We start from the raw sequence: 46409 nt of genomic DNA, 5'->3' as shown, positions 1-46409 counted from the left end.
GGGAGCTGGTGCAGCAACAGTTGGGCGTGGTGTTGTCGCTGGTGCGGGTTCGTTCCTGGTCGGGGGTCCAGATGAAGCGAGCCTGGTCCGCCGACCGCGTCCGGCTCGGGAGGAACAGACCGGACGGTCGGTTGGCGTGGGGGTGCGCCGACCGGTCGTCCGTTCCTGTTGCCCCGTGAATCCGCCCGGGCCGGGGGTCCGCCCAGTCCGAGAATCTGCCCGGTCCAGGGAATCTGCCCGGTCCGGAGAGTCCGCCCAGTCCAGCGAGTCCGTCCGCCCCACGGGGTGCCTGCCGGTCCAGGGGCCCGTCCGGTCCGCCGCGCCGCCCCGTCCGCGGGAGCCGGACCGCACCCGCCCGAACGGGTCCGGACCGCCGAGTTTCCCGGTCCACCCACGCGGGCGCGGGCCGCTCGATAGCCTGATTCTGCGCCGGACGAAAGAGCCGGCGCTGGAGGCGCGGAGATCGGATCCCGGCCCGAGCAGGGAAACGTGGTGAGAATCCACACTGTGCCGCAACTGTGATGCGCCGTCCGGCGACGAGTCAGACCGCCTGCGCCTCGATGATCCGCGAGCAAGGAGACTCGGCCATGAGCCAGCGCCCGGCCATCGACGCGTTCGAAGCCGCATCGCACCGCTCGCCGCGCTCCGCATTCTCGCCCCGCCTCACGCCCGATCTGCTCGGCCGCATCCGAGGTGGACTCACCGATCAGGGTCGGGCCCGGCACACGCCCGTTGCTACCCACCCACCCACCCGAACGGCCCGGCCAGTTCGCTCCAGCTGACTCGAACCGCGAGGCCCCGCACCCGGGGCGGCTGGCCGGCCATAGTGATGATCGGGCTCGTCAGAGCCGGAATGGCAGTGCATGTCTTCGGACGCCGCGGGCCTGCGGCCGCACTGCAGTGTCGCGCCACATCCGTCCCGGCGGGCCCGATCATCCCCTTCCATCCGCGTCCGGACGCCGTGCCGCGACCGGGCTGCGGCGACGTCCGCAACGCCAGTGACACCACCCAGAGCTCCCCGCTGAGGACCCATTCGATGTTCTTCGCTTTCCTTGAGCAGTATCCGATGCTGCTGTTCGCCGTTCTGCTTGTCCTCGGCGCCCTGCTGGGCCAGGTCAAGATCGCCGGTGCCACCCTCGGCCCGGCGGCCGTGCTGTTCGTCGCACTCGGGCTGACCGCCTGGGGCATCACCCAGGGCGTCGAACTGACCGTCCCCGAGGTGCTCGGCAACTTCGGCCTGATGGTCTTCACCTACACCGTGGGCATCATCTCGGGACCCAACTTCTTCGGCTCGCTGCGCCGAGGGTGGCCGGTGATGCTGACCACCGTGGGGTGCGTCGCGGTCGCCGCCCTGGTCGGCGGGCTGGCCGGCAGCGCGCTGGGGCTGCCACAGCCGGTGATCGCCGGAACCTTCGCCGGAGCCTTGACCAATACGCCCGCGCTGGCCGCCGCCAGCCAGGTCGCCGGCGAGGCCGAGCTTCCCGCCGTCGGCTATTCGATCAGCTACCTGTGGGGCGTCATCGGCATGATGCTGGCCGCCGCCTGGGCGTTGCGCCGGGGCGCCCGGGAAGGCGCCAGCGGCTCGCCGCGCCTGGAGCAGCGCACCGTCCGGGTCGATCAGGAGGCCGGGCCGACCATCGGTGAATTGCTGAAGGAGCACGACGGCGCGGTGGCGGTGACCCGGGTCAAGCACACCACCGGGCCGATGCTGGTGGCGTCCCCGGACGAGCCGCTCGGCAAGGGCGATCTGGTCAGCATCGTCGGGCCCGCGGAGGCGTTGGCCTCGGTCACCTCCGAGCTTGGGCACGTCTCGTCCATCGACATCATCGGTGACCGGACCGACCTGGACTCCAACCGGGTGACGCTCTCGATCGCCAAATTCGCCGGCCATCGGCTGGAGGACCTGGACCTCGGCCGGCGCTTCGGGGCGCATGTCACCCGCGTCCGGCGCGGCGACGTGGACATGATCCCGACCCCCGACTTCCTGCTGCAGCTCGGCGACCGGTTGCGGGTGGTCGCGCCGCGCGATCAGATCCGCGCCGTGCGCGGCTACCTGGGCGACTCCGAGCGGGGCTTCTCCGACATCAACCCGCTCGGGCTGGCGCTGGGCCTGACCATCGGTGTCGCGATCGGCATGATCCCGATCCCGCTGCCGACCGGCAGCTTCACCCTCGGTTCGGCGGCCGGCACCCTGCTCGCCGGCCTGGTCTTCGCCCGGATCGGACGGGTGGGCCGGGTTCCGATCTCGATGCCGACCGCCGCGGCGCATGCGCTGTCCGCGCTCGGCATGCTGGTCTTCCTCGCCTTCGCCGGCACCAAGGCGGGTCTGCTGTTCGCCGACGCGATGTCGTCCAGCCTGGGCTGGAAGGTGGCGCTGCTCGGCTTCCTGATCACCGTGGTCGCCGCCGCGGCCCTGCTGTTGGTCGGCCGGTTGCAGCGCACCGACTGGATCCAGCTCTCCGGACAGCTGGCCGGTGCCCAGACCCAACCGGCGCTGCTCGCCTTCGCCAACACCCGCACCGGCTTCGACACCCGGGTGTCGCTCGGTTACGCGCTGGTCTATCCGGCGGCGATGGTCGGCAAGATCCTGCTGGCTCAGCTGCTGGTGCTGATCGGCTGACGCAGGTCGACCGATCGCCGAGGACTGCGACCGGGATCGGGTGACCGCCCATCGGACCTGATTTCACCACATGGTGAGATTAGCTGCTGGGTGGCGTCCGGACGGTCCGCAGAGTCGCCGCGTCGCCGTCCGGGGAATCTCTGAAAACACAACATCTAGCGAATGACAGCGGTGTAACTTCCCAGATGTAGAGGTCGTCTCCTCTCCGTCGACTACCCACGAGGAAGTGAACCCGCCACCATGTCGCAGATCGTCCACCCCGAGAGCATCGTCAAGCGCGACGGCTCGACCGCCGGCTTCGACGCCGAACGGATCCGCTCGGCCATCGCCCGTGCCGGAACCGCCAGCGGCGAGTTGGACGGCGCGGACGCCCATCTGCTGGCCCGCCAGGTCTGCGTCCGGCTGGCTCGACGCGGCACCACCCCACACGTCGAGGAGGTGCAGGACGCCGTCGAGCACCTGCTGATCGACTCCGGCTACACCGCCACCGCGCGCGCCTACATCGTCTATCGCGAACAGCACCACCGGCTGCGGGACGCCCGCAGCGCCATGATCGACGTCGCCAACTCGATCAACGAGTACCTCGATCGCGACGACTGGCGAATCAACGCCAATGCCAACCAGGGCTACTCGCTGGGCGGGCTGATCCTGAACACCTCCGGCAAGATGACCGCCAACTACTGGCTGTCGCACGTCTACCCGCCCGAGATCGGCCGCGCCCACCGCGAGGGCGACGTGCACATCCACGACCTCGACATGCTCAGCGGCTATTGCGCCGGCTGGTCGCTGAAGACCCTGCTGCGCGAAGGTCTGAACGGCGTCCCCGGCAAGGTGGAGGCGACAGCGCCCAAGCACCTGAGCTCGGCGGTCGGGCAGATGGTGAACTTCCTCGGCTGCCTGCAGAACGAATGGGCCGGCGCCCAGGCGTTCAGTTCTTTCGACACCTATCTGGCGCCCTACATTCGCAAGGACGATCTGTCCTACGAGGCGGTGAAGCAGGCCGTCCAGGAGCTGATCTACAACCTCAACGTGCCGTCCCGCTGGGGCACCCAGACGCCGTTCACCAACCTCACCTTCGACTGGACCTGTCCCGAGGATCTGCGCGAGGAGCAGCCGATCATCGGTGACGAGGAGATGCCGTTCTGCTACGGCGACCTGCAGGCCGAGATGGACATGATCAACCGCGCCTACATCGAGGTGATGACAGCCGGGGACGCGTCCGGCCGGGTGTTCACCTTCCCGATCCCGACCTACAACATCACCCCCGACTTCGACTGGGATTCGCCGAACGGTGACGCGTTGTTCGAGATGACCGCCAAGTACGGGCTGCCCTATTTCCAGAACTTCGTGAACTCGGAGCTGAAGCCGAACATGGTGCGGTCGATGTGCTGCCGGCTGCAACTCGACCTGCGCGAGCTGCTGAAGCGCGGCAACGGTCTGTTCGGGTCGGCCGAGCAGACCGGATCGCTGGGCGTGGTGACGATCAACCTGGCCCGGCTCGGCTACCTGCACGCCGGCGACGAGCCCGGTCTGCTGCTGGCCCTGGACCGGCTGCTCGGCCTGGCCCGGGATTCGTTGGAGATCAAGCGCAAGGTGATCCAGCGCTACATCGACGAGGGGCTGTTCCCGTACACCAAGCGCTATCTGGGCACGCTGCGCAACCATTTCTCCACCATCGGCGTCAACGGCATGAACGAGCTGATCCGCAATTTCACCGCGGACGGCTACGACATCACCGATGAGCGTGGCCATGCGCTGGCGGTGCGGTTGCTCGACCACGTCCGGGCCCGGATGGTCGAGTTCCAGGAGGCCACCGGGCATCTGTACAACCTGGAGGCGACCCCGGCCGAGGGCACCACCTACCGGTTCGCCAAGGAGGACCGCAAGCGATTCCCGCGCATTCTGCAGGCCGGCACCGAGCGCAATCCGTACTACACCAACTCGTCGCAATTGCCGGTGGGGTTCACCGACGACCCGTTCGAGGCGTTGCAGCGCCAGGAGGAATTGCAGCGCAAGTACACCGGCGGCACCGTGCTGCACCTGTACATGTCCGAGCGGATCTCGGACGCCGTGGCCTGCCGCGAGCTGGTCCGGCGGGCGCTGACCAATTTCCGGCTGCCCTACATCACGATCACCCCGACCTTCTCGATCTGCCCCTCGCACGGCTATCTGGCGGGGGAGCGGGCCTTCTGCCCGACCTGCGCGGACGCCGGCGTCGAGCAGGTCTGCGAGGTGTGGACCCGCGTGATGGGTTACCACCGCCCGGTCACCTCGTTCAACATCGGCAAGAAGGGCGAATACCGGGAACGCACCCCCTTCCTGGAATCTCGGGTGCCGGCGTGACCGTGGGCTGCGACCGCCCGGCTCCAGTACGTCAGGCTCCAGCACGTCAGGCTCCAGCACGTCATCCCGGACCCGATCCGGACCCTCGGCTGGAGATCGCCGGGCTCACCGCGCTCTCGACCTGTGACTGGCCCGGACGCCTGGTCGCCACCGTGTTCCTGCAGGGCTGTCCATGGCGGTGCGGCTACTGCCACAACCCGGAACTGCTGGATCCCCGGACGCCGGGCCGGGTCCCCTGGCCGCGGGTGATCGACCTGCTCCGGCGGCGCCGCGGGCTGCTGGACGGGCTGGTCTTCTCCGGCGGCGAACCGACCCGGCAGCCGGGGCTGGCGACGGCGATGGAGGTGGTGCGGGAACTGGGCTTCGGCGTCGGGCTGCACACCGCCGGCGCCTACCCGGGCCGGCTCGCGGCCGTGCTGCCGCTGGTCGACTGGGTGGGGCTGGACGTCAAGGCGCTGCCCGACGGGTACCCGGCGGTGACCGGCATCGGATCCGGCGCCGACAAGGCGTTCGCGTCCCTGCGGCTGGTCCTCGACGCCGGGGTCGAGCACGAGGTGCGGGTCAGCGTCGACCCGGCGCTGCACACCGAGGGCGGGGTGTGGCGGCTGGTCGAGCTGCTGACGCGTTCCGGCGTCCGGCGGATCGTGCTGCAGCAGGTGCGGCGTCCGGACGGCTCGGCGAGCGCGCCGCTGCCCGTGCTGATCGCGCCTCCACGCGGCGTGCGGGTACGGCGCGCGGAGTAGCCCGGCCGATCCGGCGTCCGCCTACCGGACGACAATGGCGCGGTTGGTTCACGGCGTTACCTACGGTCCCGTAGGATGGTTGCAACTGTTCGCGAGGGCCACCGGGGTCTCTCTTGATGGAACGGTCAGGAGAGAAACTGCATGTCGGCTACTGATGCCCCCGCGCCCGTCCGTCCGAGCCGTGGTGGCGCAGCCGCCCGCGCGGAGTGGGAGCGTCGCACCAACAGCTTCACCGAGTTGGCCCAGTTGGTGCGGTCGGCCGGCCTGAACGGACGCCGGACCGGCTTCTATCTGGGACTGTTCAGCAGCCTGGTCGCAGCGCTGGCAACCGCGCTCGCCGGCATCGTGCTGCTCGGCGACTCCTGGTTCCAACTGCTGATCGCCGCGGCGCTCGGGGTGCTGTTCACCCAGTTCGCCTTCCTCGGGCACGAGGCGTCGCACCGCCAGGTGTTCGCGTCCGGCCCCGCCAACGACCGGTTCGGACGCCTGCTCGCCACCTTCTTCGTCGGCATCAGCTACGCCTGGTGGATGACCAAGCACACCCGGCATCACGGCAATCCCAACCAGATCGGCCGCGATCCCGACATCGCGCCCGGCTGGGTGTCGTTCACCGACGAGGACGCCGAGCATGCCACCGGCTTCCGCGCCTGGGTCACCCGCCGCCAGGGCTGGCTGTTCTTCCCGCTGTTGCTGCTGCTCGGGCTCGACCTGCATCAGGCGTCCATTCGCCGGCTCTTCCGCCGCGGAAAGCTGCAGGGACGGGCCACCGAGTTGACCCTGCTCGGCGTCCGGTTCGCCCTCTATGTCGGCCTGGTGTTCTGGGTGATGCCGATCGGGCTGGCGTTCGCCTTCCTGGGCGTGCAGGTCGCGGTCTTCGGGTTCTACATGGGCATCAGCTTCGCGCCCAACCACATCGGCATGCCGATCGTCCCGCACGGCGTGCAGCTGGATTTCCTGGACAAGCAGGTGCTCACCTCGCGCAATGTTTCCGGCGGGGGATGGGTGACGGCGCTGATGGGCGGGCTGAACTACCAGATCGAGCACCACCTGTTTCCCGGCATGCCGCGTCCGCACCTGCGGCAGGCGCGGGAACTGGTCCGGCGGCATTGCCTGAAGTACGACGTGCCCTACGTCGAGAACGATCTGATCGAGGCGCTGGCCGTCGTGGTGCGCTACATCAACGATGTCGGCTGGGCGGCGCGGCACAGCTTCAGCTGCCCGGCCGCCGCCAGCATGGGACGCGGCTGAGGCTGATCGTCGGCTGAGGCTGATCGTTGGTCGAGGGCTGATCGTTGGTCGAGGGCTGATCGTTGGTCGAGCTTGTCGAGACCCGAGGTTTCGACAAGCTCAACCGGCGGCTGGTGATCTAGACAAGCTCAACCAGCGGACGCGGGCATGACAATGGGGACGGGCCGAAGCCCGTCCCCATGTCTATGTCAGAGATCAGAGGGCGCGAATGTTCGCGGCCTGCATACCCTTCTGGCCACGCTCGGTGTCGAACTCGACCTGCTGACCTTCGAACAGGTCGCGGCGTCCACGGCCCTCGATCGCGGTGAAATGCGCGAAGACGTCGGCGGAGCCGTCGTCGGGAGCGATGAAGCCGAACCCCTTCTCGGAGTTGAACCATTTGACAGTGCCTGTGGCCATGTCGGTATTTCCTTCTTTGTTGCGCGGACCGCGGTTGCGGCCCTGTTGACCATCCCGACGGCGCCGGGCTGGGAATCTTCGGGGGTGAATCGACAACGGATGGCCGTTGCCGGAAGTTGTGGAGGCCGGAGCCGATGGGTCCCCGGGACCGGCGTTGTGGTGCGCCGGGGGTCGATGATGGACTGCAGGGCTACCAACGGTCGGTAGCCGAGCCGCACGAAGCCGGGGGTGGCTGCTGCTTGTGCGAACAGCAACTGTAGCAGACCCGCGGCGGCGATTCTCGCCTCGGCGGCCGGCTGTGCGATACTGGGTGCAGGGCGCGACCATCGCAGCCCGGCATCGCACCACACTCCGCACCGCGCCGGCGAATGACGCTGACGAACGCGAGCGGATTTGGACCGTGGTGAACCCTTCTTGGAAAGCAGACTTTTGTCACGAATCGAATCCGTCCCGGCGTCGTTTGCGTCGCTGGGCGTCCCGTCCGCGCTGCTGGCACCGCTCAGCGAACGCGGCATCGCAACTCCGTTCCCGATCCAGTCGGCCACCCTTCCCGACACCCTGGCCGGCCGGGACGTCCTGGGCCGCGGCCGCACCGGCTCGGGCAAGACCCTGGCGTTCTCGCTGCCGCTGATCGCCCGGCTGGCGCGGCTGGTGCCCTCCGCCGCCGGTATCGCCGCCCGGACCCGTCCGGGTGCGCCGCGCGGACTGGTGCTGGCCCCCACCCGGGAACTCGCCAACCAGATCCTGGAAACCCTTGAGCCGCTGGCGAAGGCCGCTGGACTACGGGTGATGACCATCTTCGGCGGTGTCGGTCAGGCCCGCCAGGTGCAGCAGCTGCGGGCCGGCGCCGACATCGTGGTGGCCACCCCGGGACGTCTGGAGGACCTGATGGGTCAGGGCCACGCCCGGCTCGACGGCGTCGCCATCACCGTGCTGGACGAGGCCGACCACATGGCCGACCTCGGCTTCCTGCCGGCGGTCACCCGCATCCTCACCGCGACGCCGCGCGCCGGACAGCGGCTGCTGTTCTCGGCGACCCTGGACAACGGCGTGGACAAGCTGGTGAAGCGGTTCCTGGCCCAGCCGCTGGTGCACAGCGTGGACGGCGCCGAGTCGCCGGTCGCGGCGATGACTCACCACGTCTTCCTGGTGCCGGACGCCACCCAGAAGCGGGCGATCGTCCGCGAACTGGCCGGCGGCACCTCGCGGCGGCTGCTGTTCACCCGCACCAAGCACCAGGCCCGGAAGCTGGCCCGCCAGCTGACCGCGGACGGCGTCCCGGCGGTCGAGTTGCACGGCAACCTCTCCCAGGGTGCGCGCGAGCGCGGCCTCAGAGCTTTCGCCGACGGACGGGTCCGGGTGATGGTCGCCACCGACATCGCCGCTCGTGGCATCCACGTCGACGACGTCGACCTGGTGGTGCACGTCGATCCGCCGGCCGAGCACAAGGCCTACCTGCACCGCTCCGGTCGGACCGCCCGGGCCGGCAACGACGGCGATGTGGTCACCCTGGTGCTGCCCGAGCAGCGCAAGGACTTCACCGGCCTGGCTCGGGCCGCCAAGATCGCGGTGCAGCCGACGCCGGTGCGTTCCGGCGACCAGCGGATCGCGGACATCGCCGGCGAGGCCGCGGCGCTGGTGGCCGCGGGAGAGATCCCGCGGGAGGCCGCGCAGCGAGGCTCCGCCGACGTGGTGTCTGCCGGCGGCGGACGCTCCAGTGGTGGCCGCTCCGGCGGCGGTCGGTCCGGTAGTGGTCGGTCCGGGAACGGTGCTGCTCGGGGAGCCCGTGGCTCCGGCTCCGGTTCTGCCGCTCGGTCCGGTTCGGGTTCGCGTTCCGGCTCACCGCGCGCGGCGGCCTCGGCCGTGACGTCGTCCGGCAGCCGCGGCGACGCCGTGGTTCAGCTGTCCCGGCAGGGCAGCGGACGCCGGCGCCGGCGTCCGGGATCGCGGCTGTCCGCCTGACCAGGGTTCAGGCGGCCGGCCGGGCCTCTGGTCGTTCGAGCTAACCGAGATCCAGGTTGCGTCTGTCACAACGTGCGGGATCGGGCACCTCTGTCGGTGCCCGATCCCGCTCGTTGTTCAGACCGCGATGACGGTGAGCAGGCCCAGCTCGGCCAGTACCGCGAAGTCGTCGTCCTGGGTCACCACCGGAAGATCGTTGGCGATCGCCAGGGCGGCGATCCACAGGTCGTTCACGTTGATGCGGCGTCCGGCCTGGTGGGCCTCGACCCGCAGACGCGCCCAGGCGGCCGCTGCGGCGGCGTCCACGACGAGGGGTTCCAGCTGCGCCACCCGCTCCAACGTTCGTAGTCGGGCCGCCCGATCGGCGACGGTCTGCGCAGCCAGCACGCCCGCTTCGAGCTCGGCCACGGTGATCACCGACACTCGCAGTTCGTCGGGCAGTCGATCGAGCGCGAGCGGCCGACCGCTCTCGGCCGCGAGGAAAACGCTGGTGTCGGTGTGCTCAGGCCGATGTCCTTATGTCTCAATCATTGCGACATCGCGACTCGATCTCTACCCTGGGTGTCCTAATGATTAGGACATAAGGACATCGTCATGGACCGGCTCTTCCAACCACCCGACCTGGGGCTCGACGATCTGGCCGTCATCGGGGAGATCAACCAGACTCGCGAGTGCCTGGCGTCGGTGCTGCGCGTGCCGAAGCGGTGGGATGGTGGGCTGCGTCGTACGACCCAGGCCCGGGCGATTCAGGGCTCCAACAGCATCGAGGGCTACACCGTGAGTGACCAAGATGCTGCCGCTGCGGTCGAGGGCGAGCTGCCGCTGGCCGCGGATGAACGGACCTGGGCCGAGATCATCGGCTACCGACGTGTCCTCACCTATGTGCTGAGCATTGCCACGGAGCCGGGCCTCACCGTCGACGAGAGCATGCTTCGGTCGATGCACTTCATGTTGTCGGAGCACGAACTTGCCAAGTCCCCCGGCCGCTACCGCACTGCTCCGATCTACGTCCATGACGACCGTGCCGACCGCAACGTCTACGAAGGCCCCGAGCCGGAGCGAGTGCCCGGGCTGGTTCGTAGCTTGGTTCGTGACCTGGGGAACACCGATGCAGAGGCCACGGTTCGCGGTGCGATGGCGCATCTGAACCTGGTGATGATCCATCCGTTCCGGGACGGCAACGGACGCATGGCGCGGGCTCTGCAGACCATGGTGTTGGCCCAGGATCAGGTGCTCGAGCCGACGTTCAGCAGTATCGACGAGTGGCTGGGTCACAACACCGACGACTATTGCGCCGTGCTCGCGGCGGCCGGTGGCAGGGGCTGGCACCCGGAACGTGACACCCGGATGTGGATCCAATTCAATCTCCGAGCTCATCACATGCAGGCGCAGACCCTACAGCGACGGTTCGAAGAGGCGGAACGGCTGTGGACGCTGATCGATCTGCTGGTGTCCGAGCATCAACTGCCAGATCGGACGGCCGATGCGCTGTTCGACGCGCTGCTGGGTCTGCGGGTGACCCGTCCGTCCTACGTGAAGCGCACCGAGGTGGAGGAGCGGACGGCCACCCGCGACCTCGCTCAACTCGTCCAGTCCGGGCTGCTGCAACCGCACGGCCAGACGAGGGCGCGCTACTACGTGGCCGGCGCCCCGCTCGCCGAGATGATGGCGGAAAACAGGAAGCAGCGCCAGCCGCTGATCGACCCCTATCCGTCCCTGGTCGGAGAGATCCGGGCGGCTGCCGCGCAGGTCGGACGCCTCAGGTAGGAAGGGCTCCACTGCCCGGAGGGCAGCCGGGGTGCTGACTACGGGCGGAGTTCAACGCCTGGGTGATTGTGGCCACCGCGAAGGGCCACGGAATGCGCTCCTGCTCAAGCCGGACGTCACCGTCACGCAGCACCTCCAGTGCGCGGGCCTCTCCGGCGGTGAGGTGGCCGATCGGTCCGCGTCGTGGGGTCGGGTCGGCGACGGCGAGGTGGTTGAATCGCTGGAGTACCTCGGCGCTCATCAGGACCGACTCGGTCTGCGGCAGGACCGCTCGCAACGCGCCGAGGATGGCCAGGCCGTGACTGTCCAGATCACCCCAGTACAGCACCCGGGCGCCCGCGATCCACGGCACGGCGGCAAGTTCGGTGACGACCAGACCGTTGCCGTGCACGGCGATCCCGCCCGGCATCGGTTCGAGGGCGGAGACGGTCTGCAGGTTCTCAGAGATCAGCACCCACTGCGGACGCCAGTCGAGCCGTCCCAACTCGCTGGTCGGAGCGTTGAAGTCGAGCAATTCACCGGCGATGGACGCATCCAGCACCCGCACCCGGAACCGGCGAGCCTCGCGCCGTAGGCCGAGCTCGGCGCTGCCCGTGTGCGCGGCCACCAGTCGCTGGACCAGCGACGAGTGCCGCTCCAGCCATTTGGTGTCCACTCCTTCGATCGGGAGTTGGCGGCCGAACAGACCCGGCTCCGGGTGATCGCGGAACCACTCGACGACAGCGCAGAGCCGCTGCTCGTCTGCGTCGTCCAGCTTGAGCAGGGCGGCGGCCAGGCTCGGTAGCGCGTTGGCAACGGCCGCGGACGGCCACCGCTGCCTGAGCCGCGCACTGATTCCGGACAGCATGTGCCACTGCCCCGACGTGCCCGCAAGAGCCGCGACCGCGGTGGCGCCGCGCACGTTGACCCTGGCCGGAAGCTGCTGGGTGCCGAGGCTGCGCCAATGTGCCTGGCGCCAGTCGAGGCTGACTCCCGATGGCAGCCCAACCTCCCGCCAGGCGCTCGCCCACCGGATCACCGCCGAGGTGTCGGCGGCGGCGATCGTCTCGGTCGGTGGGTTCAGCGGATAGCTGAGTTCTAGTCCGGCGCCGAGATCGTCGCTGCCCAGCCAGCGGCGGTGACCGGCCCGGTACTTGGTCGTCGCCCACGCCTTGAGGTTGGCAACGGTTCTCACACCAGGTTCTCCTGATGCCCGTGGAAGGACGACTCGACGAGGGAGCCCTGGGTCGTGCCGGCACGCTCGGTGCTGTCGTCCGGCGTCTGCTCGGTATCGGCAGAGGTCTGCTCGCCAGAGTCGAACAGCATCACCTCGAAACGCGAGCCGACGCCGGGCTCGTTGAGCACGACCGCCGCGCCCCCGACGTAGTCCTCCAGGGTCTGCAGCATCTTCAGCGGCGTGGCCAGCACCAGCTGGAAGCCGAAGCTGCGGAACACGTCCAGCCCCGCCCGGGTGAACGCCGGATCGGTCTTGTCGAACGCCTCGTCGAGCACGACCAGCCCGTAGTTGGGTTGGTCGTCGCCGTCGCGGGCCAACTGGTAGCGCAACGCCGCAGCGAGGCAGAAGACCACCAGCTTCTGCCGTTCGCCGCCGGACAGGCCACCGGCGCCGGTGTACAGGTCGACCACCTTGCCGTCGTGGTCGCGGACCTCGGCGACGAACTGGACGTGCAGCCGAGTGTCGAGGCATTGGTTGCGCCAGCGCTGATTGGCCGGCTCGGAGGATGCCAGCCGGGTCAGCAGGTCGCGCAGCACCACGAAGCGCCGCTCGGCGGCCATGCGTGCGTCGGCGCTCAGATCGGAGCCGAGGGCGTCCTCGAGTGAGCCGGAGGTGATCTCGGCGAGCGTGCGCAGGAACTCGGTCACCTCGGGCAGCCGGCGGTCGTCGACCCGGACGTGCAGGTGCCGAGCGGGCGCGAACTCGGTGCGCAGCAGGGACGCGTTGATCGGGTCCACCCGCTCACGGATCTCGCGGCGGGAGTTGTTCAGCACCTGCGCGATGGCGCCGATGTTGTTGCGCGACTGGCCCTGCAGCAGGTCGAAGAAGCGGTCCTCGAACTCAGGCAGCCGATCGGCCCGCAACCCGTCCAGGATGGTGAGGTAGTCGGGCAGGAAGTCGGCCTGGATGGCCAGGTCGGCGGCGCGGGCAGGCCAGTTCTGCTTGTAGTCCTGCATGATCCGCTCAGTTCGCCGATGGTTCTGCTCCCGCCGTGCGGTGACCTTCTGGGTAGCCGTCACCAGGTCGTCGGCGACCGTCCGCGCGGCGGCGTCGGGGTCGGCGGACGCCTGCGCGAACCGTCTGGCCAGCGTTTCGCGGGTCGCCGCCGGTACCGGCTGCAGCCGGCCGAGTTCGTCGTTCCAGCGGGTCCGTCGATCGGTCAAGGTGCGCCACTGATGCCGGGTCTCGGCGTGCTGATCGCGCAGCCCCAACTGTGTGGTGTCGGCCTCGTCGACCGCCCGCTCGGCGGCCTCGAAAGCGTCCATCGCCGCGGCCAGGTCGACGTTCGTGGCACGCAGCGTGGCTGCCCGGGCCCGGGTGCGCTTCAGCTTGCGAGCCACCTCGGCCTGGTCGAGATCAGCCCACTCCAGTTCGGTCAGCTGCCGCAGCCGTCCGGCCTGGTCCTGTTTGGTGTCCCGGTGCTGTTCGGCCTGGTCACGCTGGTTACGGGCGCCCTGCTCGGCTTCCTGAGCCTCGGCGATCGCGGCCTGCAGAGCGTCTCGCTTGGCTGCCGTGGATGAGCCGAGCGCCCAGTGCCGACGGTCGTCGACCCGTGTCCGGTCGTCTTTCTCGTGCCGGGTCGCCGAGTGCCGGACCTGTCCCGTCCGGGTGACGCCCCGGTTGACCGCGCGCAACTCGGCCACCGACTCGACACAGGCGTAGTCGAAACGGGCCGCCAGCGTCGAGCGCAGCCAGCCCGCGAACTCGGAGTCGACGACGTCCAGCCGCAGGGTGAGCGAGCGGGAGTCGGACGGCGCGCCGGCCTCACGATGCACCGACGGCACCCGGTCGTAACGCAGCCGCAAGCCCAGATGCCGTTGTTCGATCAGTTCGCTGACGTGCGGGTAGAGGTCATAGGGGACCAGCAGGGTGCGGGCGAACGAGTACAGCACCCGCTCGATGGCACCCGTCCACTCGGCGTGTTCGGGACGCACCGCGAGCAGTTCGCCGGCGAAGGGCAGACGCGCACGGGGTACCCCGGTGGAGTTCAACAGGTCGTCGCGTAGGGCCAGCAGCCCGGGCTCGATCGTCGAACGCTGCCGCTCCAGGCTGTCCAGCTCGGCCTGCAGCCGGCGGAGTTGCTGTTGAGCCTCGGCGTGGGCACCGCTCAGCGCGTAGCGCCGCTCCTTCTGCTCGGTGGTCTCGGTCAGTTCGGAGAGCCGCGCCGCTACCGTCGCCTGGAACGAATCCCACCCGGCGCCGGTGTCGGGTAGCGCCAGGCCGCAGCCGGAGGCCAGCCGATCGGCGCGGTCGCGCTGCCGGGTGACCCGTTCCAGCCGTTCGGTCAACTCGTCGGCGTCTCGGTCAAGGGCGGCGAGTTCCTGCCCGCCGAGCCCGTCGACCGCACTCTTGGCGGCATCGCGGTCGCGGCGTCGTTCGGCGAGCGCGACCTCGGCCCGTTGTACCTCCTGCTCCAAGCCGGCGACGGTCTCGGCAAGCCGCTCCGCCTCGGCGGCGGATCGCTGCAACTGCAATTCGAGCCGGACCGCATCGAGGTGTTCCTGTTCGTCGGCGAGCGCAGCCAGCCGTGACTCCAGATCGTTGTGCTCGACGGCGATCTGCTGCAACGGGTGCAGGGTCTCGACTTGGCGCCGGGCGTCGACGACGGACGCGTGCGCGGCCGCCAACTCCTGGAACTGCGCGATCGCCTGCTGCACCAGGTCGAATGTGTCGGGCGCGTCGAGCATGAACTCGCGCAGCAGCGTGTCGAGGCTGGTCAGGCTCTTGGCCGATTGGGTCTTGTGCAGCAGCCGCTGCGCCTGGTCGGACGCCAACCCGAGCCGGCGCTGCAGTCGGGCCGCGAACGGCGGGTAGGTGGGGGAGACCGGCCAGCCCGGGTGAGCCGTTTTCAGTTGGCGTTGCTGCAACCCGTTCTCGGCGTACCGGGCCAGGGACAGCAGTTCGACGCCCTCGTCGGCGAGCACGAACAGCGAGTTCACGTCGGTCACCGCATTCGCGCCGCGGGGCAGATGCAGCAGCCGGATCAGGGTGGTCAGCCGGCCGGCGCCGTCGTCGAAGGTGAGCGCGATGCCGCTCCAGGTGGCCCCCGGACGCAGGTAGGCGGTCGCGACCTCACCACTCTCGGCGTCCGCTTCGCGCTTGTGGGCGCCACGCACGTACGACACCAACGAGCGAGCCCGATCGGTCACCCCGCCTTCTTGTGCGGCGGCGTTGAACTGCAGCCATTTCGGGTGGACCAGGACCGCCGCCAACGCGTCCAGCAGCGAGGATTTGCCTGAACCGGACGGCCCGGTGACCAGCAGCCCCGACCGCGGCACCGTGAGATCGAAGGCGCCGTTGAACGTTCCCCAGTTCACCAGCTGAACCCGCCGCAGCCGATGCTGACCCGTGAAACTCATGCCGGACCGCCTTCAGTCATCGTGTCGCCGGCCTCGGTGATCCCCGCGAGGGCGCGCAGTTCGCGAGCGACGGCCAGCACCTGGTCGGCGTCGAACACCATGGCCAGGATCGGGGAGATCTCGTAGCGGCCCTCTTCGGCGGAACTGAGCAGCACCGAGTTCTTCTTCAGCTTCTCCACCGACGCGTTCACCCGTTTCGCGAAAGTGACCCGGTCGGTGTTGCTGGCCGCGGCATACACCCCGAGGTGGTCGTCGATCTCGTCGCGGCCGACGAACACGCGGCCCTCGGACGCCTCGGCCCGGAGCAGCAGGTCACGCAGGTGCAGCACCAGGGCGGTGTCGATCAGCGTGAGCGGGCTGCTCCGGATCACCCTCGGCAGGTCGGCGTCCGGGTCGCTGCGGTTGCGGACGAACGCCAGCCCGGCGTCAGGGTCGATGACCAGGTCGAGGAACAGATCGGCGAGGCGCTGTCTGATCACCGGTTCGTCGGCGAGCAGCGCCGGCCACAACCGAGGGTGCCGTTCGCGCATCAAGTACGGCCCCTGCAGTAGCTGCACCAGCGCGCGGCTGGTCGATTCGGGAAGGCCCGCGGACGTCGGCGCGTCGGGTTCTTCACGACGAGCAGCCGGCAGGATGTCGTCGTACGCACGCCGCGGGTTCATGCCGTCCTCCATTCGTCGGGAACCTGATGGAAAACGTAGCGGGCGACACTGACAGTTCTCGGCGCACCGGTCACCGCACGCCAGCTGAGGCTCTCGACACCGTCGGCACGACTCCCGGCGCTGTGCGCGAGCAGCAGCAGCCCGACCACCGAAGCCAACCCCTGGCTGGCCGGATGCTCGCTGAGGACGTCGGCGATGCTCGCCACCGGACGCCGGCGCAGCACGTCGACCACGGCGCCACGCAGTTCGGCGAAGTCGATCTCGCTCTCGCGCACCTGGCGCCGCAGCATGGCCAGGTCGAGCGGCGCGGCGACGTGCGCGGTCACCGGCTGCGCGGTGCGCACGTCGGCGGGGTTGTGCAGGCCCCACGAACTGATCGAGCGGATCGACACCGAACTGGAATCGAGCACGTACCCGGACGGGTCGAACAGCCGAGCCACTCTGGACGCCGCCACCGCCGCCGACTGGGCCTCGGCCAACGCGGAGGACAACCGGCGATGCTCACGGTAGGCGTGGGTCTCGACGAAACGCCGCAGGCTGCGCGAGAACCCGGTCATCACCTGACGCACCTGGGTGCTCTCGCGCTGCAGCGTGGTCAGCAGCCGGCGCAGGAAGATCACCTCGTCACGGGTCAGTGCCGCGGTGAAGTCGCGGGACAGCACACTGTCGACGGCTTCGTCGAGGGCCACCGACTGCTCCGGATCGAGAACCAGGGCGTGGAAGGCGGCGAACGTGCGCCCGGCTTCGGAGTTCTCCAGCAGATCGACGCCGGCGAAGACCTCGTCGAGAACGTCGCCGCGCGACCCGGTCTGGCCGATGATCTGTTCCCGCAGCCCGCGGTTGAGGTCCTCCAGGGCGGCGCTGACCTGACCGAAGTCGTGCGGTATCTCGGCGGCCAGATGCACGATCTCGGTCAACTGCTCCAGGGCGAGGTCGTCGCTCAGCGGTGTGTAGCGTCCGGCTTCGACGGCGGCGATCTCGGCGTCGAGCTGGTCGCGCTGACGGCGCAGCGTCTCCAACCGGGACGCCTGACCGGGGTCGGTGTCGACCGCCAGCCGGGCCAGCAGCTCGGCCAGGTTGCTGAGCCGGGACGACGTGACCGCCGAATGCGGCGCCTCGAGATCGGCCGTGAAGCGCAGCGCACGAGCGGTGGCGGGGGAGAGTTCGATGATCTCTTCGCGGGCCTCGCCGGCGCGGCGGATCAAGAGCCCTTGCCGCACCCACTCGGACAGGTAGTCCTGGGCGGTGCGGGGAAGGTCGAAGCCGGCGTCGCGCAGCACGTCGAGGTCGTCAGCGAGCAACTCCAAGAACTCCGCGGACGGCCAGTTGCGCTGGGTGGGGGTGAATCGTTCGGTCAGCACCGCCGCCAGCGCCGGCAGCAGGTCGGCGCGCAGCAGGGCCAAGCCGGCGTCGGTGTCTCGCAACCGACGCAGCCGTGCGGCCCGTGCCGCTACCCGATCGCTGCTCATCAGCCTCCCAACCTCGCCAACAGGGTAAACGGGGTCACCGACAGTTCTGGCGAGGTGGCGTGATTCGGCCGTCCTGACATGCCGGGACGGCGATGCGTCAGGGACGCCGATCGCACTTTGTCCGCCAGGGTGTGTGTTCACATTGGGAGCCGCCAGGCTGCTACATCGATGCGCTGGCGGGTGCGGAAAGCAGCTCCGGGACGATGAGTTGCACCGAGACCTGGTTTCCATCGCGGCGCACGACCCGAGCACGAAGGTCTTCGCCGTCGGCGTCCGTCACCAGCAGGATGTCGCTCGGCTGCGGCTCGAACGTGGTGTCTGTTGCTCGGGGGCTCTGCGAGATGAGGCAGGTGACGACCAAATCTGCCCCGACTTCGTTCGGGTCGTAGATCAGGTCGGCGGTGCTCATGCTCATGCGGTCCACATTAACTCCGTCCAGGTGTCAGGTTCTGGTCGGGGCAACGCCAGCGCCGGCCTCGGAGCACGCGCGACGATCGCGGAAACGCGAAACCCGGGCCCTGTCGTCCGGCAGGAGATCCCGGGCTCACTTCCAGCCTCACCGCAGTGGACTGGCTTGTCCCGACATCATACCGAGCGGTTGCCGCGGTGCGAAGGGGTCGAATCCGGGGAAACCGAGCGAGAAACCCGGACCCTTGGGCATCCGTCCATCGCCGGGAAACTGGATCACGTTGTCATCGGCTGGCATCGCAGACCTCCTGCAGGGAGCTATCGGCCGGCGATGCTGACCCCGGCGCCCCACATCGCCTGCGGTAGGGGACATCGCCTGCGCTCCTACCCAGGCAATGTGCCTTTGCGCAGGCGATGTCGCTTCAGGGACCCAGCAGGCTCAGCGGCACCACGAACACGCCGTCCAACTAACAAATGGACGGGCTGCTATCTAACATCTGGACGCCAGCCTGGCGTGTGCGCTCCCGTCGGACCTCATCCTCCAGCGAAGTCCGCTCACACCGCCGTGCCGTCCGGCCGGCAGAAGCCGAGGGATCGATAGCCGGGCATACGGCGGCGCAACGACGCGGCGAGGATCGGTGCCTGGGCGTCGTGGTAGTCGTGGACCTCGGCGACCTCCTTGCCGGGGAAGGCCCGGATGATCCGGCCGGCGCACTGGACGAGGTGCCCGTCGAACGCGATCGGCCCGGCCAGGAAGAGGGTGTCGAGAGCGGGTGCGTCGAACCCCTCACCCATGAACGGGGTGGTTCCGATGACCAGAACTCCGTCCCCGGCCTTGGTGTCCGAAAGCTCGTCGATGACAGCTCGCCGCTCAGCGACAGCCATCCCGCCCTGTAGCCGAAGCGGACGGAACCCGCGCTCGGTGAGTGCGGTCGCGAGCGTGTCGACATGCTTGACTCGCCGGGTGAGCACCACGCAGTTGCGTCCCCGCCCGAGCGCCTCAGCGACGTCGTCCACGATCTGGCTGTTGCGGGCGGTGTCGTCGATCAGCACGCCGAGCAGTTCGGCGTAGGCGCCCGGCTCGGAGAGATCGATGTCGCCGTGGGTGAAGGCGGTGTCATGGAGATGCAGCCGTAGCAGCGGACCCGGTTCGGAGCGCAGATCCAGCAGTGTGTCCCTGTCACGTCCAGCCTCGAAGGTGTGCCGGACCGGGCCGAGCTGCCAGGTGACCAGGTCGGAGAGCCCATCGCGCCGGGTCAGGGTCGCCGTCAGACCGAGCCAGTACCGTGCGCCGATCGGCTTCACCGAGTGCTCATAGGCTGCTGCGCCCAGGTGATGACATTCGTCAACGATCACCTGGCCGTACCCGGTGGTCAGATCCGCGATGTCGTCCCGCCTGGCCAGGGAGGGAAGCATGGCGATGTCGATGACCCCGGTGAGCTTCTTGCGCCCGCCCCCGAGCTGGCCGGGACGGACCCCGAGGAACCGCTCCAGCTGCCGGCGCCACTGCTCGGCAAGCGCCTTGCGATCGACCAGGACAAGGGTCGACGTGCCGCGCTCGGCGATCATCGCGCAGGCCATCACGGTCTTCCCGGACCCTGGCGGGGCGACTAGCACCCCGTCGTCCTGGGTGAGTAACTCACCAACTGCGGACGCCTGCGGATCCTGTAGCTCGGTTGCCAGGCTCACCTCGATCTCGACGCCGGACTGCCGTAGATCGGTGACGTCGAGCCGGGAGCCCGCCGACGCGAGCAGGTCGGCGATCGCGTGTCGCAGCCCGCGGGGCAGTACTAGCTGGTCATCGATGGTCAGGTCGTATCCGCGAATGAAGCGCGGTGTGTCCCAGGTCGACTTGCGCAGCCGCTGCAGTTCGTAGAACTTCGGGTTCGCCATGGACGCGGCGTGCTTGAACGTGGCGAGGGCGGCCGGCGTCAGCTGTTCGGTCGGGATCACCAGTCCAGCACCGAGTTCGGCTCGGACCACAGGAGGCAGCGGCGGGTTCACCTTGGTAGCGGACGAGCGCTCGATCGTCTTCACGTCCGGGCCGGTGACGCTTCGGGACGCCTCGCGCGCGAACCGAAGGACCTCGCCCGGGCTCAGCCGCGCCAGCGTGGACAGGAACGCCCACTGATCGGGGTGTGGTTCGAGGGTGGCGAGATCGAGGAAGACGGTCAGGCCGTTGGCGCGCCGGGTGCCCTGGAGCGGGGCAGCGATCAGATTGCCGAAGCTGCCCTCGGGCACGACGTCCTGATTGGGGAACAGGCGATCGTACGAGCGCAGGTCCATCGACCCGCGCAACAGGATCGCCTCCCGGACCAGCCAGGTGCCGACCGCGCGGGCGGAGGCCGCCTGCACCGGGCCGGAAAAGAAGATCCAGACATGTGCACCTCGTCCGGACTGAGACAGTTCCAGGGCCGCTGGGATACCGCGACTTCGTGCCGCCTTCGCATAGGCGAGGGCGTCCAGCATTGCTGTCGGTCCGTCGAAGTCGGCGGCCAGCCACTGGCATTCGCTGCCTGACAAGAGCGGATAGAACCCGACGAAGACACCGCCGCTGAGGTGGGCGACCAGGACCTCGGTGGTCAACGGCAAGTAGCGGGCGTGCTTCTTGTCGATGCGACCCCAGCCGCCGGCGACCGCGGGTGACCAGCCGCTCCGTCCGGTGCGGTGATTCTCCCAGCGGAGCGCGTACACGTCGCGTCGGGCTCGAAACAGTTCGGCGTACAGCGCGAGCTTGTCGGTGATCGGGGATTCGTGCGTGACGAGGCCCGGCCGGTGCACAGGGATCGCCGGCTGCTCGTCCGCCGGAGCGGTGTCACCCCGCAACTCCAGCAACCGCGACAGCCTCGCGTTCTCCTGGCGAAGGCGCTCCAGTTCCCGCAGCAGCGCGCGGTTCGGGCTCTGGTCGTCCATCGGGGCATCCTGGCAGGTCAGGCCAGCAGGGAAGCCATGAGGTCTGCCGTCCTGGTGGCGCCGGCCCGCTTCAACGCGTGGATTGTTGACTCGTTGGTGGCCCCTGGCAGCCGAGCGACGGCGACGCGATGCACTTCCATCATGCCGGGGCCGAACTCCAATACCAAGGCGCTCAACAGTTCATCAGGAGTTAGTGCCTCCAGGCCGAGATCCTTCATGACCTCGGGCGGAAAGTCCTTGATGTTGCTGGTGCAGACGACATCGACCTCCGCCGAAATCGCCGCGGCGAGCACATGGCGGTCTCCTTCGTCGGGTAGCGGCACGCCCGCAACCGCAGCGATAGCCTCAGCTGTGAGTCTCGCTTCAGCCCGTGGAAAGGTGTCGTTCATTGCGACGATCAGGCGCTCCCCGGCGGCCGCGTCGAATCTGTCGACGTTTTTGATCAGGTGTTCGACAACCTCGCTGAGGATCTCCCTGCTCCAGAAGATCTGGATCAATTGTTGGCTTGCCGCATACAATAGATAGTCACGCAGAACGCGAGAGTAAAGAACGTTCGCATCGCCTAGAACGAGTCGGACAGGTACGAGGTATCCGGGCACATTGTCGGTCACTCCAGGAGGCCCAACTCATTCTGAAGCCGAGAGAACTCCTCCATGCCGGCTTCCATGTGAGCACGCTCCGCCTGAAGGAAAGCCTGGATTGATGAGACCAGGATGCGATGGTGGGTGCCGACCATCCGGAAGGAGAGCCTGCCGTCGTTCATCAGCTTCCGCACCTGGGGACGGGACATGCCGAGTAGTTCGGCGGCCTCGGTCGGGGTCACCTCTCGGTTGCGCTGGGTGAGGACCACCCGGCGTCCGTGAGCCCTGGCGTCGAGGAGTTCGGACAACCACTCTGCGGTCTCGCGCGACACGCTGATCGTCACCTCGTCCCCGCCCCGGTCAAGGGCGCGATGTAGTGCATCCGCCTCGCGGGCCAGCAGCTCGGTCATCGGACAACTCCTTCTCTATCTGATCCATCTGAAGCAACTGTAACATCTGGAATCCGGACTCGCCTCTGCTCGGTGCGGGAGTCGCAACGTGGACGAGAGTGCACGGCGAGATCCCAGCCGCAGCTTGACACAACTGTGTAGACCCCTACACACTAGTCCAGGTGTCAGGCGGGCCGAAGGCCGTCGGTTATCGGGAATCGTGTGTCCGAGGTTCGAGTCCTCGCTGGCAATCGCCAGTAGCTCAGGTGGTAGAGCAACGAACCCGGCGGCCGATTCCCTGCCCGGCTGACACCCCGACAACTGAAGAACATGAGGTCGGGCGGGCCGAAGATCGTCGGTTACCGCTTCAAACGGGCAGGTTGCGGGTTCGAGTCCCGCCGTCGTTCGCGACGTAGCTCAATCGGCAGAGCAGCTACTCCGGTGGTCACACCACGCCCGCCCGGCCTCACCCAATGACGGCGGGCCGACGTGCTTCGGTTACCTGGAGAGGCCGGGTTCGATTCCCGGCGCGGAGCACACCACACGCCCGCCGTCCCCGAAACCGCGACGCGGGGACGGGCCGGAGCAGATCGGTTATCTCCCTGCCACGGAGGTCCAGGAGTGGACCAACCCGGCGCATGCCGGGTCCGGCCGGTCCGCGCGACACGCCCGTCCCCGCCCGCACACCGAAAGGAGGAACTGAGAATGGACATTCTGCGCATGCTGAACCTGCGCCGGACCCCGCAGAGCGAGGCCGCCGACCCCAAGCAGGTCGTGAACTCGGCAGGCGGCTACGTCTTCGAGCTGGACGACGCCGCGCGGCTGCGCCGGTTCCTCACCCTCGGTGTGGACGGCGGCACCTACTACGCCTCCGACCGTGCCCTGGCGATCGAGAACGCCGCGGTGCTGACCCGGATGGCGGCGTCCGACCCCGAGGGCCTGGTCGCCACCATCGTGGACGTATCGACCCGCGGTGCGGCGCCGAAGCAGAACCCGGCCCTGTTCGCGCTGGCCTACGCGGCGTCCGTGCCCGAGGCGGCTCCGGCGGCGCTGGCCGCGCTGCCGCAGGTGGCCCGGACCGGTACCCACCTGTTCCTGTTCGCCGGCTACGTCGAGCAGTTCCGCGGCTGGGGCCGTGGCCTGCGGCGTGCGGTGGCCAGCTGGTACACGTCCAAGGACGCCGACCGGCTCGCCTACCAGGTGGTCAAGTACCGCCAGCGCGAGGGCTGGTCGCACCGCGACCTGCTGCGGCTGGCGCACCCGGCGACGTCCGTGCCGGCGCTGCGAGACACCTTCGAGTGGGTGGTCCGGGGCACCGTCGGCGCCGAGGTTCCGGCTCTAGTCACGGGTTTCGCGGCGGCGCAGCAGGCGTCCGATGCGGCGACCTGGGCGCGGCTGGTGCGCGAGTACGGCCTCAGCTGGGAGATGCTCCCGGACGCCGCGCTCGCCGAGCCGGCCGTGTGGGACGCCCTGCTGGACGCCGGTATGCCGCAGACCGCGCTGATGCGTCAGCTGCCGCGGCTGACCCGGCTGGGCATGCTGCCCGAGCTGGGCGGCCGGACCGCCGAGGTCGTTGCGCAGCTGACCGACGCCGAGCGGCTCAAGCGGGCCCGGGTGCACCCGGTGAACGTGCTGGTGGCGCAGCGCACCTATGCCTCGGGCCGGTCGGCCCGCGGTGCGGGGGAGTGGACGCCGACCCGGCAGGTCGTGGACGCGCTCGATGCCGCGTTCTACGCGGCGTTCGGTGCGGTCGAGCCGGCCGGCAAGCGGATGTTGCTGGCGGTGGACGTGTCCGGGTCGATGGGTGTGCCGATCTCCGGCATGGCGATCACGGCGCGGGAGGCGTCCGCGGCGCTGGCGCTGGTGCAGCTGGCGACCGAGCCGGCCGCGAGCGCGGTCGGCTTCTCCGGCAAGATCGGCGGCTGGGGATCGACGGTGCTGAAGCCGCTGGCGATCTCGCCGCGGCAGCGGCTGGACGACGCACTGCGGGTGGTCGACGCGATGCCGTTCGGTGGCACCGACTGTGCGCTGCCGATGCTGTACGCGGCGGAGCGGGGTCTCGCGGTGGACACCTTCGTGGTCTACACCGACAACGAGACCTGGGCCGGCCCGGTGCACCCGCACCAGGCGCTGCGGGCGTACCGCGAGAAGACCGGGATTCCGGCCAAGCTCGTGGTGGTCGGCATGACGGCGACCGGGTTCAGCATCGCCGATCCGGACGACGCCGGCATGCTCGACATCGCCGGGTTCGACGCGGCCGTGCCGAATCTGATCACGGAGTTCGCCCGTGGCTGATGCGCTGAAAGGAGGCGGCACCCCTGGTAGGGGTGCTGCCTCCCGCGCGTCACGGGGCGGGGGAGTGTCGGACGCCCGCGCCGCCCGGGCCCGGGAACTGCATCGCAAGGCGCTCGAAGCGGACGAACTGGCGGCCCGGCAGCGGGCTGAGCGGGACGCGTTGATCCGGAGGTTGCGGGAGGAGGACCCGAAACGCTGGAGCTATGGAGCGCTGGCGGCGGCGATCGGGTGTAGTAGGGAGTTGATCGCGCTCGTGGTGAAGCGAGCAAAGGGGAGTTGAGCGCCCAGCTCTCGTGCCTGGCTGAGATCGGTCGAGTCGTCGTGTGAGCTTTCCTCTGTCGGTGCTCTGAGGTGATCGCCATGGGTCGTCAGCCGTTGGGGTGAACAGGCTGAGGAAGCGGTTCCACCCGCTTGCGAGACACCGAACCGTTCGGACACGCGGTTCGATCCCCTCGATGTAACGTTCGGGGGACAGAGGACGTGAGCGACGAGCAGGAGAGAGCAGGATGGCGGAACCGTCGGTGGCATCGGCCGGCACGAAGACAGCACGCATCGTGTGGGACACTGCTGACAAGTTCCTGCGTAACATCGTCGACGAAGAAGACTACGGAGACTACATCCTGCCGTTCACTGTCCTTCGTCGCCTCGAGTGCATGCTCTCCGGTACTAAAGAGAAAGTAGTCAAGTATGTAAACGCGTTCAGCGGGCTGCCCTCGCACTTGATTGACATCGCAGTTAAGGACCGGTTCGGCCTGAGCTTCTACAACCTCTCGCCTCTCGACCTCGCCACCATCGCGTCGGTCGACGACAACGTGGACATGTCCCTCAAGAGCTACATCGACGGGTTCTCGAACAACATTGCCGACATCTGGGTCTCGTTCGACTTCAACCGGCGCGCGAAGGTACTCGCCGATGCGAACCGGCTGCACGCCGTCGTCAAGCACTTCTCTACGCTCGACCTCAGCCCGAAGAGCCTTGGCAACACCGGTATGGGCGACGTCTTTGAGGACGTCATGTACCGGGCCTTCAACAAGAAGGGCAAGGCGGCCGGCAACTTCTACACCCCGAGAGACGCGATCCGTCTCATGGTCGATGTGCTGATTAGTAACGACGACGACACCATTGCCTCCGACCACGCCGCTCGCTCGGTCTACGACCCGACCGCCGGCTCCGGCGGCATGCTGCTGATCGCCCAGGAGGCCCTGAAGCGAACCAACGAGAAGGTCGACGTCACTCTCTACGGCCAGGAACTCATGCCGTCTGCGTTCGCCCTCGGCAAGGCGGATTTGCTCATCCAGGGTGGCCGACCCGACGCGATCAAGAAGGGCAACACCCTTGTCGAGGACCTCTACGAGGGGCAAACCTTCGACTACGTGCTCTCGAATCCTCCGTTCGGGATCGACTGGGAGGTCGAGGAGGAGTCGGTCCGGAAGCAAGCCAAGACCGAGGGGTCTCGGTTCAGCCACGGCCTTCCCAGCACTTCCGACGGCCAAATGCTCTTCCTGGCGCACTGCGCGTCGAAGCTCAGCCGGGCCGGAAAGAACGGCCAGGGCGGTCGAGCCGCTGTGGTCTCGAACCAATCGCCTCTGTTCAACAGCGACAACGGGCCGAACTCGATCCGCCAATGGCTGCTCGAAGAGGATCTCATCGACGCGATCATCGCCCTCCCCACGAGCATGTTCTACGGTACCGGCATCGCGACCTACGTCTGGATCCTCGACGCAAACAAGGACCTGGAGCGGAAGCACAAGATTCAGCTCATCGACGGCTCCGACCAGTGGGACTCGCTGCGCAAGCCCATGGGAGACAAGCGCCGTGAGGTGGGCAAGGAGCACCGGGCCAAGTTGCTGGAGGCCTATAAGGCTTTCGAGTACGCCGATCCCGCGATCTCGCGCGTGTTGACGCCCGAGGACTTCATGTTCCGCGACGTGCCCGTCCACAAGCGAGCGCGTTTCGTGACACGTTTCAGCGACGAAGCGGTCGAGGCTGTCCGCGGCCGTAGAGACTTCGCCGATGGGCATGAGGCAGTCATGCGCTACCTCGACGGCACGGCCTGGAACGACCTGCCGAAGGCGTTTGCTCTCGCAGCCAAGGCTTCCGGGTTGAAGGCACCCCTGGGGCTGATCGACGCGGTCATGAAGGCGATGGCCGCACCGGATGACGCCGCGCCGTTCGCCGTCGACCGGAAGGGTAAGTCCATGATCGTGCCGGGCTGGAAGCTGATGGAGCGCGTGGCCCTGAGCGAAGACCTGGATGAACACATGGAGCGCGAGGTGCTGCCGTACGCGTCCGATGCGCAGTGGGACGAGAGTAAGGCCAAGCGCGGCACTGATATCCCGTTCACCAGGATCTTTTACGTGCCGGAAGAACCTCGCGCACTTTCCGAGATTGACTCTGACGTCGAGCGTCTCATGGGTGAACTGTCGGACGCGTTCAAGGTTGTGAGGCAAGATTGAACAACATGATCGCGCCGTTGGTACCGCTGAAGTTTGTCGGTCAGTTCGTGAGTGGCGGCACGCCATCCGCGGATAGTGCGAACTGGGATGGCGATCTACCCTTCGTGACTCCGCCCGATCTCAACGGCCTCGACGGCGCGCAGATCTCAGTCTGGGAGCGGTCGTTGACGGGGCGGGGTGCTGGCGAATCCTCGGTGGTGACCAACGCCGTGTTGCTTTCATGCCGTGCACCGATTGGCCATATCGGTGTCACTTCGCGGGAGATCGCCTTCAATCAGGGGTGCAAGGCAGTGATCCCTGAGGACCCCGTTGACCTTCGTTTCCTTGCGTATAGTCTCGTAAGTATTCGGAGGGCCCTTGAGACGGCCGGTCGAGGAACAACCTTCACAGAGCTCTCGACCACCGAGCTGTCATCCTTGGTCGTGCCGTGGCCAGACTCAGCTACGAGAAGTCGCAGCGCGGACTACCTCGATCGCGAGACCAGAGAGATCGACGTGGTTCTTGAGAACCTGAGAGGCCTCAGCGATGTGCTTCGTGACCGAGCTCGAGTCGTCCAGACCAGGTCTGTGTTCGGCCTTGCCATTGGACAGCGCCACAGTGCGACCGATGCTCACTCACCGCTGTCCGGGATTCCCGACCACTGGGATCGCACGAAGTTCGGTTACGACTTCACCGAGAGCACCGAGCGGAACGGCGATGACCCGCCCGGTCCGCTGCTCTCGATCTCCGAGTACCGGGGCGTGGAACTGAACACCCGCACCGAGGGCCAGCAGGCGTCGCTCGATATCTCGAAGTACCGGGTGGTGCGGCCGGGTCAGCTCGCGGCCAACATGATGTGGCTCAACCACGGCGGTCTCGGCGTCTCGTCTCTTACCGGGCACATCAGCCCGGACTACAAGGCGTTCTGGATCTCGGACCGATTCGAGCCCCGCTACGTCCACCATCTCTTCCGGAGCTCGCGGTACATCGACTATTTCGCCGCGATCGCGACCGGGGTCCGTCCGAACGCCCAGCGCGTGACGAAGACAGTGCTGGATGCGACCCCGGTCCCGCTGCCGCCCCTCGATGAGCAGATCAGGATTGCAGACGAGCTCGACGAGGCGACCGTCAGAGTCGATGCGATGCTCGCGAAGGTCGCCGACCTCAAGGCCCTGCTCATCGAGCGCCGCGCCGCGCTCATCACCGAAGTCGTGACCGGACAAAAGGAAGTCTCATGAGCCACGCGCAGCTGATGGAGCGCGAGTTTGAGGAGAGCCTCTGCTCGGAGCTGGCCGACCGCGGCTGGCTGTACGAAGACGACGGAAAGCCGACCGGCTGGGACGTGGATCTCGCGATCGCGCCGGCCGACGTGCTGCACTGGCTGGCCACGCAGTATCCGGACGAGTACGAGAAGGCGGTCCCTGAGGACATAGTCGGCCAGCAGCAGGCTGCCGCCGAGCGGAAGCTCCTTGGGCACATCACCAATGAGCTCGCCAAAGTGACGCGGATGGACCCGACGACCGGGCATCCGGTCGGGGGCCTGCTCGGCGTGCTGCGCAAGGGCTTCTCCTACGCCCAGATCGGCCGTCCCACCGCGAAGTTCGGCCCGATGATGGCCTTCCCGCCGGCAAACCCGAACCTCACGGAGGTCGTCGAGGCGGCGGCTTCGGTGCGGCTGCGGATCCTGCGCCAGGTGCGCTTCGACACGAAGACCAACGAGAGCATCGACGTGGTGCTGCTCGCCAACGGCCTGCCGGTCGTCACGCTGGAACTCAAGACGGACAACACGCAGACGGTCAACCACGCGATCCGCCAGTACAAAGAGGACCGCAAACCGTGCAGGAGCCGGGCTCTCCTCGCGCCGGGACGTGCCCTCGTGCACTTCGCGGTCTCCAACGACCTCGTATACATGACGACCAAGCTGCAGGGCGGCGACACGGTATTCCTGCCCTTCAACCAGGGCAACGACGGCCACGAGGGCAACCCGCCTTCGAGTACGGGCTCGTCGACGAACTACCTGTGGCGCGAGATCCTCGCGCGCCCGACCTTCATGCGCATCCTCAAGGACTTTGCGCTGTTCGAGCCGGGCAAGTCCGGCAAGAAGGACGAGGGCCGGCTGGTATTCCCGCGCTTCCACCAACTTCGCGCCGTCGAGCGCGTCGTCGCCGACATCGAGGCCAGCGGGCCCGGCAAGCGGTACCTGGTCTGGCACTCCGCTGGCTCGGGCAAGACGAAGACGATCGCATGGCTCAGTCACCGCCTGATTCGCCACATGAGCGCTGACTCCAAGTCCACGTTCGACTCGGTCATCGTCGTGACCGACCGCACCGTCCTGGACGAGAACATCCGCGACGACATGAATCTGGTGCAGTCCAGCAAGGGCCTCGTCGTGGCCGTCGGCGAGAAGTCCGGCGCGAAATCGCCGCAGCTGAAGAAGGCTCTCCTCGAAGGCGACCACATCATCACCTGCACCCTGCAAACCTTCCCGGAGGTCATGAAGCTCATCGAGGACACCCAGGAACTGCGCGGCCGACGCTGGGCGGTCGTCGCCGACGAGGCGCACTCATCGCAGTCAGGCTCGGCGGCCAAGCAACTCAAGGAACTGCTTGTCGATGTCGAGATCGATCCCGACGAGGAGATCAGCGCCGACGACCTGATGGCGGCCAAGGACTCGGCCATCGCGGCCTCGGCGAACATTACCTTTGTGGCCCTGACCGCGACGCCGAAGGGGAAGACGCTGCGGCTGTTCGGCACCCAGGTCGGGGACCGCTGGGAGGCCTTCGACACGTACACGATGGCGCAGGCGATCGAGGAGGGCTTTATCCTCGATGTCCTGTCCAACTACTCGACCTACGACATGTTCCTCCGGGTCAAGAACACCCTCGACGGCGAGGAATCGGAGAGCGAGGTTCAGGTCAACACCGGCGAGGCGGTCTCCAGCATCGTCCGCTATGCGAGGCTCCACCCGACGGCGATCGCGCAGAAGGTCCGGGTCGTCGTCGAGCATTTTCGGCGGAACGTGCAGCCGCTCCTCGGTGGCCAGGCCCGCGCCATGGTCGTGACGAGCTCGCGGATGGAGGCGCTGAACTGGTCCCGGAAGATGGACGCATACATCGCCGAGAAGGGCTACGACCTGCACACGCTCGCTGCCTTCTCGGGCTCGCTCACCGACGAGGACGGCGACAGCGTCACCGAGGTCTCGGTGAACGGTGTGAGCGACGTTGGCCGGGCGTTCCGTGGTGAGGGCATCTACCGCGTCCTCATCGTCGCGAACAAGTTCCAGACTGGTTTCGACGAGCCGCGGCTCATGGCCATGTATGTCGACAAGAAGCTGTCTGGCGTCGCCACGGTGCAGACCCTCTCTCGACTGAACCGGATCTACCCTGGCAAGACCGCGCCGATGGTCGTTGACTTCCGTAACACCCCGGCGGGTGTCCAGGACGACTTCAAGCTCTATTACTCCGACGCTCACATCGACGGCGACGTCGATCCGAACGCGCTGATCACAGTCGGGGAGCGCCTCGACACATCAGGGCTCTACTCGCATCAGGAGATGGATGCCGTCGCCAACGCGTTCCTCAACGAATACGGTGGAGAGGCGATCGCCAAGACGCTGTCCCCGATCAAGAACCGCTGGACCGGTCAGTGGCGGCAGGCCGTGCTGGCCAAGGACAAGACGCGGAAGGACTCCCTGGATTCGTTCCGCGCGGATGTGCTCGCCTATCGCAACGCCTGGCAGTTTCTGAGCCAGATCGTCGACTACCAGGATCCGGAGCTGCACCGCCGCGCGATCCTGGCCACGCTGCTGGGCCGCAACCTCCACACCGATGGAAATGACTACGATGACAGTTTCCTGGAAGGCGTGCAGCTCTCGGGCGTCAAGCTCGTGCCGTCCGCCATCAACGAGGACCATTCGCTGAGCGAGGGAAACGGCGAGGGGATCAGGCTTCCGGCCTTCGACGGCGAGCACAGGGGCAGCGCCGCTCCTAAGCGCGGCCCGCTCGACGAGGCGATCGAAAAGGTGAACGAGATGTTCAAGGCGAAGGGCGTCGACGTGAGCCCTGAGAGCGTCTCGGGGTTCATCACGACGTTCTGGGGCTTCCTCGATGCGAATGAGGAGGCGGTGGCGATGGCGAGGAACAACACGGTCGCGCAACTCAAGGCTTCCGACGGGTTTGGGAGTGCCGTAGGGGTCGCGGTTCTGAGAACCTGCCAGGAGTCACAAGAGATTCAAACTCACATGACCGACCTGTCCTTTCTCAAGGAGATCGTCGAGATCAGTGCCGACGCCATGCACGCGCAGTACCAGCCTGTGGTTTCGCCTAGCGCTGTCTAGGGAATCTACCTCACGAGCGCCGGGGGTGAGTCGGCCGAACCATCCGGCTCGTGGGATATCGACGGTGGGGTTGCAGGCGGCGTTCGACGAGGACACTGATGCGCTCAGGCGGATGATTGCCCGGGTGGAAGCCCGCGGTGGATCTCGGCGGTGACCCTTACCGGGTCGCGGCCCGCAGGGATGGGTGCTCAAGATGAAGTACTGTTCCGAATGGCATCAGACAAGGATGACTAGCGGTGCCAGGTCCCGAGATGAGAGCCAGCTTGCGGTAGTCTGCGCCTATGGAAGTTGGTGAATCTGAACGAACGCTTCAGGCTAAAATGACCTCCCGGGCGCTGGGCTGTCCGCCAACGATGAAGGCAAGATGCGACACCGTTCCAGTCGAGCCCGGCGTGGTTTGGGCTCACGGAACGTGCACGGATCAGGTCGTGACGTCATGAGTTACGGCTTCCGGCTCTATGCGGCTACCCATGTCCGCGAAACCGGACGAACCGCTCAACCTTGGGTCAGCGAACACTTCGACTTCGGGAAGCACCTAGAGAAGGCTGCCAATGAGTTGATCCAGTCTCCGACTGTTACCGGCACGTGGCCGGACCCGCACCCGGCCTACTTGAATCTTCGGGACGTCTCAACCCTTGAGGGGCCGATGTTCGCGCATATGGCTCCCGGTAACGTGGTGGGTCGGGTGGATCGGGTAGAGAAGAGTAATGACCACAGAGTCACGATTACGGCCTGTGTTGGCCGCGTCGGAACTCATGACCGCGCCCTTGGGGGCCGGGATGATCCCCTCCTAGACAAGGCCGCAGCGCGGCTCCATCGAGCAACCCTAGTGTTTCCCCGAGAGGGCTCAGGTCGGGGCCTGATGGCCATCGAAACCGTGGGGCGCTCAACGCCGGTCGGGGAGATTGCGACCCTGATCTCGCTCGGTAGCCGATACCGTTCGTTCGCTACGAAGAAGACTTGGCATCGCTTGATCTTGAATCAGGTTACGGATGGCGAGTTCCTTCGGGAGGTCCTTGCCGGGCAGGAAGCTTCGGTGGTGTTGACTCGCAGGAGCACGGATGGCGCTGGTGACCGGGTGCGTCAAGACATGCGTCTGGAGGCCAAGGTGCATCCGAAGCAACTGGGCGGCCTGGCGGAGTGGCTGGGCCTAGACGTACCTCAGCGCATGGCGGCCGGCCTACGGGGCATGATCCAGATCGTTGACGCCGAAGAGGTCCTGGCGGAGGTAGGGTTCGACGACGGCTTCGTCAAGGTGGGCAACGGGGACACTGCTACGAAGGTTCGCCTGGGAGACATCCTGGACCGGTTCACGTACCCGATCACGGAAGATGTCAGACCTACCGACGATGCTTGGGACCAGGCGGTCCGGGAGCGTATGAAGATCGTCGACCCTGATCTAGCCTGGGACTGATCGCACCTGGACCTCGTTGGAAGGAGTGCATCATGGCCCGACTCAATCCCGTACCACTCGTCCGCGGTCACGTCCGGGGTCTATCGTCAAGAACCTACGAGAAGGGCGAGCTGGTCTCCTTCAGGCCTGACTGGGCCGCACGCGCTGCGAGCCTGCTCGTTCCGGCGGCGACTTGGTGCTTGATCGCGAACGCTCGCCCGACATACAGCGAGAATCTGTTCAACCTGCTCGGCATAGCACTCGCCTGGGCCGCGCTGGCGTCGGCCGGGCTCCTGTCCACCTTCACCCTTCTGGCGGGCTGGCGAGGTAGGTTAGCGGAGGCAATCTTGCTGAAGGAGCGCTGGTCTCGCGAGGCGCCTCTGAGAGCGCTGGTCGATGAGGCGGTCGCGCACTCGATGCTGGGCGTGGTTGAGTCGCTCAGTGTTGCGGTCTTGGCCGGTCTTGCCTGCATAGTGGCCGTCCCCTGGCAAGGGCTTCTTTGGGCGGTCACCGCAGCTGTCGTTGCGCACACGGTCTTCCTCTTCGGACTGATTGCCACCCGGCTCTACTCCGCCTACGTGCAGGCCGAGGACGTGCCGCCGGAAGTAGATGGATTTGATAGGTCGTCGATTACTGTCGCTGATAAGGCATGAGGCAAGTCTCGGTCGCAATCAGCCTGCACCGGCTCCAAACGCAGCCCGCCGTCGACTAGCAGCCGGATCCTGAACGCTCTGGGGTGCCACAAGTCGGGTCCGACAGTGCATCAGCAGGCCAGAGCCTTGGCTTGCGTGCGATCGCTACAGTACGGAGCACCCCAGGAAGACACGCGAGAAGAACCCCCCAATGTCAACCGTCGCTTGGCTCGACACGTCCGCGGACGAACAGCGTCGCGTCCGTGACCTGATCGCGCTCTTCGAAGAGACCGAGAGTCGCGACGAGCTTGGCGTTGGTCAGATCCGTGACGTGCTCAGCGATGCGCTGTTCCCGGGCACCTCGGTGTTGCAGACCCGCGCCAGGTACTTCTTGCTCGTGCCGTGGGCCTACCAGTACGCGGCGTCCAAGCGCTCTGGCCGAGATCTCAACGCGCGCGCACGGCTCGTCGAACGCCAACTCGTCGAGGTGCTGCGCAGGGGCGACGATGAGGGCGTGATCGGGCGTGTGGTCGGTCACGGTGTGAAGACCTTGCCGTCGACCATGTTCTGGTCGGGGTTGCGACGGTTTGGGATTCTGGCCCAGGACAAGAGCCCAGATCAGCTCACCGGAACTCCCACCAGGCTGGGTGACGGTGTCGACGAACTGGTCGATCGACAGATCGGCGAGTGGCATCCGACGGTGCCGCGGTGGCCGGATGGGTTCCCGAACGTCCTTGACGGTGGCCTCGACCTCGCTCAACCCGAAGCCGAGTGGCTCAGGGACCGCATCGTCGACGCGTGTCCGGGAAGCTTGCTGGCGCACCTGGTCGCTGCGGATCGTCCTCCGAGCCCCAGCGCCGGCACCCCGTGGGAAGACCCCGCTTGTCTCGCGGCACCCGAGCGATCGGTGCAACAGCTTCGCCTCGCCCACGGCTTCTCGCTGATCATGAACGGGGCGGCCCTGCTGTACAACGTGCTGGTCGCCGAACGCTACGAAAAGGCGGAACTCACCCGCATCACGGCTCCCACCCAGGACCGTGCCGACGCCTACGAGAAGTGGCTCGACACGGTGGAGCGTGACCAGCAACTGCTCCACGACTGGGATCTGGATGCGCTGTGGGCCCTCGTGGACGACTCCGGTAGCCGGGTGACCTCCAGGACACGGCTGTTCGTCAACGCCTGGACGTGCGCCGTCCGCGAGGGCGCAGCGGCCGATGCCCTCACCGATCCCACCCACAGTCTCCGGATTCTGATCGCCAACCGGGAGCAGTCCATCAAGCGTGGACAGTCGCGCCTGACCAACGCCAGGCTCCTGGCGTCCTGGGGTGGGGCGTCCGGCACCCGGCCACTGACCTTCCGCTGGCTCCAAGTGCGTCGCATCGTCACCGACATCCACGAGGGCCTGAGCCGTGCTTGAGCCCGACAGCAGGGTGGTCCTGCTCGACCAACTGCGCCCACCACCCGGCTACCGGTTGCAGGCCGCCGTCGCGACCACCTTCACCCTCGATCTCACGACGGCTGTTGTGCCACCGCTGGCGTTCGCGTCCTTCGAGATGCGGGACACGGCCGACCCCGTCGCGGCCCTCGAGGCGATCCGTTCCTGCACCGACCGGGTCGACATCTTCTGCCAGGCCGGGCAACTCACCGTTCCGCGTCGGCACTCCGATCTGATGGCCTATCTGGAACCGATGGTGCACCCGGTGCGCCGGCCACGTCCGAGCTCCCTGTTCCACCCCAAGGTCTGGTTCCTGCACTACCGGGCGGACGATCAACCGGAACGCTTCCGCTTGCTGTGCTCGACCCGCAACCTGACCGACTCCCAGGCGTGGGACGCCGTCGTCAGCCTCGACGGTGTCGCACGACCGCACACTGACCCGTCCAACGAGCCGCTGGCGAAACTCATCGAAGCCCTGCCTCGACTCGCGGTGGCGCCATTGGCGCCCGACCGCGCTGCCAGAGTCGCCGAGCTCGCGGACGCCGCACGCCGAGTGGACTGGGAACGGCCCGAGCATGTGACGTCCCTCGCCTTTCATCTGTGGGGAGTGCCGCGCGTGACGCCGGCGGCGCCCGATTTCTCCGGCTACCGACATCTGATCGTCTCGCCGTTCTGCAACGCCGACGGAATCGCGCAACTCACCCGGAAGGCGCGCGGCAGTATCACGGTGGTGTCGCGCGCTGAGACGTTCGACGCTCTCGGCAGTGAGCCATTCGCCGGATGCCAGACCTTCATCCTCGACCCGCTCGCATCCTTGTCCGCACCCGCAGGGGACCCGGACGACGCCGACAACCCTGCCGACGACGATGCGGACGCGACCAGCCCGGATCCGCTGTCCGGACTGCACGCCAAGATCACCGTCGTTGAACGCGACAAGAAGGCACATGTGTTCATCGGCTCCGCCAACGCGACCAGTGCCGCCTTCGGGAGCAACGTCGAGTTCGCGATCGAACTGACCGGCGGCCACAGCAAGCTCGGCGTGGGCACCTACCTCGGCCCGGATGCGCCGTTCGCCAGGATGCTGCAGCCCTACCAGCCAGCAGAGCCGGCGCCAGTCGATCCCGAAGACGAGCGGCTACGGGCGCTACTCAACAGTCTGCGGGCACTCGCCGAGATCGAGTTCACCCTGACCGTGCAGTCGTCGACCCAGGGTGGCCTGCACGACCTGCAGCTCGCCAGCGGCACCGAACTCGCACCACGGCCGGGCCACGAGCTGAAGGCTGAACTGCTCACCCTGCCGGGGCAGGCGGTCGACCTTACCGGCGGCTCGCTCGCCGCCGGTACGTTCCGAGATGTCGTGGTTCCGAACATCACTCCGTTCGTCGCGCTCCATCTGACCGACCCCGGCAGTTCGCCGGGCGAACGGCCGCTTGCCGTGTCGTCGGTCGTGCACGCCCGGCTGATCAACGACCCGCCGACCCGGCTGGACGAGGTGCTCGCGCGACAGGTCGACACCCCGGAGAAGTTCCTGCGATTCGTCGCCCTGCTTCTGGGCTTGGGCGGCGATGCCAACCCCGTCCTGCCCGCCTCCATCGCCGAGAAGGGCGCCACCTGGGCGAGCGCCGGGGCAGCCGGCATCTTCGAGGTCATCATCAACGCCCTGGCGTCCAACCCCGACGCGCTGCGCGACTTGGCGCGCCTGGTCGAACGACTCGAGTCGACCGAGGTCGGACGTCGAGTGCTTCCCGACGGCTTCCAGGCGTTGTGGCAGCCTGTTCGGGCCGCCCTCGATGCGATGGGGGAGACGCGATGACGCCGTTCACCGCTGCGCACGTCATGGAGGCGCTCACTCCGTTCCAGCGCGACACGGTCGAGCACGTCGTCGACCGCTTCTACCGCGACGGCGCCAGTCGGTTCCTGGTTGCCGACGAGACCGGACTGGGCAAAACGATCGTGGCGCGAGGCGTCATCGCCCGAGCCATCGAGGAACTCCAACACGACGATTCCGTCGACAGGATCGACATCGTCTACGTCTGCTCGAACGCGGATCTGGCAGCACAGAATCTCGGCAAGCTCAACGTCACCGGGGACACGCATCACGCGTTTGCCAGTCGATTGACGCTGCTGGCCAAGCACTCGCGGCACCTCCGGCCGGCGAATGGTGGCGGCTTCACCAAGCCGGTCAACCTGATCTCGTTCACCCCCGGCACCTCGTTCGAGAAGGGTTGGCGCTCCGGGAAGGCCGAAGAGCGAGCGATGCTCTACCTGTTGCTGGAGGATGTCCTCGACCTTCGTAATCGGCGCCGAGGGAAGGCTGCGTCCGCGATTCTCAAGGGCAGTGTCAGCACGCCGGCGAGGTTCCGAGAGCGGGTCCAGGAGCTACGGCGGGAACTGCGTGGCGACATCGACGAGACCGTTCGTTCCGCGTTTCTGGCCGCGGTCGGTTCCCGTGCCGATAGATCCTCTCTTCTTGGCAGATTCGAGACGTTGATCGGCGATGTACTGAGACATCGGGTGGTGCGAAAGGGCAACGCCGAAGACGTGCGATCCCTCATCGACGACCTTCGGACGACGCTGGCGCGCGAGAGCGTCGATTTGCTCCAACCGGACCTGGTGATCTTGGACGAGTTCCAACGCTTCCGCCACTTGCTTGATCGTGGGACCGTGGCCGGGGAACTTGCTCACTACCTTTACGACCACGGCGCCGGCCGATCGGGGGAGCGCGACGGCCGTCCGATCGCCAAGACGCTGCTGCTGTCGGCGACTCCGTACAAGCCGTTCACCTACGCGGAAGAGGACGAGGACCACCACAAGGACTTCCTGGAAATCGTCCGCTGGCTGTCCACCTGGGGCGACGAACAACTCGCCGACGATGTTGCTGCCGGCTTGGCGCGCTACCGCAGCGGCGTGATCGCGGGACAGCCGGTGGGGCCTGTGGCAGCTCAGATCAGAGCCGCCCTGCTGCGGGTGATGACCCGGACCGAACGGCCCCGATCGGTCGCCGGTTCGATGTCGGTCGAGCACAGCGTGGCGCTGACCGGGCTCACCCCGGGGACACTCGCCGGCTTCGTCGCACTCAAGCGCCTCGCCACCATGCTCGACGCGCCCATGAGCATCGAGTACTGGAAGTCGGCGCCCTACTTCGTCAACTTCATGGACGGCTACAAGATCGGCGACAAGGTGCGGGACGCGGTCAAGGCCAACGACTGCTCACCCGAGCTTCACGAACTGCTTCGAAGGACGGACAGCCTCGACTTGGGCGGCATGGAACGCCTGGAGCCGCTGGCGGAAGGGATCGGTAGCGATCGGCTGCGTTGGCTGGTTGAACAGACGATCGGTGAGGGCTGGTGGAAGCTGCTCTGGCTGCCCCCGACGTTGCCGTACTTGGTGCCCGACGGGCCGTACGCGGAGTTCGGTGGCCCGCGGGGGAAGGCGATCACCAAGCGACTCGTGTTCTCGTCCTGGACGGCCACGCCGACAGCCATCGCCACGCTGCTGAGCTATCAAGCCGACCGGTGTGCGGCCGGCCCGGACTGGACGGGAAGCTCGCCTGAGGAGCGTCGTACGGAGTGGAACAATCGACGAAAGTGGCTGGCCTACGGCATGGACAGCACGAACACGACGCGCCCGGCCAGGATGGCCACGCTGGCACTGTTCTGGCCCATGCCCGGGCTTGCCGAACTCGCCGATCCGCTGAGCCACCGCCGGCGAGCATCGACGCCCGTTGATGCGCAGGAGCTGATTCGCGCGGTCGCTGACCAGTTGCACAGTCCCGATCCCGCGGATCCGGATGCGAAGGAGGCGTCGCATTGGTGGGAGGCATTTGCTCGCGACGACTCGCTGCCGCCGCCGCTGCGTAATGACGCGTCACGGGTCGATCTGATCGTTGCCGCGCTGCGCGGACAAAGTGATGAGGAGGTGGAGGACGAGCAACCCTCCGCGGAGCATGACAACGTGCTCGCCCGGCATGTGGCGTTGGCTCTGGAGTGCGTCGAGACTCCCCAGGATCGACACGTCAGCGATGCCGTCCGGACTCAGCTGGCTGAGGTTGCCGCGCACTCACCCGCCAACATCGCCTATCGGGCACTGGGCCGGATCAGCCATGGCCACCAGCGGGTCACCGACAAGGGACTCTGGCTCGCCGCAGCACAGTTGGCGTCCTCGTTGCGCACACTCTTCGCGCGCCCCGAGACCACCCTGCTGCTCAGCCAGCTGATGCCCGACCAGGCCTACTGGCGCTCCGTGCTGCAGTACTGCGCGGCCGGCAATCTACAGGCCGTTCTGGACGAGTACCTGCACCATCTGTTGGTTGCCCAGGGCAAGCCGACGTTGGACGACAAGCGACTTCTCGGGATCGCCGACATGGCCGGCTCGGCCATTGCGCTACGCCCCGCGAACTACGAGGTGTTCGATCCGCAACGGCCGCGGGAGCGCGTCAAGCTGTCCGCCCAGTTCGCCCTGCGCTATGGGGGACGTCGGGTCGAACAGGAGAACGTCCGCCTGCCGCACGTCAGGCAAGCGTTCAACAGCCCGTTCCGGCCGTTCGTGCTGGCCAGCACCAGCGTCGGACAGGAAGGCATCGACTTCCACTGGTGGTGCCACGCGATCCTGCACTGGAACACGCCGGCCAGTCCGATCGACTTCGAGCAGCGCGAGGGGCGCATCGACCGGTACGACGGTCACGCGGTGCGGCTCAACCTGATCGAACGCCACGCCGACGAGATTCTGGCCGCCGATGACGCCGACCCCTGGGATGCGGCCTACCGAATCGCGGCCGCTGCCGCGGATGACGGGCTCGGAGCCTTCGCTCCGCACTGGGTCTACCCCGGCGACGCGAAGATCGAGCGTCACGTCGCCCCGTTCGCGCTCAGCAATGACGAACTGAGGCTCCAGCGGATCAAGAAGGACGTCGCCCTCTACCGGCTGACCTTCGGCCAACCCCGGCAGGAGGACATGCTCGAACTCCTGAAGCAGCGCTACTCGGCGGCCGATCCGTCCGACCTGGACGCGATGCGGCTCGATCTGAGCCCGCCACGACGGTCATGAGGCTCGATGCCGCTGCTCGCGGTGTGACTACATTCGTGGTCTACCATGGTGGGGTGACGACTGTGCCGATCCGTACCGCCAAGGCCCGACTGAGCGAGATCGTCGATCAGGCCATCAAGACCCACGACCAAGTGACCATCACGCGCAACGGCGTCCCGGCCGCGGTGCTGGTCAGCAGCGAGGAATGGGAGGCGCTCCAGGAGACCCTGTTCTGGCTCAGTCAGGGGGCTGAGCGGGACGTTCGTGAGGGAATGGCCGCCTACGACGCGGGGGAGACGCTCAGCGAGGAGCAGGTCCGAAGGCTGATATCAGGCGATGGCCGGTGACATTGCGCGCTGCCAGGATGCTTGGCAACTGACGTGCCATATCGCGTAGAGCTGTCGCCGAGTGCGGCCCGGGACGTGAACCGGATCCCCCCGCGGTATCTGGCGGCGATCATCGAGTTCATCTATGGGCCATTGGCGGAGAACCCGCACCGTCTTGGTGGCGAACTGCGGGGTGAACTCGCGGGGTCGCGAAGTGCGCGGCGAGGCTCCTATCGGGTGCTGTACACGATCGTCGAGGGCGACCGGGTGGTCGTGGTGCATCGTGTTGATCATCGGGCGACGGCGTATCGGCCCCGAGGGTGATGATGGACCATCGGGCACTGTCTGAGGTCATCGGGCTGTGAGACTACGTCCTATACGTCGCACCCGGCGACGCTAGGTGAGGCAGGGCGTCCCTCAAATCGGACGTAGTCCCACGAGCGCTTCGGTGGTGAAGGCCGCTTGTTGGTCCAGCAGTTCTGCATAGCTGGCCGGCACGGTGTCACCTCGGCATGAGAAGCCTTAGGGCGACCGTATGGCACCGAGGCTCTTGAACCGACTCTCCCGGTCGTAGATCGGATCAGCACGCAGGAGACCTGCCATCTCAGCCGCCGCACTCCCAGGGTCTCGGTGACGGCTGGTGAGCCGGACTTCCCGCTGTCGCGAATGTTCGCTGGCTCCATTCGAACTCCTGAACATGAGCACCATTTCTTCGGAGTCTGAGGAGGGAGCGATCCATTCGAGGAAGTAGTGGGATGGGAGTGGGAATCCGGGCGCTTCCAGGTACTGTCGCAGAAGTCGAGTCGTCCGGCGCCCGGGGGTCTCCCAGGATCGGTCGCGGCAGGCACGCTCGACCTCAGCGACGTACTGGTCGTGGGCGAAGTGGATGTCGGGCAAGTCCCAGGGCTTGCCCTCGTGGTCGAGGTTAAGCGGTAGCGGCCCTTCGAATACGCCCACGAAGTCCCGGAAATCGACCCAGGACACGAGTCGCCGATCGAGGGAGGGCAGGATGACCGGAGCGATCACGCCGCAACCCTCGATCCCGCAGGAGCAACGGTAGACGGCGACTCGACGGCCGGCGCCGTCGAGCGGCAGCAGGGGTGATCCGTGGCCGAGGATCGCGTCCGGGTCGAAACCGGCCCACTCCGGCGCGACACCCGTGAACGGATCCTGGCCGTCCACGAGGATCCGCAGGACGGGCCAGTCCGGGTTGCTGAGCGTGTGGAACTCCAGCGATAGCGTCGAGATCCGGTGTGGGTTTCGGGTACTGATCATCGGCGAGACGTTTCGCGGTACGTCCGGACCATCATCGGGCTGGCCGCCAAATGGCCAACTCTGGGCACGATTCTACGCTGCCGAGTGGGCGTTGTGAGCCATCATGCGGCTCCGGCAAGGAGGCTTACCAACGTGGTCAGAAGTTGCCACCGAGACGCTCGACTGGCTGCCCGGTCACCTCGGCGATCAGCTCGAAGTCTTTGTCAACGTGCAAGACGGTGAGTCCAGCAGACTCCGCGGTTGCCGCGATGAGGAGATCCGGAATGCTGACGGCGCGGTGGTAGCCCCGCTGGGCCAGCAGTCCCTGGACTTGGACCGCTCTCGACTCGGCATGATCATCGAGGCCGCGGACAGGCATGAGCCCGATCGGTGGTGTGGTCTGAAACGCGGACCAGTCCGCCGCGTTGACTGCGGAGTATCCGATCTCCAACAACGTGACCGGAGTGATCGAGACCAGCCCTCGCTGTATTCGACTGAGCCACAGCTCGGCATCGGTTGAGCGGGGCAGCCGAGCATGCGCCGACTTGTCGATCAACCAGCCTTGTGTCGGAGCCATCACCTAGTCCCATGCCCCGCGCATGACGTCCTCATCTAGGACGCCCCGGGCGAGCTCCGCCGAGCGTCGCAGGTCATCCATGGTGACCTGGGCGAGCGGGTTCGCGATGGCGTCCAACTGTCGGCGCAGGTAGGCCGTGCGGGACAACCCCTCCTGTGCTGCGGCGCTGTCGATGCGCTGCAGAGTGTCAGCGGACACGTTGCGGATCAGAACGTCGGCCATTGATATCACCCCTCCTCTATATGATAGCGCTCTGACGTGCAGCCCCGAGGAACGCCTCCTTGGAGAAGGCTCGCGCATCGTCGGTTGCGAGCCGGAGCGCCTCGCGGACGGTGCGTCGCTGGTCTCGAGGCTGAAGCGCTCCAACCCCGACCATGCCTTTGCTGCCACTGAACTTTGCAGATTCTCCGACTCAGATTTGCAGATTCTCCGACCCAAACTTGCAGATTTTCGGGACGCGGCGTGCGGGTCCTCGGCTGACTCAGCCCGACCAGATCCCCGGGCCGAGCGGCGGCGGGTAGCGTCGTGGGCACGGATCACCGTGAATCCCGCGACGGAGGAGGACGCATGCCCCACAGCCAACCCGCCCATCGTTCCCGAGGACGCCGCAACCTGGCGGTGATCGGCGCCGGGGTTGCCGCCTGCGCCACGGTCGGCTCGCTGCTGACCGATCCTCAGAGTTCCTGGTATCAGCGGCTGAAGAAGCCGTCCTGGCAGCCGCCGAACGCCGCACTCCCGATCGTCTGGACGTCGCTGTACGCGATCGTGGCGGTGTCCGCCGCGCGGGCCGTCACTCGCCTCGAGACGCAGGGTAGGGACGCCGAGGCGTCCGGTTTCAGGCGCGAGCTGACCAAGAACCTGCTGCTCAACGCCGGTTGGTGCGGGTTGTTCTTCCGCGCGCACAACCTGCCGGTCTCCACCGCCGGGGCGGCCGCGCTGGCGGCTTCATCGGCCAAGCTGGCGCTCCGCGCCGGGTCGGTGAGCAAGGCGTCCGCGCTGGGGCTGGGTGCTTATACCGCCTGGTGTACCTTCGCCACGGCGCTGTCGGCGAAGCTGGCGGCGCTCAACCCCGACGACGAATAGCTGCGGGGACGCCGGTCCGCGTCAAGCTGTCAACAGCCAGACCAAGATACTAACAATCATGATACTATCATTAATGATAGTTAGTGAGGCGTGTGATGTTCATCGGCCGTCGGCAGCAGTTGAGGCAGCTCGATTCATTGCTCCGACGCGTCCGCACCGACGCCGACGGCAAGCCGGGCAAGGCCCTCCTGATCCGGGGACGGCGTCGTGTCGGCAAGTCGCGGCTGGTGGAGGAGTTCATCGATCGGGTCGGGGTTCCCCACCTCTTCTTCGCGGCCTCCGGTCGTCCGCCGCGTGACGAACTGCGACTGTTCGCCGAGGAGGTGGCGGCGTCCGACCTTCCCGGGGCGGGCCTGTTCACCGACCTGGAGTTGCAGTCGTGGGATGCCGCTTTGCGGCTGCTGGCTCAAGCCCTTCCCGTCGACGGCAGCATCGTCGTGCTCGACGAGGTGCCGTATCTCATCGACGCCGACCCGCACTTCGAAGGAACGCTGCAGCGAGCCTTCGACCGGGAACTGTCCAAGCGGCGCGTGCTCCTGATCGGTGTCGGCTCGGACCTGTCGATGATGGAGTCGTTGAACGGCTACGGCCGTCCGTTTCATCAGCGGGCGGCCGAGATGGTCGTGCCGCCGCTCGCGCCCGCCGAGGTCGGATCGATGCTCGGTTTGTCGCCGGCCGACGCCTTCGACGCCTTTCTGGTCACCGGTGGATTGCCGCTGATCTGCGCCGAATGGCCGAGCGGCGCCTCACTGTGGGAGTACCTGACCGCCGCCGTGGAGAATCCGACGTCGGCGCTGCTGGTATCGGCGGAACGCTCGCTGGCGGCCGAGTTCCCTTCCGATGCGCAGGCGCGCCTCGTGCTCGGCGCGGTGGGCAGCGGTGAGCGGACCTTCACCACCATCGGACGGGCGGCCGGCGGGATTCAGGCCACATCGCTGAGTCGGTCGTTGAAGCTCCTGGCGGACAAGCGTGTCGTCGCCGTCGATGAGCCGATCTCGGCCCGGCCGTCCAAGGAGCGGCGATACCGCGCCACCGACCCCTACCTGAGGTTCTGGCTGACCTTCCTCGGCCCGCACCTCGACGAGATCGAACGCGGGCGAGGAGACCGGGTGCTGGCACGGATCCGGAAGTCGTGGACCTCCTGGCGAGGACGCGCCATCGAACCGGTCCTGCGCGAGGCGATCGAGCGGCTCGCACCGCCGGTGATCCGCACGGATGACGATGTACCCGGGGTTGTGGGTGGCTACTGGACCCGCACCAACGACCCCGAGATCGACATCGTCGTCGCCGATCGGGCACCGGTTGCCAGAAAGATCCTTGCGGTGGGGTCGATCAAGTGGCTCGAGAACGCGCTGTTCGACAGTCACGATCTGGCCCGGCTGCAGGCGCATCGGCTGCAACTGCCCGGCGCCGCCGTCGATGTGCCGTTGATCGCCGTGTCCCGTTCGGGTTGCGCGGTCGGCGGGGTCGTCTGTCTCGGGCCGGACGACCTGATCGCATGAAGGTGTTCGTGAGATTACGTCCGATTCCACACCTGCTTCGCCTCAGCGAGGCGGGACGCCTTTCGAATCGGACGTAATCTCCCGGCCCATCGGTGGATCGAGGCCAAGGAACCGCTGCTCAATGCCCTGTCTCGCTGGTCGAGCTTGTCGAGACCCCGCTGGCAACGGGTTTCGACGTAGAGCTCGACCCACGGAAGGTCCGCATTTCCCTCAGTCCTGGCCAGTATCCACAGCTGTTTCCGGCGAAGCTGTGGGATTCTTGAGCCACCCCACCCAGGAGCTCACCGTGGCGACCAGCATTCCTGACCATCCGAGTTTCGTGACCCCGTCCGAGCGCGAGGTTTGGCAGAAACTCCAGCGCCAACTCGGCGACGACTGCCTGCTGCTGGCCAACTACCGGCTCAGTGACCAGCACAAGGACCACGAGGCCGACCTGGTCGCGTTGATGCCCGGCTCGGGCGTCGTGGTGGTCGAGGTGAAGGGCAGCCACGTCTGGGTCGAACCGGACGGACGCTGGATGATCGAGCGCGGCTACGGCGCCGTGACCACCGACCCGGTCGGGCAGGCCCGCGGCGCCCTCTACGCCCTGCGACGCTACGTCGAATCCGACCCGCGCTGGGGCTCCCGGTCCAGGGTCCGCTGGGCTCATCACGTCGTGCTGGCCCGGACGTCCCTCGACGAGGGTTTCGCCACCCCGGAGTGCCCGCGGTGGATGATCTCCGGCACCGACGACCTCGCTGACCTGGGCAGACGGATCTGGGACACCACCTCGCTGCACCGCACCGACGCCCGGATGCCCACCGCCGACGACGTCCAGCTGATCCGCGAGATCCTGACCGGCCGCGAGCTGCCGGCCCGCGACCCGGTGGCGATCGCCGAGGACCGGGCCACCCTCGCCGACCGGCTGACCATGGAGCAGGCCGACCTGTTGCGGGTCACCCGGCTGCTCAACCGGGTCGAGATCCGCGGGGGAGCGGGCAGCGGCAAGACGGTGCTGGCGATGCGGCAGGCGTCCGACCTGGCCAGCGGACGGAGGGGGCAGCGGCAGCGGGTCGCGGTGGTCTGCTACAGCTACGGGCTGGCCCACCACTTGCGCCGCAACCTGCTCACCGGGTCGAGCGCGCGGCGTCCGGCCTTCGTCGGCACCTTCGAGGACCTGGCCCGCAGCTGGGGCATCGAGGTCGCCGGGTCGCGCGACGACTCCGACTACTGGGAGACCCGGCTGCCGCAGCTGATGGCCGAACGCGCCGCCAGTTTGGACGACGCGCAGCGGTTCGACGCCGTCGTCGTCGACGAGGCGCAGGACTTCGCCGACGACTGGTGGACGCCGCTGCTGCGGGCGCTGCGCGACGAGGCCGCCGGCGGCGTCTACGCCTACAGCGACGAACGGCAGCGGGTCTTCCCCCGGTTCGGACGCCCGCCGTTGGCCCTGGTGCCGCTGGTGCTCGACCACAACCTGCGCAACACCCGGCAGATCGCGTCCAGCTTCGTGTCGCTGGCGCCGTCGGCGATGGTGCTGCGCGGCGGCGACGGGCCCGAGGTCGAGTTCGTCCCGGCGACCGTCGACGAGGCCGTCCCCGCCGCCGACGACCAGGTGGACCGGCTGCTCGACGAAGGGTGGCGGCCGCGGGACGTGGCGCTACTCACCGTCGGTCCGCGCCACCCGGTGCAGAAGGAGCGTCAGGAGAGCCTCGGGTTCGCCGACTACTGGGAGGACTTCTGGTCAGGCGAGGACGTGTTCTACGGCCACGTCCTCGGCTTCAAGGGCATGGAACGCCGGGCCGTCGTGCTCTGCCTCAACGAGGACGGCACCCGCGACCGCAGCCGGGAACGGCTCTACGTCGGGCTGTCCCGGGCCACCGACCGACTCGTCGTGGTCGGCGACCCCGCCGTGGTGGAACGGGTCGGTGGACGCGAGGTCGTGGAGCGGCTGACCAGGGTCACGCGAGTCTGAGGGTCTCGACAAGCTCGACCAGCGGTCTCGACAAGCTCGACCAGCGGTCTCGACAAGCTCGACCAGCGGTCTCGACAAGCTCG

33 protein-coding genes and 1 pseudogene are annotated in these 46409 nt (G+C 67.3%); 21 read left to right on the top strand and 13 right to left on the bottom strand.

The window, feature by feature from the left end:
- Positions 1 to 1036 precede the first annotated feature (1036 nt).
- From QM582_RS00285 to QM582_RS00270, 4 genes are all read left to right on the top strand, one after another.
- Positions 1037 to 2620 (top strand): aspartate:alanine exchanger family transporter, encoded by a 1584-nt coding sequence (locus QM582_RS00285; RefSeq protein ID WP_415080702.1) that lies wholly within the window; start codon positions 1037 to 1039, stop codon positions 2618 to 2620.
- Positions 2621 to 2860: 240 nt separating this feature from the next.
- The gene (locus tag QM582_RS00280) at positions 2861 to 4963 is read left to right on the top strand and encodes a ribonucleoside triphosphate reductase (RefSeq protein ID WP_415080700.1); all 2103 of its coding nucleotides are present in this window, start codon (positions 2861 to 2863) and stop codon (positions 4961 to 4963) included.
- Positions 4855 to 5706, top strand: a complete 852-nt coding sequence (locus tag QM582_RS00275; RefSeq protein ID WP_415080698.1) for an anaerobic ribonucleoside-triphosphate reductase activating protein — start codon at positions 4855 to 4857, stop codon at positions 5704 to 5706. The genes QM582_RS00280 and QM582_RS00275 overlap by 109 nt, the downstream gene beginning before the upstream one ends.
- Before the next feature lie 141 nt (positions 5707 to 5847).
- The gene (locus tag QM582_RS00270; RefSeq protein WP_415080697.1) at positions 5848 to 6954 is read left to right on the top strand and encodes a fatty acid desaturase family protein; all 1107 of its coding nucleotides are present in this window, start codon (positions 5848 to 5850) and stop codon (positions 6952 to 6954) included.
- A 195-nt stretch (positions 6955 to 7149) separates the two neighbouring features.
- Here QM582_RS00270 and QM582_RS00265 read toward each other — a convergent pair whose 3' ends face one another.
- A complete protein-coding gene (locus QM582_RS00265; protein WP_298130278.1) occupies positions 7150 to 7353 on the bottom strand; it encodes a cold-shock protein in 204 nt (67 codons plus the stop codon).
- A gap of 429 nt (positions 7354 to 7782) precedes the next feature.
- On the opposite strand from QM582_RS00265, the gene QM582_RS00260 reads away from it, so the two are divergent.
- Entirely contained in the window at positions 7783 to 9315 is a 1533-nt protein-coding gene (locus QM582_RS00260; RefSeq protein ID WP_415080696.1) for a DEAD/DEAH box helicase, read from the top strand.
- Positions 9316 to 9432: 117 nt separating this feature from the next.
- Here the strand turns inward: QM582_RS00260 and QM582_RS00255 are convergent.
- Positions 9433 to 9798, bottom strand: a pseudogene (locus QM582_RS00255) (PIN domain-containing protein); the annotation flags it as partial.
- 111 nt (positions 9799 to 9909) lie between these two features.
- Between QM582_RS00255 and QM582_RS00250 the strand changes: the two are divergent.
- Complete coding sequence (locus QM582_RS00250) at positions 9910 to 11082, top strand: Fic family protein (protein ID WP_415080694.1); 1173 nt, start codon at positions 9910 to 9912, stop codon at positions 11080 to 11082.
- Here the strand turns inward: QM582_RS00250 and QM582_RS00245 are convergent.
- The 8 genes from QM582_RS00245 to QM582_RS00210 form a co-directional block, all read right to left on the bottom strand.
- Entirely contained in the window at positions 11075 to 12256 is a 1182-nt protein-coding gene (locus tag QM582_RS00245; protein WP_415080692.1) for a DUF3322 domain-containing protein, read from the bottom strand. The two genes, QM582_RS00250 and QM582_RS00245, sit on opposite strands and share 8 nt — an antisense overlap.
- Positions 12253 to 15657 carry an ATP-binding protein gene (locus QM582_RS00240; protein WP_415080691.1) on the bottom strand — a complete coding sequence of 1135 codons (3405 nt, stop codon included), beginning with the start codon at positions 15655 to 15657 and terminating at the stop codon, positions 12253 to 12255. The genes QM582_RS00245 and QM582_RS00240 overlap by 4 nt, the downstream gene beginning before the upstream one ends.
- Positions 15654 to 16319, bottom strand: coding sequence for a DUF4194 domain-containing protein (locus tag QM582_RS00235; protein WP_415080689.1), 666 nt, complete (start codon positions 16317 to 16319; stop codon positions 15654 to 15656). Before QM582_RS00235 ends, QM582_RS00240 begins: the two co-directional genes overlap by 4 nt.
- Entirely contained in the window at positions 16316 to 17788 is a 1473-nt protein-coding gene (locus QM582_RS00230) for a DUF3375 domain-containing protein (protein WP_415080688.1), read from the bottom strand. Before QM582_RS00230 ends, QM582_RS00235 begins: the two co-directional genes overlap by 4 nt.
- Positions 17789 to 17948: 160 nt before the next feature.
- Complete coding sequence (locus QM582_RS00225) at positions 17949 to 18203, bottom strand: hypothetical protein (protein ID WP_415080686.1); 255 nt, start codon at positions 18201 to 18203, stop codon at positions 17949 to 17951.
- A gap of 548 nt (positions 18204 to 18751) precedes the next feature.
- Positions 18752 to 21109, bottom strand: coding sequence for a TOTE conflict system archaeo-eukaryotic primase domain-containing protein (locus QM582_RS00220; protein WP_415080684.1), 2358 nt, complete (start codon positions 21107 to 21109; stop codon positions 18752 to 18754).
- 17 nt (positions 21110 to 21126) lie between these two features.
- Positions 21127 to 21720, bottom strand: coding sequence for a PIN domain-containing protein (locus QM582_RS00215; RefSeq protein ID WP_415080683.1), 594 nt, complete (start codon positions 21718 to 21720; stop codon positions 21127 to 21129).
- On the bottom strand, positions 21717 to 22100 hold the full coding sequence (locus tag QM582_RS00210; RefSeq protein WP_415080681.1) for a helix-turn-helix domain-containing protein: 384 nt from the start codon (positions 22098 to 22100) through the stop codon (positions 21717 to 21719). The genes QM582_RS00215 and QM582_RS00210 overlap by 4 nt, the downstream gene beginning before the upstream one ends.
- A 684-nt stretch (positions 22101 to 22784) precedes the next feature.
- Here QM582_RS00210 and QM582_RS00205 point away from each other — a divergent pair.
- The 12 genes from QM582_RS00205 (at position 22785) to QM582_RS00150 (ending at position 40280) form a co-directional block, all read left to right on the top strand.
- Positions 22785 to 24374, top strand: coding sequence for a TROVE domain-containing protein (locus QM582_RS00205; RefSeq protein WP_415080679.1), 1590 nt, complete (start codon positions 22785 to 22787; stop codon positions 24372 to 24374).
- Positions 24367 to 24654 carry a hypothetical protein gene (locus QM582_RS00200; protein WP_415080677.1) on the top strand — a complete coding sequence of 96 codons (288 nt, stop codon included), beginning with the start codon at positions 24367 to 24369 and terminating at the stop codon, positions 24652 to 24654. The genes QM582_RS00205 and QM582_RS00200 overlap by 8 nt, the downstream gene beginning before the upstream one ends.
- Positions 24655 to 24880: 226 nt before the next feature.
- Positions 24881 to 26830 carry a type I restriction-modification system subunit M gene (locus tag QM582_RS00195; protein WP_415080676.1) on the top strand — a complete coding sequence of 650 codons (1950 nt, stop codon included), beginning with the start codon at positions 24881 to 24883 and terminating at the stop codon, positions 26828 to 26830.
- A gap of 5 nt (positions 26831 to 26835) precedes the next feature.
- Positions 26836 to 28047, top strand: coding sequence for a restriction endonuclease subunit S (locus tag QM582_RS00190; protein WP_415080705.1), 1212 nt, complete (start codon positions 26836 to 26838; stop codon positions 28045 to 28047).
- Positions 28044 to 31145, top strand: a complete 3102-nt coding sequence (locus tag QM582_RS00185) for a type I restriction endonuclease subunit R (protein ID WP_415080674.1) — start codon at positions 28044 to 28046, stop codon at positions 31143 to 31145. Before QM582_RS00190 ends, QM582_RS00185 begins: the two co-directional genes overlap by 4 nt.
- Positions 31146 to 32007: 862 nt before the next feature.
- Positions 32008 to 32559 carry a hypothetical protein gene (locus QM582_RS00180; protein ID WP_415080673.1) on the top strand — a complete coding sequence of 184 codons (552 nt, stop codon included), beginning with the start codon at positions 32008 to 32010 and terminating at the stop codon, positions 32557 to 32559.
- A 32-nt stretch (positions 32560 to 32591) separates the two neighbouring features.
- Complete coding sequence (locus QM582_RS00175) at positions 32592 to 33191, top strand: hypothetical protein (RefSeq protein WP_415080671.1); 600 nt, start codon at positions 32592 to 32594, stop codon at positions 33189 to 33191.
- Positions 33192 to 33381: 190 nt separating this feature from the next.
- Positions 33382 to 34587: a DUF6361 family protein gene (locus tag QM582_RS00170; protein WP_415080669.1), complete on the top strand. Its 1206-nt coding sequence runs from the start codon at positions 33382 to 33384 to the stop codon at positions 34585 to 34587.
- A gap of 13 nt (positions 34588 to 34600) precedes the next feature.
- On the top strand, positions 34601 to 36418 hold the full coding sequence (locus tag QM582_RS00165; protein WP_415080667.1) for a phospholipase D family protein: 1818 nt from the start codon (positions 34601 to 34603) through the stop codon (positions 36416 to 36418).
- Entirely contained in the window at positions 36415 to 39651 is a 3237-nt protein-coding gene (locus QM582_RS00160) for a hypothetical protein (RefSeq protein ID WP_415080665.1), read from the top strand. Before QM582_RS00165 ends, QM582_RS00160 begins: the two co-directional genes overlap by 4 nt.
- A gap of 53 nt (positions 39652 to 39704) precedes the next feature.
- Positions 39705 to 39977, top strand: a complete 273-nt coding sequence (locus QM582_RS00155) for a type II toxin-antitoxin system Phd/YefM family antitoxin (protein WP_415080664.1) — start codon at positions 39705 to 39707, stop codon at positions 39975 to 39977.
- A 33-nt stretch (positions 39978 to 40010) separates the two neighbouring features.
- Complete coding sequence (locus tag QM582_RS00150; protein WP_415080703.1) at positions 40011 to 40280, top strand: type II toxin-antitoxin system RelE family toxin; 270 nt, start codon at positions 40011 to 40013, stop codon at positions 40278 to 40280.
- 198 nt (positions 40281 to 40478) lie between these two features.
- Here QM582_RS00150 and QM582_RS00145 read toward each other — a convergent pair whose 3' ends face one another.
- The 3 genes from QM582_RS00145 to QM582_RS00135 form a co-directional block, all read right to left on the bottom strand.
- A complete protein-coding gene (locus QM582_RS00145; protein WP_415080662.1) occupies positions 40479 to 41231 on the bottom strand; it encodes a hypothetical protein in 753 nt (250 codons plus the stop codon).
- Between the two features lie 136 nt (positions 41232 to 41367).
- Entirely contained in the window at positions 41368 to 41787 is a 420-nt protein-coding gene (locus tag QM582_RS00140; protein ID WP_415080661.1) for a PIN domain nuclease, read from the bottom strand.
- Between the two features lie 3 nt (positions 41788 to 41790).
- Positions 41791 to 42009 carry an antitoxin gene (locus tag QM582_RS00135; RefSeq protein WP_415080659.1) on the bottom strand — a complete coding sequence of 73 codons (219 nt, stop codon included), beginning with the start codon at positions 42007 to 42009 and terminating at the stop codon, positions 41791 to 41793.
- A gap of 345 nt (positions 42010 to 42354) precedes the next feature.
- On the opposite strand from QM582_RS00135, the gene QM582_RS00130 reads away from it, so the two are divergent.
- From QM582_RS00130 to QM582_RS00120, 3 genes are all read left to right on the top strand, one after another.
- Positions 42355 to 42870 carry a TspO/MBR family protein gene (locus QM582_RS00130; protein ID WP_415080657.1) on the top strand — a complete coding sequence of 172 codons (516 nt, stop codon included), beginning with the start codon at positions 42355 to 42357 and terminating at the stop codon, positions 42868 to 42870.
- 227 nt (positions 42871 to 43097) lie between these two features.
- Complete coding sequence (locus tag QM582_RS00125) at positions 43098 to 44372, top strand: ATP-binding protein (RefSeq protein ID WP_415080655.1); 1275 nt, start codon at positions 43098 to 43100, stop codon at positions 44370 to 44372.
- Positions 44373 to 44631: 259 nt separating this feature from the next.
- Positions 44632 to 46326, top strand: coding sequence for an NERD domain-containing protein (locus QM582_RS00120; RefSeq protein WP_415080653.1), 1695 nt, complete (start codon positions 44632 to 44634; stop codon positions 46324 to 46326).
- The last annotated feature ends 83 nt before the right edge of the window (positions 46327 to 46409 follow it).

Origin of the sequence: Micropruina sp. (assembly GCF_047607385.1) — a bacterium.
In the GTDB taxonomy this organism is placed as follows: domain Bacteria; phylum Actinomycetota; class Actinomycetes; order Propionibacteriales; family Propionibacteriaceae; genus Micropruina.
The sequence above is the reverse complement of the archived record's forward strand: the minus strand, read 5'-3'. Positions and strand labels throughout refer to the sequence as shown.

What these genes read in the sequence shown, in the direction of transcription:
- QM582_RS00285 (WP_415080702.1), top strand. Translation starts at nt 1,037, where the DNA reads ATGTTCTTCGCTTTCCTTGAGCAGTATCCGATGCTGCTGTTCGCCGTT.
- QM582_RS00280 (WP_415080700.1), top strand. Translation starts at nt 2,861, where the DNA reads ATGTCGCAGATCGTCCACCCCGAGAGCATCGTCAAGCGCGACGGCTCG.
- QM582_RS00270 (WP_415080697.1), top strand. Translation starts at nt 5,848, where the DNA reads ATGTCGGCTACTGATGCCCCCGCGCCCGTCCGTCCGAGCCGTGGTGGC.
- QM582_RS00265 (WP_298130278.1), bottom strand. Translation starts at nt 7,353, where the DNA reads ATGGCCACAGGCACTGTCAAATGGTTCAACTCCGAGAAGGGGTTCGGC.
- QM582_RS00250 (WP_415080694.1), top strand. Translation starts at nt 9,910, where the DNA reads ATGGACCGGCTCTTCCAACCACCCGACCTGGGGCTCGACGATCTGGCC.
- QM582_RS00240 (WP_415080691.1), bottom strand. Translation starts at nt 15,657, where the DNA reads ATGAGTTTCACGGGTCAGCATCGGCTGCGGCGGGTTCAGCTGGTGAAC.
- QM582_RS00235 (WP_415080689.1), bottom strand. Translation starts at nt 16,319, where the DNA reads ATGAACCCGCGGCGTGCGTACGACGACATCCTGCCGGCTGCTCGTCGT.
- QM582_RS00230 (WP_415080688.1), bottom strand. Translation starts at nt 17,788, where the DNA reads ATGAGCAGCGATCGGGTAGCGGCACGGGCCGCACGGCTGCGTCGGTTG.
- QM582_RS00225 (WP_415080686.1), bottom strand. Translation starts at nt 18,203, where the DNA reads ATGAGCATGAGCACCGCCGACCTGATCTACGACCCGAACGAAGTCGGG.
- QM582_RS00220 (WP_415080684.1), bottom strand. Translation starts at nt 21,109, where the DNA reads ATGGACGACCAGAGCCCGAACCGCGCGCTGCTGCGGGAACTGGAGCGC.
- QM582_RS00210 (WP_415080681.1), bottom strand. Translation starts at nt 22,100, where the DNA reads ATGACCGAGCTGCTGGCCCGCGAGGCGGATGCACTACATCGCGCCCTT.
- QM582_RS00205 (WP_415080679.1), top strand. Translation starts at nt 22,785, where the DNA reads ATGGACATTCTGCGCATGCTGAACCTGCGCCGGACCCCGCAGAGCGAG.
- QM582_RS00195 (WP_415080676.1), top strand. Translation starts at nt 24,881, where the DNA reads ATGGCGGAACCGTCGGTGGCATCGGCCGGCACGAAGACAGCACGCATC.
- QM582_RS00190 (WP_415080705.1), top strand. Translation starts at nt 26,836, where the DNA reads ATGATCGCGCCGTTGGTACCGCTGAAGTTTGTCGGTCAGTTCGTGAGT.
- QM582_RS00185 (WP_415080674.1), top strand. Translation starts at nt 28,044, where the DNA reads ATGAGCCACGCGCAGCTGATGGAGCGCGAGTTTGAGGAGAGCCTCTGC.
- QM582_RS00180 (WP_415080673.1), top strand. Translation starts at nt 32,008, where the DNA reads ATGGCCATCGAAACCGTGGGGCGCTCAACGCCGGTCGGGGAGATTGCG.
- QM582_RS00175 (WP_415080671.1), top strand. Translation starts at nt 32,592, where the DNA reads ATGGCCCGACTCAATCCCGTACCACTCGTCCGCGGTCACGTCCGGGGT.
- QM582_RS00170 (WP_415080669.1), top strand. Translation starts at nt 33,382, where the DNA reads ATGTCAACCGTCGCTTGGCTCGACACGTCCGCGGACGAACAGCGTCGC.
- QM582_RS00160 (WP_415080665.1), top strand. Translation starts at nt 36,415, where the DNA reads ATGACGCCGTTCACCGCTGCGCACGTCATGGAGGCGCTCACTCCGTTC.
- QM582_RS00145 (WP_415080662.1), bottom strand. Translation starts at nt 41,231, where the DNA reads ATGATCAGTACCCGAAACCCACACCGGATCTCGACGCTATCGCTGGAG.
- QM582_RS00140 (WP_415080661.1), bottom strand. Translation starts at nt 41,787, where the DNA reads ATGGCTCCGACACAAGGCTGGTTGATCGACAAGTCGGCGCATGCTCGG.
- QM582_RS00135 (WP_415080659.1), bottom strand. Translation starts at nt 42,009, where the DNA reads ATGGCCGACGTTCTGATCCGCAACGTGTCCGCTGACACTCTGCAGCGC.
- QM582_RS00130 (WP_415080657.1), top strand. Translation starts at nt 42,355, where the DNA reads ATGCCCCACAGCCAACCCGCCCATCGTTCCCGAGGACGCCGCAACCTG.